Source organism: Thalassolituus maritimus (genome assembly GCF_900156675.1).
GTDB lineage: Bacteria > Pseudomonadota > Gammaproteobacteria > Pseudomonadales > Oceanobacteraceae > Thalassolituus > Thalassolituus maritimus.
Map to the genome: position 1 here is coordinate 115,343 of NZ_FTOH01000002.1, position 57,671 is coordinate 173,013.

At 53.3% G+C, this 57,671-nt stretch carries 41 protein-coding genes (2 of these 41 running past the window's edge); 21 read left to right on the forward strand and 20 right to left on the reverse strand.

Translation table 11 applies throughout. From position 1 onward, the window contains the following. Both BW941_RS03400 and BW941_RS03405 read left to right on the forward strand, forming a co-directional pair. Positions 1 to 61, forward strand: partial view of a hypothetical protein gene (locus tag BW941_RS03400; protein WP_068439824.1) — the end only. 218 nt of this gene lie to the left of the window's left edge; 61 of the gene's 279 nt are visible here — the last part of the coding sequence; the start codon falls outside the window, past its left edge; it ends in the stop codon at positions 59 to 61. Between the two features lie 2 nt (positions 62 to 63). Continuing rightward, positions 64 to 780 carry a pseudouridine synthase gene (locus BW941_RS03405; RefSeq protein ID WP_139325729.1) on the forward strand — a complete coding sequence of 239 codons (717 nt, stop codon included), beginning with the start codon at positions 64 to 66 and terminating at the stop codon, positions 778 to 780. A 46-nt stretch (positions 781 to 826) separates the two neighbouring features. On the opposite strand, the gene BW941_RS03410 is transcribed toward BW941_RS03405, so the two are convergent. The 6 genes from BW941_RS03410 to nudE form a co-directional block, all read right to left on the reverse strand. Beyond that, positions 827 to 1,384, reverse strand: coding sequence for a hypothetical protein (locus BW941_RS03410; protein WP_076514276.1), 558 nt, complete (start codon positions 1,382 to 1,384; stop codon positions 827 to 829). A 139-nt stretch (positions 1,385 to 1,523) separates the two neighbouring features. After that, positions 1,524 to 2,873, reverse strand: coding sequence for an MATE family efflux transporter (locus BW941_RS03415; protein ID WP_076514277.1), 1,350 nt, complete (start codon positions 2,871 to 2,873; stop codon positions 1,524 to 1,526). 63 nt (positions 2,874 to 2,936) lie between these two features. Continuing rightward, complete coding sequence (locus BW941_RS03420; RefSeq protein ID WP_076514278.1) at positions 2,937 to 6,758, reverse strand: hypothetical protein; 3,822 nt, start codon at positions 6,756 to 6,758, stop codon at positions 2,937 to 2,939. Between the two features lie 44 nt (positions 6,759 to 6,802). Next, a complete protein-coding gene (locus BW941_RS03425; protein WP_076514279.1) occupies positions 6,803 to 7,933 on the reverse strand; it encodes a hypothetical protein in 1,131 nt (376 codons plus the stop codon). A gap of 208 nt (positions 7,934 to 8,141) precedes the next feature. Beyond that, on the reverse strand, positions 8,142 to 8,645 hold the full coding sequence (locus BW941_RS03430) for a hypothetical protein (RefSeq protein WP_076514280.1): 504 nt from the start codon (positions 8,643 to 8,645) through the stop codon (positions 8,142 to 8,144). A 22-nt stretch (positions 8,646 to 8,667) separates the two neighbouring features. Continuing rightward, positions 8,668 to 9,231, reverse strand: a complete 564-nt coding sequence (nudE, locus tag BW941_RS03435; RefSeq protein ID WP_076514281.1) for an ADP compounds hydrolase NudE — start codon at positions 9,229 to 9,231, stop codon at positions 8,668 to 8,670. A 50-nt stretch (positions 9,232 to 9,281) separates the two neighbouring features. Between nudE and yrfG the strand changes: the two genes are divergently transcribed. The 4 genes from yrfG to BW941_RS03455 all read left to right on the forward strand — a co-directional run bounded on the left by yrfG (position 9,282) and on the right by BW941_RS03455 (position 13,061). Beyond that, positions 9,282 to 9,938, forward strand: coding sequence for a GMP/IMP nucleotidase (yrfG, locus tag BW941_RS03440; RefSeq protein WP_076514282.1), 657 nt, complete (start codon positions 9,282 to 9,284; stop codon positions 9,936 to 9,938). 123 nt (positions 9,939 to 10,061) lie between these two features. Beyond that, a complete protein-coding gene (gene hslR / locus BW941_RS03445) occupies positions 10,062 to 10,460 on the forward strand; it encodes a ribosome-associated heat shock protein Hsp15 (protein WP_076514283.1) in 399 nt (132 codons plus the stop codon). 3 nt (positions 10,461 to 10,463) lie between these two features. Next, positions 10,464 to 11,321: an Hsp33 family molecular chaperone HslO gene (hslO, locus tag BW941_RS03450; RefSeq protein WP_076514284.1), complete on the forward strand. Its 858-nt coding sequence runs from the start codon at positions 10,464 to 10,466 to the stop codon at positions 11,319 to 11,321. Positions 11,322 to 11,528: 207 nt separating this feature from the next. Beyond that, on the forward strand, positions 11,529 to 13,061 hold the full coding sequence (locus tag BW941_RS03455; protein WP_076514545.1) for a phosphoenolpyruvate carboxykinase: 1,533 nt from the start codon (positions 11,529 to 11,531) through the stop codon (positions 13,059 to 13,061). 65 nt (positions 13,062 to 13,126) lie between these two features. Here the strand turns inward: BW941_RS03455 and BW941_RS03460 are convergent, their stop codons facing one another. Next, entirely contained in the window at positions 13,127 to 14,053 is a 927-nt protein-coding gene (locus tag BW941_RS03460) for a M48 family metalloprotease (RefSeq protein WP_076514285.1), read from the reverse strand. Continuing rightward, the gene (locus BW941_RS03465) at positions 14,047 to 14,502 is read right to left on the reverse strand and encodes a BlaI/MecI/CopY family transcriptional regulator (RefSeq protein ID WP_076514286.1); all 456 of its coding nucleotides are present in this window, start codon (positions 14,500 to 14,502) and stop codon (positions 14,047 to 14,049) included. Before BW941_RS03465 ends, BW941_RS03460 begins: the two co-directional genes overlap by 7 nt. A 114-nt stretch (positions 14,503 to 14,616) precedes the next feature. On the opposite strand from BW941_RS03465, the gene BW941_RS03470 reads away from it, so the two are divergent. The 4 genes from BW941_RS03470 to gshA all read left to right on the forward strand — a co-directional run bounded on the left by BW941_RS03470 (position 14,617) and on the right by gshA (position 23,056). Continuing rightward, entirely contained in the window at positions 14,617 to 16,695 is a 2,079-nt protein-coding gene (locus BW941_RS03470; protein WP_076514287.1) for a TonB-dependent receptor, read from the forward strand. 103 nt (positions 16,696 to 16,798) lie between these two features. After that, positions 16,799 to 19,123, forward strand: coding sequence for a Tex family protein (locus tag BW941_RS03475; RefSeq protein WP_175607858.1), 2,325 nt, complete (start codon positions 16,799 to 16,801; stop codon positions 19,121 to 19,123). A 21-nt stretch (positions 19,124 to 19,144) separates the two neighbouring features. Further along, positions 19,145 to 21,346, forward strand: a complete 2,202-nt coding sequence (locus BW941_RS03480; protein WP_076514288.1) for a TonB-dependent receptor plug domain-containing protein — start codon at positions 19,145 to 19,147, stop codon at positions 21,344 to 21,346. Positions 21,347 to 21,490: 144 nt separating this feature from the next. Beyond that, the gene (gene gshA, locus BW941_RS03485) at positions 21,491 to 23,056 is read left to right on the forward strand and encodes a glutamate--cysteine ligase (protein ID WP_436286946.1); all 1,566 of its coding nucleotides are present in this window, start codon (positions 21,491 to 21,493) and stop codon (positions 23,054 to 23,056) included. A 54-nt stretch (positions 23,057 to 23,110) separates the two neighbouring features. Here gshA and BW941_RS03490 read toward each other — a convergent pair whose 3' ends face one another. Beyond that, a complete protein-coding gene (locus BW941_RS03490) occupies positions 23,111 to 23,515 on the reverse strand; it encodes a flagellar basal body-associated FliL family protein (RefSeq protein WP_076514290.1) in 405 nt (134 codons plus the stop codon). A 113-nt stretch (positions 23,516 to 23,628) separates the two neighbouring features. On the opposite strand from BW941_RS03490, the gene BW941_RS03495 reads away from it, so the two are divergent. The 3 genes from BW941_RS03495 to BW941_RS03505 all read left to right on the forward strand — a co-directional run bounded on the left by BW941_RS03495 (position 23,629) and on the right by BW941_RS03505 (position 25,787). Continuing rightward, complete coding sequence (locus BW941_RS03495; RefSeq protein WP_084188585.1) at positions 23,629 to 24,156, forward strand: disulfide bond formation protein B; 528 nt, start codon at positions 23,629 to 23,631, stop codon at positions 24,154 to 24,156. Positions 24,157 to 24,280: 124 nt separating this feature from the next. After that, positions 24,281 to 24,754 carry a sigma D regulator gene (rsd, locus tag BW941_RS03500; protein ID WP_076514291.1) on the forward strand — a complete coding sequence of 158 codons (474 nt, stop codon included), beginning with the start codon at positions 24,281 to 24,283 and terminating at the stop codon, positions 24,752 to 24,754. 76 nt (positions 24,755 to 24,830) lie between these two features. Continuing rightward, positions 24,831 to 25,787 carry a WD40 repeat domain-containing protein gene (locus tag BW941_RS03505; RefSeq protein WP_076514292.1) on the forward strand — a complete coding sequence of 319 codons (957 nt, stop codon included), beginning with the start codon at positions 24,831 to 24,833 and terminating at the stop codon, positions 25,785 to 25,787. Between the two features lie 3 nt (positions 25,788 to 25,790). Here the strand turns inward: BW941_RS03505 and BW941_RS03510 are convergent, their stop codons facing one another. Further along, positions 25,791 to 26,216: a DUF4124 domain-containing protein gene (locus BW941_RS03510; RefSeq protein ID WP_076514293.1), complete on the reverse strand. Its 426-nt coding sequence runs from the start codon at positions 26,214 to 26,216 to the stop codon at positions 25,791 to 25,793. A 117-nt stretch (positions 26,217 to 26,333) separates the two neighbouring features. Between BW941_RS03510 and BW941_RS03515 the strand changes: the two genes are divergently transcribed. Next, on the forward strand, positions 26,334 to 27,062 hold the full coding sequence (locus BW941_RS03515; protein ID WP_084188587.1) for a ParA family protein: 729 nt from the start codon (positions 26,334 to 26,336) through the stop codon (positions 27,060 to 27,062). Between the two features lie 2 nt (positions 27,063 to 27,064). Here the strand turns inward: BW941_RS03515 and BW941_RS03520 are convergent, their stop codons facing one another. Together BW941_RS03520 and BW941_RS03525 are read right to left on the reverse strand one after the other, a co-directional pair. Then, the gene (locus BW941_RS03520) at positions 27,065 to 27,784 is read right to left on the reverse strand and encodes an MBL fold metallo-hydrolase (protein WP_076514294.1); all 720 of its coding nucleotides are present in this window, start codon (positions 27,782 to 27,784) and stop codon (positions 27,065 to 27,067) included. Positions 27,785 to 27,820: 36 nt separating this feature from the next. Next, positions 27,821 to 28,288 (reverse strand): TIGR02444 family protein, encoded by a 468-nt coding sequence (locus BW941_RS03525; protein ID WP_076514295.1) that lies wholly within the window; start codon positions 28,286 to 28,288, stop codon positions 27,821 to 27,823. Between the two features lie 27 nt (positions 28,289 to 28,315). On the opposite strand from BW941_RS03525, the gene BW941_RS03530 reads away from it, so the two are divergent. Continuing rightward, positions 28,316 to 30,211, forward strand: a complete 1,896-nt coding sequence (locus BW941_RS03530; RefSeq protein WP_076514296.1) for an ATP-binding cassette domain-containing protein — start codon at positions 28,316 to 28,318, stop codon at positions 30,209 to 30,211. A 16-nt stretch (positions 30,212 to 30,227) separates the two neighbouring features. Here BW941_RS03530 and BW941_RS03535 read toward each other — a convergent pair whose 3' ends face one another. Further along, positions 30,228 to 32,045, reverse strand: coding sequence for an ATP-binding response regulator (locus BW941_RS03535; protein ID WP_076514297.1), 1,818 nt, complete (start codon positions 32,043 to 32,045; stop codon positions 30,228 to 30,230). Next, positions 32,042 to 32,668, reverse strand: coding sequence for a response regulator (locus BW941_RS03540; RefSeq protein ID WP_076514298.1), 627 nt, complete (start codon positions 32,666 to 32,668; stop codon positions 32,042 to 32,044). The genes BW941_RS03535 and BW941_RS03540 overlap by 4 nt, the downstream gene beginning before the upstream one ends. Positions 32,669 to 32,833: 165 nt before the next feature. Here BW941_RS03540 and BW941_RS03545 point away from each other — a divergent pair, with 165 nt between their 5' ends. Genes BW941_RS03545 through BW941_RS03560 form a run of 4 tightly spaced genes read left to right on the forward strand, consistent with a single transcriptional unit; the run spans position 32,834 to position 50,034 of the window. Further along, entirely contained in the window at positions 32,834 to 39,265 is a 6,432-nt protein-coding gene (locus tag BW941_RS03545; protein ID WP_076514299.1) for a Calx-beta domain-containing protein, read from the forward strand. Next, entirely contained in the window at positions 39,252 to 42,455 is a 3,204-nt protein-coding gene (locus tag BW941_RS03550) for a hypothetical protein (RefSeq protein WP_139325730.1), read from the forward strand. The genes BW941_RS03545 and BW941_RS03550 overlap by 14 nt, the downstream gene beginning before the upstream one ends. Then, positions 42,452 to 46,846: a PKD domain-containing protein gene (locus BW941_RS03555; protein WP_076514301.1), complete on the forward strand. Its 4,395-nt coding sequence runs from the start codon at positions 42,452 to 42,454 to the stop codon at positions 46,844 to 46,846. Before BW941_RS03550 ends, BW941_RS03555 begins: the two co-directional genes overlap by 4 nt. After that, positions 46,843 to 50,034 carry a hypothetical protein gene (locus BW941_RS03560; RefSeq protein WP_076514302.1) on the forward strand — a complete coding sequence of 1,064 codons (3,192 nt, stop codon included), beginning with the start codon at positions 46,843 to 46,845 and terminating at the stop codon, positions 50,032 to 50,034. Before BW941_RS03555 ends, BW941_RS03560 begins: the two co-directional genes overlap by 4 nt. A 98-nt stretch (positions 50,035 to 50,132) precedes the next feature. Here the strand turns inward: BW941_RS03560 and BW941_RS03565 are convergent, their stop codons facing one another. Next, on the reverse strand, positions 50,133 to 50,558 hold the full coding sequence (locus BW941_RS03565) for a hotdog fold thioesterase (protein ID WP_076514303.1): 426 nt from the start codon (positions 50,556 to 50,558) through the stop codon (positions 50,133 to 50,135). Positions 50,559 to 50,585: 27 nt separating this feature from the next. Beyond that, a complete protein-coding gene (locus tag BW941_RS03570) occupies positions 50,586 to 50,804 on the reverse strand; it encodes a hypothetical protein (protein WP_076514304.1) in 219 nt (72 codons plus the stop codon). 75 nt (positions 50,805 to 50,879) lie between these two features. On the opposite strand from BW941_RS03570, the gene BW941_RS17875 reads away from it, so the two are divergent. Further along, positions 50,880 to 54,098 carry a YncE family protein gene (locus BW941_RS17875; RefSeq protein ID WP_076514305.1) on the forward strand — a complete coding sequence of 1,073 codons (3,219 nt, stop codon included), beginning with the start codon at positions 50,880 to 50,882 and terminating at the stop codon, positions 54,096 to 54,098. A gap of 66 nt (positions 54,099 to 54,164) precedes the next feature. Here the strand turns inward: BW941_RS17875 and BW941_RS03580 are convergent, their stop codons facing one another. From BW941_RS03580 to BW941_RS03595, 4 genes are read right to left on the reverse strand one after another with little or no spacing between them, the layout of a single operon-like run. After that, entirely contained in the window at positions 54,165 to 55,040 is an 876-nt protein-coding gene (locus BW941_RS03580; protein ID WP_076514306.1) for a hypothetical protein, read from the reverse strand. Between the two features lie 38 nt (positions 55,041 to 55,078). After that, positions 55,079 to 55,366, reverse strand: a complete 288-nt coding sequence (locus BW941_RS03585; protein WP_076514307.1) for a PA4642 family protein — start codon at positions 55,364 to 55,366, stop codon at positions 55,079 to 55,081. Between the two features lie 57 nt (positions 55,367 to 55,423). Further along, complete coding sequence (trmB, locus tag BW941_RS03590) at positions 55,424 to 56,134, reverse strand: tRNA (guanosine(46)-N7)-methyltransferase TrmB (RefSeq protein WP_076514308.1); 711 nt, start codon at positions 56,132 to 56,134, stop codon at positions 55,424 to 55,426. Positions 56,135 to 56,139: 5 nt separating this feature from the next. After that, entirely contained in the window at positions 56,140 to 56,517 is a 378-nt protein-coding gene (locus tag BW941_RS03595) for a DUF423 domain-containing protein (RefSeq protein ID WP_245820033.1), read from the reverse strand. A 263-nt stretch (positions 56,518 to 56,780) separates the two neighbouring features. Here BW941_RS03595 and BW941_RS03600 point away from each other — a divergent pair, with 263 nt between their 5' ends. Continuing rightward, positions 56,781 to 57,671 carry the 5' portion of a beta-propeller fold lactonase family protein gene (locus BW941_RS03600; RefSeq protein ID WP_139325731.1) on the forward strand. Its footprint extends 2,340 nt past the window's final position, so the window shows 891 of its 3,231 coding nt (coding positions 1–891); it begins with the start codon at positions 56,781 to 56,783; its stop codon lies off the right edge, out of view.

A 57,671-nucleotide genomic window follows, 5' to 3' on the forward strand; every position in this document is an offset into this window, starting at 1 on the left:
TTTAATTGTTGGCTTTCTAGGCAATGATAAGGCGGTCGCCAACATCTGGAAAAATCGCTGAACGTGGCGACCGCGAAGCGTTATCGCCTGGATCGGTTTTTAAGTGTTACCACAGGCACACCGAAGCGCTCGGTTCGCTCGCTTTTAGCGCAGAACCGCGTCACGGTAGACGGACGGGTAGCGACCGACATCAATCAACCGGTTGATCACTTCTCGCGTATTACTCTGGATGGCAAAGAGCTACAGAATCGCACTCGCCGTTATGTCCTGCTGCATAAACCGGTTGGTGTCGTCAGTGCCACAATAGACGATATTCATCCAACCGTCATTGATGTGCTCCGTGATGCAGGGTTCCCTGAAGCTGAACTTTGCGATATGCATATTGCCGGGCGACTGGATCTGAACTCCTCCGGCTTACTGCTTCTGACTAACGACAGCGACTGGTCTGAGGCGCTCATGGCACCCGATAGAAAAGTCGCAAAGGTGTACGAAGTGACACTGGAGAACCCAATAAGCGACGAGTGTGTGATGGCCTTTAAAGAAGGCATCTATTTTTCGTTCGAAGGTATTACTACTAAGCCAGCAACCCTTGAGCGACTGACTCCCTATACCGGAACAGTGACGTTAACTGAAGGCAAGTACCACCAGATAAAACGTATGTTCGGGCACTTTAGAAATCCGGTATTGAGGTTACATCGTGTAGCGATTGGAGACATCCGGCTGGACGCCTCCCTGAAGTGCGGGGAATATCGAGCTATATCTAATATCAGTCAAAGATAGTTAGCCCTGGATTCAGCATTGTTAAAGCCGGCGCGCCTACCAATGTCTAAATAAATTGGACTGCTGCAATACCCGCAGCCAGCTTTTCTGGCGAATCTGCTCGCAAGCCGATACAAGGATTATCGTAGTTTTTGCTCTTCTCTACTACGCCAATCTCACCCCATGCAGAGATGGTTTCTTCCGAAACTCCGTGATCCTCGCGACAGGAAATCCAGCAGTCATTAGCTGTACTTTTAAGTCCAGCAAAAAAGTGTTTCCCATATAAATAAATTCTGATCTGAGTCTTGAGTATCGTCATGTCCGATATACCAGGAACCTTCGACAAGCTCATCGCAATAGCCTCTAACCTGGCTAAGTTTCCTCCATCACGCCCCCCACGGCTGATCTTATAATCGCCTTTGTCGATGATAACTTCTCGATCAGTCTTTCTATTTTTATCAACTGGCATATGCTCAAGCGCATACTCAATGGCGGCGAGAAGTTTGTTTTTTCCTTCCTCTCCCCAAGTTCTGGCGCGAATAGCATTTAATTTCAGTTTCAACAGTTCCTCTCGCGTATATTCATACGACTCAATTTTTCCGAGGATATCGTCTATCTTAGACATCTTAACTCCTTGTATATTGGCAATATCACCTGACTATACGTTTACATTCTGAAAACGGAACTATCGAGCAATATACTTCGACTGAATTCATTTAAAAGCTTAAATTTGTACCAGCCATCGTCCCGGAAACAGTATGAAATTATGACCGCAACCAACGATCATCCAGTAACGCACGACCAAGGATGATAGCCACTAAGCCACCGACCAGGTTAGCAATAAGCTCTGCGGCATAAATCGAACGCGACTCAAGCACCAGACTCAAGCCAACCGCTACAGGTACCATAATCAAAGCAACACGAACGACCGATTGCCCCAGCGCCCAGTAAGCACGATCAATTGCGTTAAACGCACCATTCACAACGATCAGGGCACCAAAGCCGGCATACCCCCAGACAGAGATCATCAGATACGTTGAAATAGCATCAATTACTGCTGGGCTATCAGTAAACACTGTCGCCAGAGACTCACGCCAGGTTACCAGCAAAGCGCCCGCCGTCAGGCTGTACACCACACAAAAGCCAATGGCCATCCACAACGCCCGACGAGCCCGGTCGCCATAGCCTGCCCCCCAGTTCTGACCAACGATTCCGCCAATCGAACTCGAGAGCGCCAACAAAGGTACGACGGCAAGCGCCTGCAAGCGACCACCGGCACCAAACCCCGCGACTGCGGCATCGCCGTACTTCGCCAGTAATGCCGTCATGATAGACAGGCCGACGGGGTTTACGGAATTAGATACTGCCGCCGGGGCACCCACCCTCAACAGAGCACGAATATCCTCACCCGGATGCGCCTCTTTCAAACGTGAGAAGTTCAGGCCGACAGGACTTCGCGCAATCAGCACCAGTGCCAGAATGGACGCCAGCGTCCAACCCGCCACCGTGGCGTAAGCCGCGCCTTTAATACCGAAACCTTCGAAGCTACCAATACCGGCGATCAGGATAGGATCGAGTATCAGGTTGACCAAAGCCATCATCATAAGAATCAGAGACGCCTTACCCGCCATGCCCTGAGCACGCAGAGCACCATTACCGCCCATATTAATCAACAACATTGGGAAGCCGAACGCAAAGGGGGTCATATAGGAGTCGATTAATGGCAACAGGTCTGGAGAAGCATTCATCACTTCAAACAATGGGCGTTTGAAGAGCAACAGGAGCACCGTGATAACAATGCCAAAAATACCCGCTGCCACAATTCCCAGAGCCACCAGACTCTGAGCCTTGTGCTTCTGCCCCGAACCTAGCGCCCGCGAAACAACAGAAGCAATGGCAGCGATCACTCCAACACCAAGCGAGGACAGAGCAAACACCACCGGGAAGATAAAGCTAACGGCCGTGAGGGGATCTTTACCAAGGTTGCCAATAAAGTAGGCATCCAGAAGACCAACTGACATCAATGCCAGAATACCGACCACCATAGGGAGGGTCTGATTATAAAGATGTCGACCAACCGACCCTCTGGTGAGTACTGCGCCTTCGACGGCCATGTTATACCTCAACCCCTTATGAAAAGTGGCAGAAGGGTAGCATAGTCTTACCCATCTTGCGGGTCAGGCGAGCATCTTCATCTCCCGGCCCGAGCTGATCAGAGTCCCCCCCTCAGACAACAGCGTTCCTGCCGTCTGACAGGCCACCGCAACACCGGTCATAACGGCCCCACTAACAGGCTCTGTACGCATTAACCGCGTCGCCACTATCACACAGATCGCTGACCCACACTTAATGAGGGATGCAATCGCCGAGGCTGTTTCCAGGCCAACACCCCACAACTGATCTTCACTATCCCCAGTGCCGTTGTCAGACAACTGACCAACAATACTGACAATGGAAATAATCATCAGAACCAGACTCGCCAGCGCGGAAAATATGTTAATGAAAAAATTAGCAATATCATCGGGAATCACCAGCTTTATGGCGTTCTTTATCACGACAGCAACGATAGCGACAATAACCAACAAGACCATTGCGATCAGCGAAAATGTCAGCATAACGATTGACGACGTATGCTCATCGTCTGTCATGGCTTTTCCTCCGGGTACATGCACCCCTTCGATGGCTTCATAAAACATAACCACCATTTTCGAGACAACCAGAATAATCATGCTGACGGCCAGCATAACGGTCAGAACTGTTCCCGCTGGCCCTGAATTATCCGTCGCAATTTCTCCCACCGTGGCAATTGGCTGTAACGTCAAGCCAAACAGAATGCCTGCCACAGCAGTAATTAGCGTCAGCGCCAGCATAATTATAAGGAAGGTTTTTATACCATCTACACTCGAGTTTTTATTCTCGCCATCCGTCACAGCAGCTGCACCTACCGACTTGTGCTTTGACTTACTTTTCCGCGGGGTGCTTTTATTGATGGCGGCCTCAAGATCCATGGTAGCCCCCAGATTTTCAGCCCAGGGAACATAACCTGTCGTTTGTTCCTGAGTTACCAATGCCTTTCCTGAAATGATCTTCCAGATGGCTGTTCCAACAAACGCAAATGGCAGAGTAATGATATCGAAAAAGGATAGTTGCCTGTTCTTATCACCTGACCATAACTGCACCAACGTATTAAGAATAGGAATATCAATTTTGCTTTCGAGCGCATCGAATAAGCGGCCAACAAGAATTCTCACCAGCTCGAGTGCGGCTTCGAGTACATCGCCCATCAGTTTTGCGATGGTTTTAATAACGCCCTTGAGCAGCCGCAGAATTTCAAATGGCATAGCGGTGATTTTATTGAGGAAGCTGTCGTTCGATTGTATCAGCTCGCTCATATCCTTGATCACACTAACGACTTCTCTCTCGAAGTTGGAGTGAAGTCGGTCAATCAGATTATTCAGGACTTCGGCTTCCGTTGCCGGAATATCAGAGGCCAGATACCTGTCATCCAGTTTTTCCTGGTTCCCACCCATGACATCACTACCGGCGCGGTTAGTTTTTACTAAGGTAGCCGGTGCAGGAATACTCATTCCGCCCGCGGATACTGACTGCTCGGTACTTTTAGTGCGCACCCCAGCGGCTTGCTGTGCCTGACCGATAAGGTTATCGAGATCGGCATCCATTCTGTCGATCTGCTTCTGATATTCAGCATTCATGGTCCGGCCCAATTTTGCAGCCGAGTTTGCGGTAGCCATAAAGCCACCTTTCACGGTCGCCTGAATCGCATCATTGGTAGCGAAGACGTCATCTCCGCTGAAAATAAAGCTGACCGCTTTGAGAATTTTTTCGCCGATGTCTTCAATAACCTTACCCAGCTTCTCAAAAACCCGCCCGAGAAATTCACCCAGTGCTTCGAAGCCATCCACAATGGAGTCGAATACATCACTGGTAAATTTAACGATTTCATCTCCGATTTTAATAAAAAACTCAACACTGGCATCCAGTACACGAACCACCAACTCCGCGACATCTTCTATTCCCTGACGGATAGAGTTAAGTATGTCACCGGCAAATCCGGGGAGCGTGATCGCACCCGAAAGTCCTGTAATACCAACCGATGGAGGCTCTTCAACAAACAAGCCTTCCGCGGCCGCACTCATGCGGTACTGCTTACGCACGCTGCCGTCGCAATCGACGCCACGTTTGGCTTTACTCGCGGCATCACCATAGCTTTTTACCAGTTGTGTAACACCGCTACGATGCTCTGGAGGAGCCAGTTCAGCAATCTCTTTACTGACGTTAAAGCCTTTGGCATTGCCCGCAAGACGTTCAGATACCCGGCCATTAGGCTGAATGCTGATACTTGTTGTCTCTTTTAATTCTGCCGTAAATTCCGGAGCTTTTAATCCATTGGCTGGTATCACTGCACGAATACGCCCGTAGCTGTTGGTCGTCAGCGCCAGTGGCATAAGGGGGCCACTACGATAAGCCATACCATCAACATACAATAGGCAAGGCGCATCAGAACGCAGAAAAATGGTCTGCCCCGGACAGGGAATCAGACGGGCATCCTGCACTTCGATGTCTAACACGTGGGCATTGACTGGCTCAACGTTACTCAGGTCCGTCGTGGCAACTGCAATCTCATCCGTCGACCAGGTCTGCGTTAATGGGTGTTGACGCTTGAACCGAATGCTTCCGGCATCTGGCGATACGAGAAAGATTTCAGAGCCATAAGGGATTATGCGCGGACATACCATGTCACTGACCTGATCACCGAGGCATACCCAATCGGAATGTTCGCTGTTCAGGCGTAATAACCACAGACGCGAGTTACCGGATTCAGTTGCATAAATTGCAATTCCGGCATCCGCGCTACCTGTCATTCCAGTGACCCCCATCGACAGCCGGTCGATACGGGCCGGTCCATGCGGATCAATTAACGACCGGTATTTTGGAGAAGACGAATGCAACCCTTCAAGAACCCCCAAGTCTCCATCGGGCTGATGGATCAAAACAGAATCGGTCAGCCCGGCCGGAATGGTCAACACACGCGCCTGCGATAAATCGACGCCGTCACTGTCTACACTCACCGAACCACTTTCAAATTCCAGTTGCGGATACGCGTAAAAACGACTCGGAGGCGTCACGGTCGTGGTATGAATATCGATATTACCGTTACGCAGTCTAAGCAATGTGTATCGGTTCGCATCGGCGCTGACTTCGCCCTCAAGTGGCGTTGCTAACTGATAAATCCCTGCGTTTTCGATGCCCGCCCAACCAGGGATTTCGTTATCCGTATCGTGCAGAGTGTCGAAAGCAATATCGTGAACCGTGATGTTGTTTTTATCATTGGGCGCTTTGGGCACCACCATAAAAAATTCTTCATTGCCCAAATCGCGCTCGGGGTCACCAAAACCACGGGTAATTCCGTACAACACATGCTGACCATCGGTCCTGCGATGAACCGACAACTGACGCACTGAAGCAAGAACCGAACGGGCATCATCGCCCTGATGACTCCATTTTTTTTCGTGCCAGACTGGGTGGCCCCCTTCCATAACCGACCACATTATTTTTACGCTGCGGCTGTGCTCGGCGACGGGCGACTGATACTGCACAAACAGATAAGTAATTCCGTTCTGATAAAAACCCGTTAACGCACCGACACCGCTCAGTACGGTTTCCGGGCTGGTAGGATCAACCATATCTGGCAAAGGTGTTTCGATATGACTCCAGCCTGAGGCACTGGTGTCATCTTCGTAGTAATGCATCAGTAGTGTCTGCGTTGCACCCGTAATGTCTGGGTGGGGTTGCTGTCGCACGCCCAACAGATCAGTTTTATGATGAATGCTTGAATCATCAGAACGATGGATCGCCACCAGCTTATTACGTGAATCGGCTGCAACAGGCGACGTTTTAATCGCCAATCGCTCCTGCATGGTATCGACACTGGCATTCAAAGACAGTGGTAGTTTGATTACCGGATCTGATTTGGTCATACGTAGCTACTCCTTGCTGATATTTTGGAGACTATCCCGAACGATCATCCGGGAACACGACAGAACTTCAGTTGCACGTAAGGGAAGGTCATCGTGTTGAATTCTGTATCACCGACGGCTTTCGACGACCCCGGACTGAGACCGACATACCGCCACGGTCCAATGATCGGTTTCTGATCTGCCCCCCAGTTATTCAGTGTTACCGGGATATCGGCACTGTGAAGGTGTTGCGGATTGGATTCCGATGTTAACGGGTCAGCACCAAAGGTTGTGCCACTCAGAGGTTTCGGTTTTCCTGCCAGCTGAGGTGGCAGACCAAGCGGAAAGCGTCCGGCAGCAGACGTCACGCTGTTCAACCCGGTAGGACAGGCATATCCTTTCGTAAAACTGCCCATACCGGGCGGAAGCTCGGCAATATTGACGGTTTTACTGGTTTTAACGCACGGGCGAAGATAGGTATACGGCACCAGTACGTTGCCGTTTTTTGCCTCAATATCACTACGAACTCCCTGAGCACTGGTATCGCTAAACGCCGGGACGAAACCACTGGCGAGATTGGTCGTTTTGAACGGGTTCGCGAAATAGGTTTTGTCTTCTTTAACGGTCGTCAGGTTGATCTTCTGAGCATTCTCTTTATCGTTAAAACTCAGGCCGTGAGTGTGCTGATCGTTGCCATTTACAACAGCTCCCGCAGCAGAGGCCTGAGCATCACGAGGCAGTGGCAGAATAGTCCGGCCTCCACCATTAACGAGCGGTTTATAGGTTTCCCAGCCGGTTGGGCAGGTCCTTCCTGAAAACCATTGCACGCTGTTACGCGGTAAAAAAATACTGAGTGATGGCTCACCTGCCTGAGGAATGCTTTCTTCGCACATTAAATACTGCACGTAGGACAACCCACCGTTTGAGTCTGAACTCAAACCGCTGACTTCCACGCTGGTATTGGTAACCCGCTGCTCAGGTCCACCAAACAGGTTCACTGAAATTCGCCTTAAAGGTAGAACCGTTTTAATGCCATGACGGTGCGTGGGTGCAGTTGTGTCCTGCACCGGGTCACCGACGCTCACACCTATCAGGCCCGCGTCTTCGGTGCCTTTTATTAAATAACCTTTAGCAGGTTTATATTCACTCCATCCTGACGGACAGACCTGTGTTTCGACAGGAAAAAACGCCACCATGCGAGGCGGTGCAGCCGTAGCACCTGATGACAAGCTATAAAATACGATACATGTAAACAAAAAAAATGGGGTGCAGATCCTCAATGAAAACCTCCATGTTTCGCGAATACTGACAGCCCAACCTAAGCGTGCGGAGCATCGGGGTCAACCCGCCATAAGGATGATTCTTTTACCTTACGGTGACAGCAGATGATCTGTTGCCAATAGTTCAGGCCAGTTGCAGGATGCCAGGTTTGCCATGCGTATCGCCCAGTATCCAGATCTGCTCAAACGGGTGAGATGTAGGCACCTGAATCTTATTGATGAATTGAATGATCTTGCGCGCGTTCCATTGCGGGTGTGCGTTGCGGATAAGTAGCCAGACACGCTGGCTCTGGTAGGTTTTCTGGGCTTTCTGGCGCAGTATCCGGTTCAGCGCACTGACCAGACGTTGATCGGTATTGTGCTCCAGCTCCTGTTCCGCCAAAGCCGACTGTGTCTCAGCACTCAGCGACCGACCCAGAATTCTCATGGCCTCGGCCTCGCTGCCGTATAGATGGGCTACTTCAATATCGAGCTTATCCCCTTCAAGCAGACAGGATACATCGGGCTTCGTAGGAAGGTTGTGCCACAAATGCCGTATTTTATGGCCGGTTTCTTTCTCGTACGCCCGCATAAACAGCTTGGCCGCTTCATGCTCAAGACGGAGCTTCTCGTCTTCGCTGCTCGACATCAGAAGTTACACCCAGATTTCGCTAGAGCGGCGTGCCCTCAAAGCGGCCATTCAGATATTCAACCGCAACCGCTAAGGCACCAATTGCGCGCCCTTCGTTAAAGTCATCGCGGCCGTAAAGCTCGGTCAGATCCTTGAGCTTCCATTCAACCAGCTCCAGTGGTTCTGGCTCATCGCCTTCCAGCTTTGATGGGTACAGATCACGGGCAAGTACCACATCGATGCCGCCACGCATGTAGCTTGGCGACAGACTCATTTTCTTCAGATAAATGAACTCGCGTGCGGCAAAGCCAATTTCTTCCTGCAGTTCGCGGTTGCAGGCATCACGCATCGATTCGCCCAGGTCCACCGCACCTTTTGGCAGGGTAAGGGTGTAATCTTCAACACCGCCCCCATATTCACGTATCAGGGCAATCGTTTCATCATCCAGCAGAGCGACCATCATGACGGCGCCGCTGCCACCGGGCACCAGTCGTTCGTAAGTTCGTTCAACGCCGTTACTGAACCTGAGGTCAATGGATTCCACCCGGAACAGGCGACTTTCTGCGACCATGTGGCGATTCAGGATTTCGGGTTTTTTATGCATGACAGCCCTGTTTAAATAGTCGGTGAACACTTTTCGTAAGGTATTAGCGCATGACGATGCCAGACTGGCAAGAGATAGACACGGTTCTGTTAGATATGGACGGCACCCTGCTCGATCTGCATTTCGACAATTACTTCTGGCTGGAGCACGTGCCGAGTAAATACGCCGAGCATCACGGCCTCTCAGAAGAAGAAGCGCTCGCAGAGCTGAACAAAAGTTTTGTCGGCCTGCGTGGCACGCTTAACTGGTATTGTCTGGATCACTGGAGTGACCTTACGGGCCTGCCCATCGCTGAGCTTAAGCGCGATGTGCAGGACAAAATTGGTTTTCGCCCGCATGTGGAAGACTTCCTCGATACCATGAAGAAGCTTGGCAAGCGCACGGTGATCGTCACTAATGCACACCGCGACAGTGTGGACCTGAAAATGGAGCGTACCGGGCTCGATAAACTCGTCGATCACGTCATCAGCTCGCATGACTATAAAGAGCCGAAAGAAAGTCAGGCGTTCTGGGACCATCTGCAACGCGAAGAACCCTTTGATAAAGAGCGTTCCCTACTGATTGACGACAGCCAGGCTGTGTTAGAATCGGCAGAGAAATGGGGTATCCGCTGTTTGCTGACGATCTTTCATCCAGACAGCCAGAAAGCGCCTAATACCGACAGTCGCTTTCCGGGCATTCACCACTTCGACGAATTCAAATTTTAAACCGAATTCTGCATTGCCAGGGCCGTCTCTGACTCGCCGTGAATCCATCCATGGAGGCTCTCGTGTGCCATCCATGGCACACAAGGTCATCGACAGCCCTACCAACGCGAACTTCGAGGACGCATGAGCGAACAGACACACAAAATCCGACTCGATAAATGGCTCTGGGCCGCGCGCTTTTTCAAGACACGCGCGCTGGCAAAAGGCGCAATTGAAGGCGGCAAGGTGCATTACGAAGGCCAGCGCTGCAAAGTCAGTAAAACCGTCGACGTGGGCGCCAAACTGACGATCCGGCAGGGCTTCGACGAGAAAATTGTCATGATTAAAGCGTTGTCGGAACAACGCCGCGGCGCCCCGGAAGCACGTCTGCTCTACGAGGAAACTCCCGAGAGCATCAAAGCGCGGATGGACAAAGCGGAGTACCGCAAGGTCGTCAAAGCCTCACAAGCGGCACCCGACCATAAACCAAACAAGAAAGAGCGTCGTGACATGCGCCGCTTTGAGCACAATCAGGACTACTGAAGAATGTCTGACACTCCAAACAGCGCTGATAGCCTGCAACGCTTCAGCTTCGACAATACCAATATCCGCGGCGAGCTGGCTCACGTAAATGCGAGCTACCGCGAAGTACTGAAGCGTCATCAGTATCCCACGCGGATCGCTAAAGCCGTCGGTGAACTGATGGCCGCTACCGCCTTGCTGAGTGCCAACCTCAAATTTACAGGGCGCCTGACCTTACAGATTCGTCTGCCGGGCAACATCAGCCTGCTACAAGCCGAAACCAGCGACCAAGGTCAGCTGCGAGCCATCGCCCGTTATGAAGAAGGTACCGAAGAAAGCGAACTGAGTTTCGACGACGGCCAGATGATCATCACTGTCGAGCCTGAAGTGGGCCAGCGTTATCAGGGCATCACTCTGATCAAAGGCGGTAATGTCGCTGGCGCGCTGGAAGACTACTTTGAGCAGTCAGAGCAGCTGGGTTCACGCTTCTGGCTGGCCTGCGATGGCCAGAATGCTGCCGGTTTCATGCTACAGCAGATGCCATCAGAGCAGAGCGATGATCCGGATGCGTGGGATCGTCTCACTCATCTGGCCAGCACCATCAAAGAAGAGGAGCTGATCAACCTCAACAATGATGTCCTGCTTCACCGCCTTTACCACGAAGAGCAGGTACGTACTTACCCGGCGAGCGAACTGAGCTTTTTCTGCACCTGCTCGAAAGACAGAATCGGCAATGCACTGCACCAGCTCGGCAAAGACGAGCTGATGCAAATCATTGAAGAACAAGGAAAAATCAGCATCAACTGCGATTTCTGTAAGCAGGCATACAGTTTCGATAAAGAGCAGGTTAACGAACTCTTCCCGGAGCAGAATCTCCAGTAAAACCAGATAAAACAACAACTTAGCTCTGCTGCGAATAATTATCGGTCAAAAAGCGACCAACGGGGCTTAGCGCGCAATGAATTTTCTGGCATAATTGCGCGCCTTAAACTTTTGGGCTCGCCCGGGCACCCTTCAGGGCGGATTATTGAGATACAAAGTATGGCCACAAGCCGTACTGAATTTACGAGGACCCTGCGGGGCATCGATATGACTGTTTACACCGATTTATCTACTCCTCTCCTGGTAGAACAAGCCATCGCCCGCGGCGAAGGTGAACTGCAGGATAACGGCGCTCTGGTTATCAAAACCGGTAAGCGTACAGGTCGCTCTCCGATGGACAAATTCATCGTTGAAGAGCCAAGCAGCAAAGACGCGATTGAGTGGGGCAACATCAACCGCCCATTCGACGCGGACAAATTTGATGCCCTGTGGGAGCGTGTAGAAGAATATCTGGCCCAGCACGATAGCTTCGTATCTCAGGTACACGTGGGTTCTGATCCACAGCACTACCTGCCAGTAAAAATGACCACTCAGACTGCATGGCAGAACCTGTTTGGCCGCAACCTCTTCATCCTGCCAGAAAGCTACAACCCTTCTGATAAGGAAGAGTGGCAGATCCTGAACGTTGCTGGTTTCGAATGTGTTCCAGAGCGCGACGGCACTAACTCTGACGGCGCAGTGATCGTTAACTTCGCACAGCGCAAAGTACTGCTGGCTGGCATGCGTTACGCAGGTGAAATGAAAAAAGCGATGTTCGGTGTACAGAACTTCCTGCTGCCAGAAAAAGACGTACTGCCAATGCACTGCTCTGCAAACGTTGGCGAAGATGGCGACACCTGCCTGTTCTTCGGTCTGTCTGGTACCGGTAAAACCACCCTGTCTGCTGACCCAGAGCGTTACCTGATCGGTGATGACGAGCACGGTTGGGGCAAAGGTACGGTCTTCAACATCGAAGGCGGCTGCTACGCAAAAACAATCGATCTGTCTCAGAAGAACGAACCTATCATCTGGGACGCGATTAAGTTCGGTGCGATCGTTGAGAACGTAACCATCGACGAAAACACTCGCGTTGCTGACTACAGCAACACTGAGCTGACTGAAAACGGTCGTTGTGCCTACCCGCTGACTCACGTTGAGAAGCGCGTTGAAGAGAACATGGCTGGCGAACCGAAAGCTGTGATCTTCCTGACCTGTGACATGACTGGCGTTCTGCCTCCGGTATCTGTCCTGAGCAAAGAGCAGGCGGCTTACCACTTCCTGTCTGGTTACACCGCTCTGGTAGGTTCTACTGAAATGGGTGGTTCTAAAGGTCTTAAGTCGACCTTCTCTACCTGCTTCGGTGCTCCGTTCTTCCCACGTCCAGCAGGCGTTTACGCTGAACTGCTGATGAAGCGTGTGACTGAATTCGGTTCTCAGGTATACCTGGTTAACACTGGCTGGACCGGCGGTCCTAACGGTGGCGGCGGTGAGCGTTTCAGCATCCCGACGACCCGTGCTGTCATCGCTGCAATTCAGTCTGGTGCTCTGCGTGATGCAGACACTGAAGAACTGCCAATCTTCGGCCTGCAGGTTCCAACCTCTCTGGAAGGTGTTGATGCAACTCTGCTTAACCCAACCAAAGCTTGGTCAAACGTTTCCGATTGGGAAGGTGCGGCTAAGAACCTGGCTGCTCAGTTCGTTGAAAACTTCAAGAAGTACGACGTATCTGACGCCATCGTAAACGCAGGCCCTCAGCTGTAAGCTGAACCTGCTTTACGAAAATAGAAAAGGGCGCTACGGCGCCCTTTTTTGTTGTGCTGATAAAGTTACGACTCAAGCATCAATATAAAGTCCATTACTGGATGAACAAGGTAAGTCAGCAGTACGACCTCTGTAACAAACAGGCCTGCCAGTAACGGAACTGCTGTTCTTCCTCGATTATCAGAAGGCACCTTATTTCTTAACGCCAACCGGCGCTGCTCAACATACTCACACTGTTTCACACCCCTTAATTCTGAAAGTCGCTCCAGCATGGCAAGAAGCTCGCCTTCTCTCCCGGTGTAGTTTACGGCTTCATAATCTGCGCGCTGCTCACAACACAGAGCGTGGTCCGCAAGAAATCGCCGGCGCAAATGACGAGGCCACAACCGGGTCGACCAGTTCAGAATAAACCGCGCTAAAGGGTCGCGGTGGCGCATGTGCGATTGTTCATGCAAGAGTAGAAGTTGCAGTTCATCGTCAGACAAAACATCAATCATGCCGTCTGATACATAGATATGAGGCCGTAATAAACCGCCGGTAAACGCCACAGGAGCCGCTCCCGGAACTCGCGACCACTGGTCTGGTGAAACTTCGTTTGCCAGTGTTCTTAAGGTGCTCTGGCGGCGCCGGCTACGCCACGCCTGACGCCCGATAAAATACACAGTGACTCCCACCATCAACGCAGCCACAGCGGCAAACGATATACCTGCGATGGTATTACTGACGTCCGGCACATGAGGGCCACAGACGTTTCCGTGGCAATGTTCATGGAAGAACAGTTCCGCCCAGTGAGGCTTCAGGAGCATGATGGCCACAGAGACTGACGCAAGAACAGGGATGATGCCGTAGCAAAAAGATAAGGTACTCGCGGAATACACCAGCGACGTAGAAAATAAGCGAGATACCATTGAGTAGCCAAACGCGCTGATCGCTGAGCAACCTATGAGGCTCAGTATCAGAGAGAGAAAAACTTCGCCCATACCGCTCAGCATGGCGGCTCAGGAGAGTCTAAATCGTCGGGGTTTTCCAGTGCACCCCGCATCCGCTGATGCAGGTCTGGATCAGTAGAAGCAAGAAAATCAATAAACCCGACAATCAGTGCCGTGCCGTCCTCAGCACCGAAATCATCGCTGATGTCGTGAATCAGGCTGCTGATCAGCTCTGAACGGGTAACCTTTGCCTGATAAAGAAACGCACGCCCTGACTTAGTTCGCTGGAGAAGGGTTTTGCGATGCAAACGCTCCAGGGTGCTTTGTACGGTACTCAGGCTGACATCGTCGTCGAGTTCGTCGAGCACGTCCTGAGCAGAACACTGGCCTTTCGCCCAAACGACATCCAGCGCATTTAACTCACGCTGCCCCAACGACGGAGTACGTGAACGTCTTAGCTGATGAAGCCACCCTTTAATCACTGAGTTATTACCTTCCGAAACTGTATTCACAACCCTGCTCCGCTTCTAACACCGACCTATCATCGGCCTGAATGGCAAGCGATAGACTGATTCCATTATCAGAACTACTGCCCGAACGCAGTAAAGCAAGCTGGGAGACCCTTCATGACTTTTTACAAAGCAGCCGGACTGACGTTGCTCACTTTACCCACTCTTCTATACGCCGTAGAGAGCGGTTCGGATTCACAGACGCAGAGCGCGGATGATATCAGACTCGACGACCAGGTCGTCGTTGGTCGTGCCCCACTACTTGGAGAAGCGAGCTCCGCGTCCGAGGGATATGTCACTCAGGAAGCGATCGAAATCCGTCCGATGCTGCGCACCGGCGAGGTCCTTGAACTCGTACCGGGCATGGTCGTCACCCAACACAGCGGTACCGGTAAGGCCAATCAGTATTTCCTGCGCGGGTTTAACCTCGACCACGGCACCGACTTCTCGACCTCTGTCGATGGTATGCCGGTCAACATGAGAACACATGGCCACGGTCAGGGGTACACGGATCTCAACTTTATTATCCCAGAAACCATCGAATCACTGCGCTACCAGAAAGGCAGCTACTACGCAGAAACAGGCGACTTCAGCGGTGCAGGCAGTGCCTCGCTGCACACCGCGCGTCAGCTTGATCGCAACGAAGCAGAGCTGACGCTCGGACAGAACGCGTATCGGCGTGCTTTATTAATGGGCAGTGTAGAGAAGGGCAGCGGCGACTGGCTATACGCGATTGAACGTAATACCTACAACGGCCCCTGGACAGATATTGAAGAAGACCTTGATAAGACAAACCTGCTGCTGAGTTACTCGCAGCCGCTGGCAGGCGGCAAATGGCGCCTCAGCCTGATGGGCTATGACAACAGCTGGAACAGCGCAGATCAGATTCCCGAACGCGCCGTGACTTCTGGGCAGATTGATGAACTCGGCTCCATTGATGACACAGTCGGAGGCGAGTCTTCCCGCTACAGCATCAATACCGAATGGAGCAACGGATCATGGGAGGCGTCGGCCTACGCTATCCGCTACAACATGAACCTGTGGTCGAACTTTACCTATTTTCTCGATGACCCGGTGAATGGTGACCAGTTCGAACAGGTCGATCACCGCAATATCTACGGCGGTAAGCTGGCCTATCAATGGCAAGGCAAGCTTGCAGGCCGCACCATGGTCAACCGGGTCGGTACGGAGTTCCGCTACGACGACATCAGTGAAGTCGGCCTCTACCAATCTCAGGCACGTGAGCGTATAGGCGTTGTTCGCAGCGATGAGGTCGGCGAGTTCAGCACCGGCGTCTTTGCGGAGAACACCCTGTACTGGAATAGCCGCCTGCGCTCAGTACTCGGGCTTCGCTACGACTACTACCACTTCGATGTCGATAACCGCACCGACATCAACAAAAACGGCGTCGACCTGAGTGCTAACAGTGGCAAAGCGTCAGCGGGCAACACCTCTCTGAAAGCAAGCCTGATTTATCAGCTCAGCCCGGAATGGGAAACCTACATCGCTGCCGGACAGGGGTTCCATTCAAACGATGCCCGAGGCACCACCATCGAAATTGACCCGGCTGACGGCAATGACGCCACACAGGTTGACCCATTAGTCGACTCTCTGGGCTATGAAGTCGGTGTTCGCGGCTTCGTTAACCAGCGCCTGAATACGTCAGTCTCGCTCTGGCAGCTCGTCCTCGACAGCGAACTGCTGTTCGTTGGTGACGCAGGTAACACCGAAGCCAGCGACGCAAGCCGTCGTCGCGGTATCGAATTAACCGCGTATTACCGCATAACGGATGTCTGGAACTTCGACGCCGAGTACGCACATACTCAGGCAGAGTTTACTGATTCAGGTGATGACATTCCGGGCGCTATTGAAGATGTGCTGCAGACAGGCGTCAGCGCCGACTTTGGCAATGGCTGGTCGGGTGCTGCTCGCGTCCGCTATTTCGGTGAGCGACCACTGATCGAAGACGGCTCCGTTAAATCTGACGCATCGACTGTGGTTAACCTGCAAGCAGGATACCGCCAGGCCGGCTGGTCGGTACGCGGGGAAATACTGAATCTGCTCGACAGCGATGACCACGACATCGACTATCTCTACGAGTCGCAATTACGCGGTGAAAGCGAGCCAGTTGAAGACATTCACTACCATGTCCTGGAACCTCGCACCGTCCGGGTGTCACTCGCTTACCAGTTCTGATTCCTGCCTGCTGCAGAAGTGAGCTAAATCCAACACTGCCCCTGTTTATGGGGCGGTGCTCACAGGTATACTCACGCCCTCGTGAATAATGTGCCTGTGAGTTATGACCCTGCCTTCGATCACCCAACGCCTCGCTACTGAACTGAATATCCGCCCACAACAGGTTGACGCTACCGTCGCCCTTCTTGATGAAGGCGCCACCGTGCCCTTTATCGCCCGCTACCGGAAAGAAGTCACCGGTGCGCTGGACGACAGCCAGTTGCGTACTCTTGAAGAGCGCCTGGGCTATTTACGCGATATGGAAGATCGTCGTGCGTCTGTGATCAAAAGTATTGAAGAGCAGGGCAAGCTCACCGATGAGCTGAAGCAGGCACTGCTGACAGCGGATACCAAAACCCGCATCGAAGATCTGTACCTGCCCTACAAGAAAAAGCGCCGTACCAAAGGTCAGATGGCCATTGAAGCAGGCCTTGAGCCGCTCGCGGATGCTCTGTTCGGCAATCCAGATCTCAATCCCGAAACCGAGGCTGAAAAATTCCTCAACACCGAGCACAGCATTGGCGACACCAAAGCCGCTTTAGATGGCGCTAAATACATCCTGATGGAGCGCTTTGCCGAAAACGCCGACCTACTCGCCGCGCTGCGCCGCTTCCTGAAGCAGGAAGCCACGCTCTCTGTCCGCGTGGTGCCGGGCAAAGAGAAAGAAGGCGAGAAGTTCGCTGATTATTTCGAGCACGACGAGCCTCTTAAGTCCGTTCCGGGCCACCGGGCACTCGCCATTCTGCGCGGTCGCAACGAGGGTATTCTGACCTTCTCGCTGGTGACGGGTGATCCGGACGATAAGCTCGCCGCCAGCCCATGCGAAGCCATCATTGCCGAGCATTCTGGCATTAAAAACGAAGGCCGCGCAGCCGACCGCTGGCTGGCCGAAGTCGTAAAGTGGACCTGGCGTATCAAGCTGCTGACCAGCCTCGAAACCGAGCTGATCGGCCAGCTCCGTGAGCAGGCAGAAGAAGGCGCAATTAAAGTGTTCGCCGATAACCTCAAAGATCTTCTGCTCGCCGCTCCCGCGGGCCCGAAAGTGACTATCGGCCTCGACCCTGGCCTGCGTACCGGGGTGAAAGTCGCGGTCGTGGATAAGACCGGCAAGGTTGTTGATCACTGTGCGATCTTCCCGACACCTCCGCAAAATCGCATCGCCGAATCCGAAGCCGTACTGCTGGCATTGATTCAGAAGCACAATGCCGAGCTAATCGCGATTGGTAACGGTACTGCTTCGCGCGAAACCGATAAGTTTGTTGGCGATCTGCTGAAAAAGCACAAAGATCTGAACGTACAGAAAATCATGGTGAACGAGGCCGGTGCCTCGGTGTACTCAGCTTCAGAGCTGGCGGCCAAAGAATTTCCGGATCTGGACGTGACCATTCGCGGCGCCGTATCCATTGCTCGTCGCCTGCAGGACCCATTGGCAGAACTGGTAAAAATCGAGCCCAAGTCCATCGGTGTGGGCCAGTATCAACATGATGTTAATCAGAGCCAATTAGCGCGCACACTGGATGCCGTCGTAGAGGACTGTGTGAACTCGGTGGGCGTCGATCTGAATACCGCCTCCGCTCCACTGCTGACACGAGTTTCCGGGCTGAACGCCACACTGGCCAATAACATCGTCGCTTTCCGCGATGTGAACGGTGCCTTCACCTCACGCAAAGACCTGGCAAAAGTGCCGCGCCTGGGTGACAAAACCTTCGAGCAGGCAGCCGGCTTCCTACGCATTATGGACGGTAAAAACCCTCTGGATGCCTCCGGCGTTCACCCTGAGTCCTATCCTGTGGTGGAGCGTATCGCCCACGAGTTCTCGCGCGATGTAAGCAGCTTGATCGGCGACAGTGCCTTTCTGAAATCTGTCAACGCGGGCCAGTTTACCGACGAGAGTACGGGTGAGCTAACCTTAAAAGATATCCTCTCAGAGCTGGAGAAACCCGGTCGGGACCCTCGCCCTGAGTTCCGCTTTGCGGAATACAAAGAGGGCGTCGAAGACATCAAAGACCTGAAGCCCGGCATGATTCTCGAAGGCGCGATCACTAATGTTGCCGCCTTTGGTGCCTTTGTGGATATCGGTGTACATCAGGATGGTCTGGTACACATTTCAGCGCTGGCGGATCATTTCGTGAAAGATCCTCGCGATGTCGTAAAAGCAGGCGACATCGTTAAAGTGAAGGTGATGGAAGTCGATGTGTCGCGCAAGCGCATTGGTTTATCCATGCGACTGGGGGATGATATCAACGCCTCGGGCGACACCGGAAACAGAGCGGCTAAAGACAGACCTCAGCGCCAGCCGCGTGGTTCAAAACCGACGCAGCAACCTGCCGGAAACGGTGCTATGGCGGGGGCCTTCGCAGCCGCGTTTGCAAACGCCAGAAAGAAATAAAGCGAATATTGAGAAGTTATCGTGCAGAAAAAAGGTTCATTATTCATCGTACTTTCGTGCACCGCGAGTCTTTGCCAGTCTGTGCATGTTTCAGCGGATGACAACCCGGATAACTTCTCTTCCCTCTCGTGGTATGCCTCTAGCTGGGATGCTTCAGCAGCGGATATCCCGCACGTACTGACGCCAGCGCGACTGCATCAGGCAACCGCCGAGGTACCGGGTAGTGTGACGGTTCTTGATGCTGATTTTATAAAACGCACCGGCATCAAACACATCTCTCAGCTTCTGCGTTATGTTCCCGGAATGCTGGTCGCTCACGACATCCGGGACAATAGCGACGCGGTGGTCTATCACGGTGGGCCTTCCATCCTGCCAAAGAGCTTTCAGGTCCTCATAGACGGGCGGGCACAATACCTAGCCGGGTTATCCGCTGTATCATGGGAAGACCTACCTGTTGCGGTCGAGGATATTCAGCGGATCGAAGTCGTTCGCGGCCCTGCGGCCACCAGCTTTGGCACCAACGCTTATCAGGCTGTGATCAATATCATCACGAATTATCCACAGGACGCCTTCGACGACAAAGTCGGTGTCCAGCAAGGTAATAATCGGGATACTTATCTCTACGCACGAACGACCGGCGATCAGGGGATTCATCACTGGCGCTTGTCGGCCAAGGCCTATTCCACCGAACACCTGCGCGACAGTGATGACACCAACATAGGCTGTACAACCCCTTGCGACGACAACCGTGATTTCGCGGCAGTTATGCTGAATACCAGCCATCAACTGAGTAATATTCAGAGTCTGAACACCGCCTTCACGATAACTAACTCCTACCGGGACGTGCCTGATTACGAGTTTACGAGTAATCACGTTGAGTCCAACCAGTTTGAAGCCAGCGTAGTCTACGATCACGACCTGTCGGAGCTGCATGAGTTGAAAGTGTCGGTTCACGCAACTCGTTTTGAGCGGCGCCAGCATGGTGTGCTGGAAAGTGGACCTTCCGGTTTCTTTGATCCGCTTCTGAGACAACTGGATGAGCTAAACCCGGAAGCCGCCGATCAGTTTGTTCAGGGCGAATCCCTTACCGCACTGGATAGCACCAACCCGGAAGAGTTGGCGCTGGTTCAACAGCTCCTCGACCGCTACGGAGCCGACCCGGCTGCTTTCTTCATACCGATCAGCGGCGATGTTCATGCCGATACGAATGAGCGACGCATCGACCTGGAAATACAGGATACGGTCGCCTTCGCGGACAACCTGATCATGATCAGCGGTCTCGGTTATCGCAAAGAACAGATTTACTCGAAACCCTTCTACGACGGCTACATAGACTCGGACCAGCTCCGCGGCTTCGGCAATATCAACTGGAGAGCCAACAACCGCTGGGCCCTGCATGCAGGTGTTATGTATGAATATGAAGAAGATGGTACTGATATCTGGTCTGGAAAACTGGCAGCCAACTATCTGATCAGCCCAGTCGAGTCAGTGAGGCTGGTATTCAGTCGCGCAGGGCGCACGCCGGACATATTTGAACAAAAAGCAGACTGGGTATACGTCGTTGATAATGCCGAAACAGAATCGCCCTACGCTGGTGTCGAGTATTACGATGGATTCAAAGGACCGGGTAACCTCAAACCCCAGATCATCCACTCAGTCGAGCTAGGGTATTTCGCCAGCAAACCGTTCTGGAAAGGCAATATAGAGTGGGATGTTAAGCTGTTCCGGGAAGAGCTGAATAATGTCATCTACCACTACCCGTCCATTCGTCTCGATACGGTCAATGATGGGAATGAAATTGTCTACACCGGCGCGGAGGGGCAGTTAACGTTTACGACGCGCAGCGCCGCAGAGTTCCGCGTGACCAGCGCATGGCTGCGCGCAGAGGTAGATCCAACAGAAGGTCTCAGCGACAGCGATCTGGTCGCCCTGTATTCGCCGCGCTCGCACTCTGCCTCCTGGTTTCAGCCATGGCCAGCGCAGATTTTCACTCATCTCAGTGCGTTTGTTATTGAAGACGGACGCCGGGTGAACCGTGGTGATGACGGCGATGATCTACACACACTGGAGCTGAATATATACCGTGACTTTGCTTCGGCAGAGACTACAACCCGGTTAGGTTTCAGAGCACAGAGAGATTTCACGTCAGATACTTTCAAGCCGGACTCAGAACCCTACGAGCAGGCTGTACGAGTTCAGTTAAGTGCCAGCGTTGCATTCTGATAACCGATCTGACGAACAATAAGTAGGCGCTTACACAACACTGTTCATTATGAGCGATCAATCTGAGACCAATTTCTGATACAAGTATGTATAAGATCCTGTCGATTCCTCCTATAATCCGCTGACTTCCAACCTGATGCAGAGGTGCTCTTGGCTTCCTACGATTCACTGCTGGCGCTACTGGCCGACTCCCGGCACCTACCCATGCTTTCCCGACTGCAACGGGGAATTGAGAAGGAAGGCCTGCGCTGCAGCAATGACGGACTGATCGCTCAGACACCTCACCCCAAGGGAATGGGCTCTGCGCTGACGCACCCGGCCATTACGACTGACTACTCCGAAGCCCTACTTGAGTTCATTACGCCGGTCTTTACCAGCGCCCATGAGGCGTCGGCCTACCTCGAAACCGCCCATCGCTTTGCCTACCAGCAAATGGAAGGAGAGCTGATCTGGCCAGCATCGATGCCTTGCATCCTGAAAGGCGAGATGAGCATCCCCATTGCCGAGTATGGCAGCTCCAATATCGGACGACTGAAACATGCCTACCGTCATGGCCTCTGGCATCGCTACGGTCGTGTAATGCAGGCAATTTCAGGTATCCACTACAACTTCTCGTTGCCCGATGAACTGCTGCGACTACTGGCAGAGCAGGAAGGTCAGAAAGCAGACAAAGACTTCGTATCCCGCCGCTATCTCGGCATGATCCGTAACTTCCGCCGCTATGGCTGGCTGCTGATGTATTTGTTTGGCGCTTCACCGGCGGTATGCAGCACATTTCTTGATGGCCGTAAGCACTCTTTGCAGCAGCTTCACAAGCACACCTTATACGCCCCGTACGCGACCTCGCTGCGGATGAGTGATCTGGGTTACCAGAATAATGCTCAATCGGGCTTAGTGATCTGTCACAACTCACTTGAGTCGTACATCGACACGCTGAGTAAAGCGCTGACCATTCCTGTCGCTGAGTACGAAGCCATTGGTATGCAGGAAGAGAACGGCCAGTATAAGCAGCTCAATACCAATCTGCTTCAGATCGAAAATGAGTACTACAGCAATATCCGTCCTAAGCGGGTAGGCGAGTCCGGCGAGAAGCCGCTGGAGTCATTGGCTCGAGCCGGTATCCAATATATTGAAGTCCGCAGCACGGACGTGAATCCATTCCTGCCGCTGGGCATCGACGTTCCGCAGATGCACTTTATGGATATCTTCCTTCTCTGGTGTGCTCTGCAGGACAGCAGTGAGATTGACGATACTGAATACGAGCGTATTCAACAGAACTTCAGCAAAGTGGTGTACGAAGGTCGTCGGCCAGGCCTGACTCTCGAAAATGCCAGTGGAGAAACCACTCTGACCGAATGGGCAAGCAAACTTCTGGACAGCATGCAGCCCGTGGCAGCCTTGCTCGACGAAGCCAATCATCACAGTTTCCACATCGACACGCTAGGCCAGCAGCGTATCAAAGTTGCTGACAGCAGCCAGACCCCGTCGGCGAAAGTCCTGCGAATTCTGGAAGACGAGAAGATTGAGTTTGCCGAACTGACGTTACGTCAGGCTCAGGCGCACCGTAAGTTCCTGAGCGAGCCCTTGTCAGCAGACGTCCGCGCCGAGTGGAAGGCAACAGCCGAAGAAAGCCTCAAAGCACAGGCCGAACTCGAAGCAAACGATGTTCAGCCCTTTAACGAGTTTCTGCGTGACTATATGGCACGCTGAATCCCCCCTGAATGACCTGCCGACAGGCGATTACGCTCTGCCGGCTCTCGGCCATTAGTTCTGTACGACGAAGTTATTGAAGTACAGGTCATCCACTGACGGAGCTCCTTCCAACTGAGTCATCACTGCACGGACTTCTTCCAGTGCAATCTGACGAAGTTCCTCACGCCCCTGCGTAGAGTTCATGATCTCGGCCTCCTGCGCACTGAACAACATCACCAGGCTATTGCGCAGGTAAGGCTTATGGTGAGCGACCGCCGCTCCAGCCTCAGTGGTACTGACCTTAAGCGCAACATCCGTACGCAGATACTTAATCCGGCCGGTGCTGCCATAATTAACAACAAATGCAGGTTCAAAGTAGATGTACTGAACCTGAGGCCCAGCAGGGGCCGCTTCGTCTTCTGCAAAAGCCATCACTGACAACGTCACCAGCAGAGTAAAAAAAAGGCGCTTCAGCATTCCGCGTCTCCGTCATAATGTAGATTATGGTCAAGCTTAGCAGCTGACACGGATTCCGCTGGATACGCGTGATAGACTCCAGACAACTAATTCACGAGTTCACATAACAACTTATGATGCTGCAACGTTTCTTTCCCGCAACTCTTGTTGCCGGTGGTTATCTGGCCGGTTTTCTTATCTGCGTCCTGCTGCTGGCTTCGGCGTACTATTTTGAATACCAGATGTTCCTCGACCCCTGCCCACTCTGCATTGTTCAGCGCATCGCTACACTGGGCATAGGTATTGGCTGTCTGCTGGCATTTATCGCCCGCAACACCCGCTGGCCGCATCGCATTGCTCTGATATTCACACTGGCATCATCCATATTTGGTGTCTGGGTCGCTAACCGTCATGTCTGGCTACAAGGGTTACCTGCCGACGAAGTGCCTGAATGCGGTCCAAGTGTTGAATACATGGCGGAAGTTCTGCCATTCACCGAACTGATGACATTCATGCTGCAGGCCAGTGGCAGCTGTGCGGATATTTCATGGGAGTTAATGAGTATGAGCATGCCGGAATGGACCCGTGTCATATTCGTTGCATTTACCCTTGTCAGCCTTCTGGGTCTGGCTCGCGCATGGAGTGCCGACAAGCAGAGCTGATGCACATAACCGCGGTATTGCAAGAAAAAAAACTGAAAAAAGTTGCTTGAAATGCGGCTTTCCGCGCGCCTATATTGGTGACACTAAGGCATAAGCAGCACCGTTTTCACAGAGGAATTTAGACATGCTGGAAAAATGTAAAAACGCACAGGAACGCTGGGGCGGTGTTCATCAACTGATCGACAAATGGCTGAATGAACGCCAGAGCCTGATCGTCCTGTTCTGCAACCTCAGCGCCAGCAAGCCACTTTCTGAAGAGGAACCATTGGCAGAGAACCTGCAGCGTTTCTGCGAAGTTATGATGGACTATTGCTCGGCCGGGCACTTCGAAATCTACGAACAGCTGATGAACGAAGCCCGTGAATTCGATGATGGCACCATTGACCTGGCGAATGAACACATGCCGCGCCTGGAAGCCCTGACCGGCGAATGCGTTGACTTCAACGATACCTACGACAAGCACTGTACTCTCGACCAACTGGCGAAGCTTCCTGCAGACTTGTCGGCCATCGGCGAAGTGCTCGAAGAGCGTTTTCAGATTGAAGACAACCTCATCGAAAAAATGCACAACGTGCATCGCGAAGCGGTTGCCAGCTAAGACAGGATTTCTGTTCTACACTGACAACAGGGCGCGCACTTCGCGCGTCCACTGACCGCTCACGGAACAGGTTGTCATGATCCCGCGTTTTATCCTATTTCTGCTTTCCCTGACGCTTCTCACTGCCTGCGACAACGCAGCTGAGCCTGAGAACTTCTCTGAGGTCGCGACACAGGGCGTCTACAGCATTCGTATCAATCACTCTGGCACCGCCGCCTTTATCGGCAGTCTGCACCACGGTGGCAGCTACTGGACACTCGATCCTGCTGAACGTCATTTCGACTGGAACCACACCAGCGACGGTTACAGCAACCTGACCAGTGGTGCCTTTTCGCCCGATGACGCTTACGTTGCCAGCGCCGACAACCGCACGATAGTGCTCTGGGAAGTGGCTACCGGGAAAGCCATCTGGTTCTGGAACGCACCCGGCGACATCGAAGACATTGCTCTGACAGAGAACGGCAACCTCGCCCTTCTCGGAATGCAGGACTACACCGCAACCCTGTTCGATATCCGTAATGGTGGCATCCGCCAGCGCCTGGCACACGACGGCATTGTGTATGACGTCAGCCTGAGTGCCGATGGTCTGCTTGGCGCGTCTGCCAGTGACGACCTGACGGCCATTGTATGGAATCTCAATGACGGCTCAGCCATCACCACACTGAAACACAACAACCAGGTCAAAACCGCCGAGCTATCGCCCAGTGGCCGCCTGATTTTCACCTCAGCCCTACGCGAGGCCGGTCGCATCTGGGATGCGGCCAGTGGGCAGCAATTGATTGAGCTTCCCGGTGGACGCGGACATTTCAGTACGGCACGGTTCGACGCATCGGAACAACAACTCCTGACAGGCAATACATCCGGGCAGATACAGCTCTGGGACGTTCAGACAGGGGCCGAACTTAAACGTTGGCGTGCGACCCCGGGAGATCACTGGGTTGGAAACAACGTTGCTCTGGAAGACGTTGCCTTCACGGACACCGGCGTTGTGGCAGCCGCCGCTAATGGGCGCGTTTATCACATGCAGCGGTGATGACTACCGCTGCTCTTCGGTTGAGTATCGCGACTCCAGCATAGATTTTACCTGCTTCGCCTGATCAATCAGCTCCAGCGCCTGCCCGGGCATAACGATTGGCGAGTCAGGCACCTGAGTCTTGGGAGTGATCAGTTCGTTGTCGGATGTGTCTTCCTTTTTCGTTGCGACCGGCGCCAGAATATTTGCCGCGGTATCGATATTAACTTCTTTGGCAGTAACACCTTCCGGCGCTTCGTTGCCGAAATGCCACTGGCCATTCGCGTCCTGCCATTTATAAAACGTCTGTCGTGTCTGCTCTGTAGAAGCGGGTGGTGTGTAGGCCGAAACCCCGGACGACGAATCGCTGTTCACTTTTTTCATAATGTATGGCGTGCCAATCGCCACAGCGAGGATGCTGAGAAGAAACAGGATCACGGTGAATTTCATAGCAACTCCTTTTGTCGACTGTATTCCGGCAGAACCCGGATTTTTGCAGTATGCTAAAGATTATCCAATAGAGAATTCTATTTTATCACCCATCGCTGAAAGGAAACGATGCCATCTATGACCGCAGGGGTTATCAGTCAACAGCCCAGGGTTGTTACCTACGCCAAAGCGATGCGGGTTCTGGTCGCTAACGCCAAGGGAGGCTGTGGTAAAACCACTCTGGCCACTAACCTGGCCTGTCAGTTTGCCCGTGAAGGTAAGACGACAACGCTTATTGATCACGACCCTCAGGCGTCCGCAACCGACTGGTTGAAGCTGCGTAGTGCCAGGCTTCCAATTATCAATGGTATTGAGGCCGTCAGAGAGCGTCACCGCACGGGCTCAACACTCAGTTGGCGCATGCGTATCCCCCTGGCGACAGAACGCGTGGTTATTGATACACCGGCGGGTCTTCATGGGAATGCACTGTCCGACCTGATTGCTCAGTCGGATATTGTCATTATCCCGGTCATTCCATCGGCCATTGATATGCGTGCAGCGACGGAGTTTATTGAAGAGCTGCGTAAGACGCAGGCCTACCGTCAAAAAGCCTGTGCCATAGCTGTGGTTGCCAACCGGGTGAAACGCAACACGCTGAGTTTCAGCTCGCTGAAGTCATTCCTGGACGATCTGCATATCCCTTTCGTGACCGCACTGCGTGATACACAGTTCTACGTAAAGGCTGGCGAACATGGGTTTGGTGTTGTCGATTTTGACCGACAACACCCCAAGGAACAGGAAGAGTGGCAACCGCTTATGAGCTGGTTAAATAAAACGATGATGGAAATTCAACATAACCGGGTCTGATGTCAGGCCTCTTCTTCATAGCCGTACAGATGACGAACCTCGGCTCTGACAGCCGCTTTTGCCCCCATCCTTAACACCTGCCCATGGGCTCCCACTAACGCGTCGAAATCGAGCTGTATCAGGCGCTCAAAATCATGCTGTAAAGAACCACCCTTGGGCGTCACACGTTTCAGCCATGGCCCACCTATGTTCATCCCACGATGAAAACCCAGAAGCTTGAATACGACTCGCGTGAAGCCAGAAAAATACCGCCAGTCGCGGTGATACTGGAGACTGTCAGTGGTGATCAACAGCCTGTGTTTTTTCATGAGTAAAGCGGCCTCAGGGTAGATTGCATTGCGATAAACGAAAAACAGACTATCTCTGACAGGGCCCGGCGAAGCCTCATCAACAAGCACATCAATCTCAGGCGAGCTGTATGTGCTCTGACCTGCCTGAGCCCAGAAAAGACATTGATATCGATCTACGTAATATTGATCGTCCAACCCGTGAAAGTCACCAAGCCGGACAACGCGCGCTACCTGACCCAATGCATCAAGTTCGCGAAGCGCTTCTTCCTGAAGTCGTACGGGGTTGATCAGCGTAAGCTCTTTACCTTCACGCAGAATAATCATATTACGGTTAAGGCGCATTCCAGGACCGACACGGATGCTGCCGTGTACCCAGAACACATCAGGGAACAACTGCTCGATGGGATCGTGCGGATATGCGGATGAGTACATGTTTCCTCCTGAAACGGTGTGTACAGATGTCCGGTGTCAGCCCCGTGCAAAATCAGCGAGGGCTTTGCATTCCTTTTCACTACTGCAGACTAGCATAAGGTCTGAAGCTACGCAGCGCCCCTTATCCGCCGGATTATCTTTATTTTTGCTCCATAAGATACCAAGGCCGTAGCGCTCAGCTTCGAGTTCCGCTTTCTTAAGTAACTCGTAGAGATCTCCATGCTCAAGGCGATCAGCCTGCCGCCGCCGCTGCCGCAAGGGCTCAATCATCTCTTCCTTCCAGCGCGCGTATTCGCTGTCGGTAAGAGATTCTTTGCACACTTCAAACCCCTGCTCCGATAACCAGAGCACCGTCAGCAACTGCAGAATATCGGCACCGTGTTCATCCTGCATCCGCAACAAGGTCGCTTCGACACCGGACCGTGAATAGACACGTAAAGCATAACGCCACAGGGCGTTATCCATTGGTCCGTCACCCGCTTCTGTGGCAAACTGCGCCGCCATTACCAGCCCCTTTTCTGTGTGTTTTCTATGATCGAGTTTAATCAGGTTTCGTTACAGCGTGGTACTAACTTTCTGTTAGAGAAAGCCAGCCTGCGCATTCACGACGGCCAGAAACTGGCTCTTATCGGCCCGAATGGTGCCGGCAAGTCGAGCCTGTTTGCTCTTCTCAACGGAGAACTGACCGTCGACGGCGGCGACCTGAACATGCCAGCGAAGTGGCGTATCGCTCATATGAAGCAGGAAGTCGAAGCCAGTGATCGCTGTGCTCTCGATTATGCCATTGATGGTGACGCACGCTACCGTGAAATTGAAGCCGGTATGGCCAATGCCAGTGACGATAATGAGCTGACCCGCTGGATGGATGCCATGGACGAACATCAGGGCTATCAGATTCCGGTGAAAGCAGAACAGCTGCTTCATGGTCTCGGCTTTTCACAAGCCGACCTCAAACGCTCCGTCAAAGACTTCTCAGGTGGCTGGCGTATCCGTCTGAACCTGGCTCAGGCACTGATGATGCCGTCGGATCTCCTGCTCCTCGATGAACCGACCAACCACCTGGATCTTGAAGCCACTCTGTGGCTCGAAGGCTGGCTGAAAAAGTATCCCGGAACCCTGCTGTTTATCTCGCACGACCGGGATTTTATTGATTCGGTTGCAGACCATATTGTTCACCTGCACAACCGTGAACTGGTGGTGTACCCAGGGAACTACAGTGCCTACGAACGCATCCGTGCAGAAAAGCTGGCTCAGCAGCAAACTGTGTATGAAAAACAGCAGGAACGTGTCGCTGAAATCGAAAAATTTGTCGCGCGCTTCCGTGCCAAAGCCAGTAAAGCTAAACAGGCACAAAGCCGCTTAAAAGAACTGCAGCGCATGGAGCTGATTGCTCCGGCGCATGTGGATTCACCGTTCCGCTTTGAATTTCCCTGCTACGAAAAAATGTCGACGCCTTTGTTGGCTATCGACAACGCCGACCTGGGCTATGCCGATAGAACTATCCTGCCGCAGGTGAAAATATCCATCGTACCTGGGCACCGTATTGGTTTACTCGGCCCCAATGGTGCGGGTAAATCGACGCTGTTAAAAACGCTATGCGAAGAAGTCCCTTTGCTCGCAGGTGAGCGCAGCACGGGCGAACACTGTCATATTGGTTATTTTGCACAGCACCAGCTTGAGTCTTTAGATGTGAAGGCAACAGGCGCTCTTATTCTGCAACGCCTGCGCCCGACAGCCAGCGAACAGGAAATCCGTAATTTTCTCGGCGGGTTTGGTTTCCACGGTGATAAAGCTTTAGAAGTCATTGAGCCCTTTTCTGGCGGCGAAAAAGCGCGCATGGCGTTGGCCTGCGTTGCCTGGATGAAGCCCAACCTGTTGATTCTGGATGAGCCGACCAACCATCTGGATATTGAAATGCGTGAGGCCCTAGCACTCGCCTTACAGAATTTCGAAGGCGCAATTTTAATCGTCAGCCACGACCGTCACCTGCTGAAATCTACCGTTGATGAATACTGGCTGGTAGATCATGGAAAAGTGCAGAGTTTCGATGGCGACCTCGATGACTATCACGACTACCTTAATAAACGCGAGGCGAACACGCCTACCGCGGAATGTGCTGCTCCTGCAACAAACGAAGTGAAGCAACCCGCTGTAGACCGGAAAGAACAGAAACGCATCGAAGCCGAAAAACGCCAACGTCTGGCGCCGATACGCAAGCAGCAACAAGCGGCCGAGAAAAAGATGGAAAAGCTTCAGTCTGAGTTGGCGAACATTGAGGAGACAATGGGCGACAGCGGTCTGTATGACGCCAGCCGCAAAGATGAATTAAACACATTAATTCAGCAGCAGGGTAAGTTAAAAACCGAGCTTGAAGAGATCGAGATGGAATGGATGGATTTAACCGAGCAATTGGAAGCAGCGGAATAAAACACTCCACGGACACTCAGACAGCGATTAACGCCTGACGCATGGCATTGCGCAGAAAGCCGGGCTTCACTGGTTTATGCAATACCACAATACCGTCATCCGCCAGAGTTTTAATACGCTCAGGCGCGGTATCACCGGTAATCATAAGAGCGGGCAAATTGGAGGAGAACTGTGTTTGTATGTGCCGGATCAAATCCTGGCCATCCATGGCTCCTGGCAGACGATAATCACTGATCAGAATGTCTGCCCAATGCGGCTCGGCTTCAAACATAGCCAGACCCGCCTGCGCATCCACATACGCTCTCACTTCACAGCCCCAACCCGCCAGAAGCTGCTCGGTACTGTCACGCACCATGGCGTCATCTTCGACGAGTAATACGTTTATGCCGGAAAATATTGCGTCTGCGGATGCTAGCGGTTTTAAGCCAGAAGGCGCGCCTGAATGAGCATCAGGTGTTTCACTTACCATGTCAGCAGGTGTGTCAGCGGATACCTCATGCGCGATTGCCAGAGTAAGTATGAATTCCGATCCCTTGCCGGGTTCTGATCTCACCTGCAACTCATGCCCGAGCAGGTTGGCAAGTCGCCGGCATACGGACAAGCCAAGGCCGAGCCCTTTCTGCCGGTCACGCTCAGGATTGTTCAGCTGTACAAATTCCTGAAATATTTTTTCCTGCTGATCCTTCGGGATTCCCATTCCGGTATCAGATACCCGGACAAGTAAACGAGCCGGCGGAGCGACTTCGGTCGAGATGACGACCGCACCCGACTCAGTGTACTTAATGGCATTGGTGATCAGATTTCTCAGGATATTCCCCAGCAGAACAGGGTCGCTGCGAACAGCATATTGGCAAGGTTTGATACTCAGCTTCAGTCCCTTCGCCTCTGCCACGGGTCTCGCTTCAATAATCAGGCTATTGATCAGTGCGTCGAGAGGGAAATCAGTCACTTCGGCATGTACGTCGCCCGCATCCAGACGCGATATATCAAGCAATTTCCCCAAGAGGTCATCTATCGAGGTGACCGCAGAGCGGATATGAGTCACAAGCTGCTGACCGCGATCGCTGGTGACTTCCTGCCGCAGCCCCTCAGAAAGCAATGACAGAGAATGCACCGGCTGGCGGAGGTCATGACTTGCGGATGCCAGAAACTGAGTTTTCGCCCGGCTGGCAGCGTCGGTGATCTCATACTGCTCGCGCAAAGTCTCGGCCAGGCGCATATTTTTTAACGTCAGTGCCATCATATCTTTATAGGTAATGCTGCCCGAACGAGCGACCGAGTAGGCGACGCCTATATAGGCGAGGAATGCCATCCCCATCCCCTTGTACTGAGGGTCAGGCTGAATCAGACACATAATAATCATCGGCATGGTACTGATAATAAGATAAGCCGTATGACTCAGTAGCCAGATGGCATTAGTACTGACCGAAGAAACGGTAACCCCGATAATCAGAACGAATAACAGCGTCTGCTCAGAAAATTCCGCGGGATTAAAAAACAAAACACCGGCACTTCCCCACAGAGACGCCAGCACAAGGACGCCTGACATATACATGCCGCGCCAGAACGAAAGAGAACGGCGCTCATAATAATTCCGGTAGCACCAGAGCAGCCCCGTTCCGAACACTTCAAGTCCGACACAGGCGGCATACCAGAGGTATCCATAAACGGCGCCGACCGGTGGACTCTGATTAACAATCAACACCGTTGTTAATATCAGAGTGCCAATCGTGATGGTGCTGATGCGGTCGTAAAGATCATCCGTTGCCCGGCGACGGCGAAACGTATTTATTTCATCATCGCTGAGATGAATATCGTCTATCGGGCTGGTCATTCAGGCAGCAGTCCCAGCCTGCGCACGGCATTCAGACACGCCGTCCGGTTTGTGACACGGAACAGCCGAAAAACATCACGCAGGTGACCTTTGATTGTATTTTCTGAGATATCCAGTTCACTGGCGATCACTTTATTCGACATTCCCTGAGCCAGAAGGTGAAGAATTTCCTGCTGTCGTGGCGTCAGGCGTATATCCGGCAACTCCTGCTTCTGACTCTCAATCAGTTCCAGCCAGCCTTCTGGTAAGTATGTGCCGCCATTCAGAACGTCCTGAATGGCTTTGACCAACACCTCGGGTGGTGACGACTTGGGTAAATACCCCAGAGCTCCATGGTCCAATGCTTTGCCAGCGTCGGCTAATGAGTCAGACGCAGAAATCATCATCACAGGTGACAAAATGCACATTTGTTGCAGGCGCCGGATAAGCGTCAGGCCGCTGATACCCGGCAGATTCAGGTCCATCAGTATGAGATCGGGTTGATCATCCATCTCATTCAGTACTTGCTCTGCCTCTTCGGCAGTACGGACCTGTGTTGTTTCGCACGGAGCTAAAGACTGCTCCAGTAGCCCCGCCAGCCCTCCGGCGAAGAGTAAATGATCATCAACGATGAGGTAGTGCATCCATTCTCCTGCGACATCCGGGGGAACGCCTTCCTGCATTGACAGGACTGTCAGTCAGCGACACCCCACACTAAAGTATTGGCCCTAATGTACCCTATAAACTCACCTGAATTCAGCGGAAAATTCCGCGTTCTGGTAATAACCATGATTTCAGGGACGTAGCTGATGGACAGGACACCCACCAATTTCTATATCGCCATGCTCACCTGCGCCGCAGTCCTGTCGGGTTGCGATTCCGGTGGCGGTAAAGGCAGCGACACCGATGTGCCTGATATACCTGATCCAGCCCCCACGGTGCCAATGGTCACAGTTTCTGGCGTCGTTGAAAAAGGTCCGTTCCAGCAGATGCAGGTCAATGCCTGGGGCATGGACGGTAGCGGTCAGCGCACTCCCTTACCCGCTGAGGTCAACGGCAACGGCTACAGCGTATCTGCCCCAGAAGGCAATATCGTTTATCTCGAAGCCACCGGTACCTTCACCAACGAACTGAACGGCGAGCCGCAGCAACTCAACCAGCCGCTACGTGCTATTACTCCCACCGATGGCCAGCCACAGAATATTAACCTGTTTACCGATCTGGCAGCGCAGTGGAGCCTTGGTCAGTCGGAGAACCCTGATGCCGGGATGCTCAAACAGGGCGAGCAGGAAACCATGCGTTTGCTTGGCCTGTCACCGGATACCGATCCGGGTCAGCTGGGTTTTGGCAATATCAAAGAAGGCGCTGGGCTGAATGATCCTTCTGTTCAGCTGCTGCTATTCTCCGCCTTTGTGCTGTCAAAACAGGGCGAGTTTCCCAACGGCGGTCTGGGTCAGGCTTTTGATAATTTCAAAGAGACATTCGGCCCAGTCAAAGGCAACCCAGAAGGCACGCCTCCACTGGATTTTTTTGGTGGCATGGACCCGCAATGGCTTCTCGATGCGATTATCACTGCCGGTGTACTCGGTGATCTGCCTCCGCTGAAGCTGGGCGAAGTACCGGTACTGGTCTGCAATCCACTGTGTCACTGGTTTGATCCCGAGACACCAAGCATCAGTTTGAGCGGCACGACTGTGTATGAATCCGATGGTTCGGCAACGCTTGAGCTGAGCCGCACTGGTACTGATCTGGGGGATATCGACGTCACCCTCGAAGTGACTTCCAGCGACGCCGTACCGGGCGAGGATTACCTAACACCAACCACGACTCTGACGTTCGCCGGAACCGATCGTAGGCTTGAGATCCCACTGGAGCTGATCATTGATACTCAGGCCGAAAGCGACGAAGTCATCACTGTCAGTATTACAGAAGCGACCGATGCCAGTGGAAATGACGTCACGCTGGGCCAAAGCAGCGCTACGATCACCATTAAAGACGGCGCACCTGCTCTTACAGGGAGCGCAGTTGCGCCGACCTCATTATGTCTGCTGGGCAGCGGCCAGGGTGACGAGCTACCAGCGGACAGTGCCTTCGCAGCGCCTCTGGCGGATCACTGCCAGTCAACGGCAGACGTACAGATATTACTTGCTGAGGAATTACCCCTGCTGCGTTTGGGCGTCGGTTTGAAAGACGCCTGTAGCTCTGGCTGCAGCGATCAGTTACTGGACCTTGCACTAACAGCAACGGCCGATGATGGCAGCGTTGAATCTGTTGCACTCGGCCAGTTCCGATTCCCGGCTACCAGCATCACCTCATTCGGCGAAATAGCTGAACTGCCCGTCGTTGCACTTAACGACAACAATGCCATTGAATTACTCGTTAACGCTGCCGCTAATGCCGACGATATTGAAATCAAGGCAACGACCGCCAGCGATGCCGCTCTTGAAGTCAGCGCCGCGAGCCCAGTAATTCTGCCTTTGCCGGCAGATATTAATTTTGGTGACCGTACCTTGAGCTTTGATGCACCAGAAACCGATTCTGCACTGAGCTGTCCAGCGGGCAGCATCGCCATCCGCGACAGCTACGGTTATGCCCTGAGCAGCGCAGCACCTGATGCAACCATTGATGTCATCGGCAGCGCCTGTATTGATATTGCGACGCTTTCGGGAAACGCATCTGCCACAGTCACCGAGGCGGATATTGATTTAGGCACCTGGGTCTCCGAGCTACCCGAATGGCACTTTATGCAGCTGGATGTTCTCAATGGTTCGCCTGCGGGTGACCAGCTGGCCAGCAGTGCCTCGCCGCTCTTTATCTGGGACTTCAACGCACTCCAGCCGAGCGTAACAGTCACTACTTATTTAGGTGCTGAGCATCTGCCTTTCCTATATGCGATCAGCGACGCCCGCCTCACCGAGCAAGGGCTTGAGCTGCTGTACAGTGATACCCGATTGCGTTCACAGGCCGGCTTCGCCAGTAATGATCCTCGAGCCAACGCCGGTTTCTCCAACCTCAGCCCCTATATCGACGGACAATCAGGCAAATTACTGCTGACGGTCGATGGCATCACCACCAGCACCACGTTCAATGCCCGCGGAGCGGTATCAGCCTATCCGTTAGGCGTGATTGAATGGGGCGGATTTACGGCCGATGTGACGAACGGTCAGCTGGCACCCACAGAAGCGTACGTTGAGTATGCACTGGCCGGTCAGACCAAAGGCTGTGCAGATCTGAGCTGTACAACAAACGGAAGTAACAGTTATGCCATGAGCGCGGCTACCGCAACGATTTCTGCTCAGGGCATCGTGGCGACCGGTGGCACGCTGACTAATGATGCGACCTTGAGCTGGGGTGGCAACTCCGCAGGCAGCGCCTGGTCGTCGGCGGATGCGACACTTTCTGGCTACAACGTCACCCTCAACCTGCCGGGTAACGCGCCAGCGGGTATGGATGTCGCCGCTGAAGCCTTGCAGGCACACCGCACCGAAACCACGGTTGCCGCACCGGGCAGCGACGATTTTGTCCGTGGTAACCAGTATCCACCGGGCCTGACATTTGGCCCAGAAGAGTACGCCAACGCGGTGAATGGCCAGCCTGTCGCAGGCAGCGGTGCTCTACTCGCAGGGACCGACCTGACTCTGACCACCGCCTCTGGCAGTGTCTCATTCGACAGCAGCGTGGCGACCAAATGGGTGGTGCGCAATGATGGCGTTACCGGGGTCTATAACGCAGAACCAAGCACCTTACCGGTAGACGCAACACTACAGGGCTACGACTTCACCTTCGACCGCTTCGCAGTCCGTACCCGTATGAACGAAGTGGATGAATACAACTGGGTCGACGGTGGTCTGGTACTCAGAGGGGATGCCGGCGGCAATGGCTCAGATGAAGGTTGGGAGATCAATTTCACCAATCAGATCATTGCCTGTAATGGCGAACTCGGCCGTTCAGTGTTGGCGCAGGAACAATGTGGAGGCGATGTCTGCCGACTCGCCAGCTGGCGCGCTGACAGCACTTTAATCGACATGAGCTTCAGCTCACCGGCCAGTTGCGCCAGTGAAACTCAGCTTATTCAGCTAGGGTTGGAAAGCCAGTTCCTCGCCCTCGATAGCCCACTGATGCTGAGCACGACCTGGAATCCTGACGGCACTCTGGCCGCCTCCGAAGCCCGTGCCCAGGGCCAATACCTGCTGGATAAGCGCGATGACACCGAAGGTTTCCCGGTTCAGATCACCGAAGCCAACTTGATTGCTCCTATGGATCTGACCGAACCAGAGACCATGCGTTATGGCACCGTAGGCATCAAAGGCCGGGTAGCACTGCCCTTCTGGAATGCACTGGAAGCAGAAGGGCGACTAGCGAATACGCTGAGTCTGGCCCAGCCGTCTGCGGAGCCTACGGTGTTGGTACCTGAAGGCATTATGAGCACCCTGCCAGTAGCGAAAACCGAGGCGCTGAACATCAACCTGCTCAGCTACCTGAGCGAGACAGACAGCCATGACTTCACCGGCCGCTATGAATGGGGCAACACCGGCTTCGGCTTTGGACTACCGGTATATTACGCCGATACCAACAACATAGAGCAGGCGACCTTTCTGGGTCGTACCTGGGAAAAAGACCTCTACGTTATGGACGTGAACGCTGGGATTAACTTTATTGAGCCCGTGCGCACCAGTCTGAGCTTTGGTGCCAGCGCCGACTTTGAAAAACTGCGCGAAGTCCGCTTTCAGATCGAACTGGGTAAAGGCGAAGGACTCTCCAAAGTCGATGACCTGCTGATCACTGCACGTATTATCGATGAGCCAATGATTGAGCCCACTTTCGGCATAGTGAATACGCAGGTCGAGCGGGTGAATCAGTTTGCCGGTCGCGGCGTCGATGAATTGCTCGAAAAAGCCCTGCTGGAAGCTCTCGAACAGACAGGCGCAGCAGTGGGCGCTGCCCTGCCAACTCAGGAAGACCCATTCGATACCTTAGCCGGAGGGCTTGCCCGCCTGCGCAGCGTTCCCGGTGAAATAACTAACCTCCTCGATGAACGTCTGTTTGACCCGGCCAAAGACGCCGTTGAACAAGTTGAAACTCAACTGCGTGCACCGCTGCGAAGCACGATTGAAGACATTCATGACCTCACGCCAACAGATCCGGTACCGCAAAGCGTCTATGACCAACTGGATAACGCACAAGCGCAGCTGGGTACCGCGATCAGTAAAATCGAACAGCCCTTTACCCAGTTCGATCAACTGCGTTCCGAAGTCGACGGCAAGGTTACCGAAGCACAGGACATCATTACCAAAGTTGAGAACGCGCGCAGTGAAATTGCTCTGCTACTGACCGATGTCACCGACGTGGTGACTGCTCAGTGTGAAAACACCGGTACTCTTGGTGCCGAGGTGAACGGCTATCTTGAATCCAGCCTCTCCAGTGTCGGCGATCTGCGCACGCTGGCCGGCCTGCTGCAGGGCTCCGACCTTCTTATAGTGGTGGCGGACCTCGCCGCCGATGATCCACAGGTACGCGAAAACCTGCTAAGTGCTCAACAAAAAATTCAGAGCGCGGCGGAAGAAATCACCTCCCGCTTAGACAGCGCCGAAGAAGCCCTGCGCAACAACCTATGCAGCAGTGACATCAATATTCTATTGGCCGAGGCGAATAACGTACTGACTCAGATCGGCACGGCAACCGCCACGATAAACGCCAGCATTGCGCAGGTCACAAACGCCCTGAACCGGGCTGAAGTTGCGGTCGATACTCTGGAAACCACTCTGCTGAAACCACTGAAAGAGTTTAAACAAACACTTGATGAAGCAGAGCAGCAACTGCGTACTGCCAGCTCCGGTTCCGATGGTGCTGCTCTGGTCGCGCTGATGGACAGCATAATGAACAACGCCACCAACGGTGAGTTGACCTGTATCGTACAGCACGATGACAACCTCAGTTGTGACGATATATTCGTCAAAGTTACCGCGCCAGTCACCGTAGAAATCGACGCCTTCCGCGACGCAGCGATCAGCGAAATCGACACCGCCGCCGCGCAATACATGCCCGATGTCGCTTATCTCAACGCCGACCAACTGCGTGGCTTACTGGTCTCTCACATCATGAACAGCCAGCCTGTTCGCGATGTGCGTGAAGCGGTCAACACGCAACTGGTTGAAGTGATGCGCCAGTTACAGAATGCACTGCTGACCCTGACCGATAAAGCCAATGAAGCGGTTCAACTGGCGTTGCAGAAGGTCGAAAATGAAGCCAACGACGCACTGGACACCGCTCTGGCGCCGGTGAAAAACATTCCACTGACCAGCGCCTCGCTCGATGGTTTCGCCACGGTGGCCGGCAATGATCTGGAACGCCTGCATATCGGTGCTGAATGGACCATGTTGCCATCCACCGAAGGCGACCCCGGTAATACGTTTGGCGCGGCACTCGACGTCGTCAGTTGGGCCGCCAATAACAAGTCCGCCAGTTGCGGCGGCGGCGACAACGACAGCAATCTTGACGTGACGATTTCGGTTCTCAATGTTCCCGCCAACATCGGTGAATCTGAGCTGAATCTCGCTAAGGTGTATCTCGGCTTTACGCTCGATGGCCCTTCCCCTATTGGTGTCGCCGGTGGCCTGCGTGCCGAGGGTGAGATCAAATTTACCGAATTCCAGATCTATGATCCGGCCTTTGCAGCTGGGCTGGGCAAAGAGGAAATTTACCTCGGCGCCGCGGCCGGTGCAGTCTTCAGTGCCATTCAGGCGGAAGTCGCCTTCCTCGCGGGTAAAACCTGTAATCAGGAGATCCTTATGGATCTCGACCCTAAGGTCGCCCAGTTTATTCCGCTGCCAGACACCGGCTTTACCGGTGCCTATGTGCGCGGTGCGGCGTCTATTCCGATTTACTCGAATGGCTGCCCGCTGACGATTGGTGCTGCAGCCGACATCGGCGCCTGGGTATTGGCTGGCCCGCCAGTCACCTTAGGCGGTCTGGTTGGCGGTGGTGCCTACGGTAAGGTCGGTTGTGTCGGTGCTCTGCGAGGCCAGATACGTGCCTTGGGGCAGGTAAATACCGATGGCGATATGGTCTTTGTGGGTGAAGGGTTCGGCGTCGCCGGACTCGGGCTATGTGAGCCGGCGACCTGGACGTCCGTCGAGCGCTCGCGCAAAGACAAACTGTGTGGCACCGGAGACGCCATCCTGCGTGCGGGTTACATGAATGGCTGGTCAATTATGGAGATGAAGGTCAGTGCGATACATTAATATGCTCAAGCTTCGGAAAGCATGCAGCGCGCTCACTATTACCGCGCTGACGATCTTCACCAGCCCGGCCGTCATGGCTGAAGCTCAATTCTACCTGCTGGCAAAACCGGGGCCGGTTGCTTCCATCACAGGGACCACCCGCTCGCCCCAGACCGTGTATCTGCGCTGGGATCTGGTCGAGGGCGAACTGCCAGCGGATATCAGCCTGTTCCGTCTCTACCGCGATGGCGCTCAGATCGGTGAGTTCCCGGCCTCAGGTACCATGACAGAGGCCGAAATCGCCCAGCTCTATCAGGGGCCGCATCAGCAGCGCCGTCTGTTGGAACGCGTCGCGGCACTGAAAGAAGAAGCCGCGCGCGATGACGATGTCAGCGATTTTCCCGTCAGCCAGTTTGCCGGCCGTATTTATGATCGCCTGAACTCAGACAGTGACACCTTCTGGACCTCCTTCACTGCGACTCAGGACTTCAACGTCGCCGCCGCCCGCTACCGTGCTACCTATGATTATCCGGGCACAGGCACTTTTGCTTATGAGCTGAAAGCCGTCAGCAATACAGGCACCGAGCGCCGTGTTGGCTACGCCGAAGTAGATACGTCGCAACCGGCCACTGTGCTGCAGAACCAGGGGTTTGCTCAGGTAATGCAGAGCGCCTGTGATGAGCCGGATTTCCGCGATCACTACACGGTGGCGCTGAACTGGGATGGCCCCCAGACCGGCAGTCAGGCGGACGAACTGGCACATCGTCTGTTTGTTGCTGGCTACGACCTGTACCGCAGCACGAGCAACCTTGATGCTTCAGTAGCTACGGCACCTGTTCGCAATCTGGCCAACGAAGCCGCAGCGGCCAGTGCCGACGCTCAGGGCAACGCCCAGTTTACGGGCCTTGAGCGCGTGAACGACGTACTGGTGCTATCGCAACCCGACAATACGGATACGGCTGAATGGTTAGAAACCCGTGAAGACCTGATCAAGGCGGGCCTGCGGCCGGGTGATAAACGCGCTTATTATTTGGTTGCGCGTGATTTTAGCGGTCAGCTAGGCCCGACCATGGCGACCATAGTGACGGTTCCTGATATGGCGCGCCCACCTGCGCCCTGGGATATCCGTACGTACCTTGATGAAGCCACGCAGGAAGCCGAACTCAGCTTTCCGGCGATCAACGTGACTTCATACCTTGAACGCGCGGGCGACAGTCGTGAAATATGCCTGACAGATGCCGTCGAAGACGGTGTGATCGAGTTTGTCCCAGAAGGTGAGAATTGCACGACTTTCCCGACAACACGTGTGCATACCGAGATCGACGAATACCTGCTGTATCGCTTTGAAAGCTTCGATGCCGCGAGTAAGTTCAAAGACAGCGACGGCGATGGCTACCCGGATATGACCGAGCGCCTGTCTGGCACTCAGTGCTCTCCAGCCACCAGCGACGGTCCGTTTTTGGCCGCGCGCATTGCTCCTGAAGCTGATGAACTCGGCCGCGTCCGCATTACCGACGCAGAACCCGCCGACAACAAAGGCGATATTTACTGGTATCGCATCGCCGCCAAAAGCAAAGGTGGCAACTACAGCCTGCTGACGGAGCCTGTGCGAGTAAACTTCCCAGACCGTGATTTACCGGCCGCGCCGGAAGTGGGTATGACCCGACCTGAACGTCAGATCTGCGACTGTGCCATCAACTACAGCGGTACAGACACGCCATGGCAGATGTCGGTCTCGTCAGCACTCGATTCATCGAGCATCCGCGCCAGTTGTCAGGGCGTTGATCTGGGCTTAACAGAGAAGCAGATACTCAGTCCAACGGACAGCGGCGATGCCTGTGCCATTTACAACTACGCCTGCAACGACAGCTTCCCAACCTTTACGTTGAATACCGGCAGTGGCCAGCGTCAATGTGAAGTGACCCCAACCGGTGGTAATAACTTCTGCTATTCCGGCACCATGAGCATTGAGCCTGTGTACTGCGATGAGCCCGTTCCATTCAACGGCGGCATCAGTCGCACCCCGGTGACGATTGCAATCCAACCACCTGCTGGCAGCTGCGCGACTCTGTATCAACGCATTGGCGGACTCTCGACACGAGTAGGCACAAGCTGTAGCGAAACTGATCCGGTACTGGAATATACACACGATCAGGGCGAGTTCTGTGGCTATGCCGTCGCTCAGGACGGCAACAACAATATCTCGCCGGTCACCACGATCCCGTGTCTGGTCGTTGCCGATGACATGGCGCCCGCCCCAGTCACGCCGCGTCTGACCGATCTGTTACTGGGCAGCAGCGAAGCAACCCTGCACTGGTACTCGCCCAATCAACCACAAACGGTGAATGAAGTAGAGCTGGAGCGCACCGCACCCGCAGGTCTGGCTCCGATGCGCACTTCTGTCGGCGCTCAGAATGGTGGCGATTTGCAGGCAACATTCACTCTGCCCCCGCAAGCTTCGAGCACCGAAGAATGGTGTGCCCGCGTGCGCTCGTACGGCCTATCCACCGATATCAGCAAGCCAAGCATGTCGGACTGGAGTGCACCTGTGTGTGTTACCCGCTCCACCACTGTGCCTCCCGCCTGGCTTCCCTGGCCAGTCGCGGAAGAAATCCCCCAGGGCGACGACCTGTATCCACAGTACAATCAGATCGCAGCCAGCCCAATACGCGGTCCGTTAAGCAACGGCCTGCATATTCCACTGACGTACATAGAACTGCCAGACGGTAAAGAATGCGCGCGCTCGCTCAGCCAGAGTGGCTATGCCGACAGCTACTATGAGGTTGATGGGGATACCTGGCTCCATCTGGAATGCTCCAAAGCTGCGGCAGCACAGGTTAAAGCGGACATAGACACGTCAATGAACTTTATGGTGTTCCGCCAGACGCGTAACAGTACAGGGCAGGTTTCGGAGCTGATACAGGTGTCGCCTCTATTGCAGTTTGCATACTGGAATCCGGTATTGCCGGATGGCACCGAAAATACCGGAAAACTGTGGTTAAACGATCCTTATATCTGGTTGATGGCCGACCTTGATCAGGCCGGTGGCAGCGAAATATTCGCCACCGTTGCTTTTGTGGACCGGGCGGGCCTGATCAGCGGCATGGAGTACCGCTATCAGATCGTCTGGTTTGATGATCGTCATGCGCTGCGTGAGTGGCGCATGTCTGATTGGACCGCCTACAGCGCGAGCACAGGAGGTGCCGAATGAAGCTTTTATCTGTTTCAGCCATTGCCACCGTGGTACTTACTGGTACCAGCCTGCCCGTCGCGGCATCACTGTTTGATGATGCCTATAACAGCTACTGGGTAATTAACGAAGATACGGGCGAGATTACTGGCTACAGCTCCGGTGACTGGGAAGAGCGCTACCGTAACGCGCTGTATGTACCGGCTGCTAACGAACAGGTGTTAGTTAACTCGCTTGCCGCCAGTTCAACACCCATGTCCGCCCCGCTGGCCAGCCCTCAACCACTGATTTCAGTCATTGGGTTGCAGGAAATAAATGTCGATAGCAGCACCGCTGAGTTAAATATCTCGCCGACCAGCGGCTCTTACGACCAGACCGTCCGAGTGGTGATGGCAGCCGGCAGCACCAGTAGCGCCGATCAACTCCAGTGGCGCGTAAACGGAGGCGCCTGGCAATCGGTAGATATCGACACAGAAAACCGCAGCGCAACGGCTACCTTTATCGAAAATGGCGCCTATACCCTCAATGTTGAGCTTCTTCAGGGCGGGACGCTGCTCAGCAGCGCACAAATGCTCTACACCGTCGCCAGTGATCATCCATTGGGCAAACAGCGCGATAGCGACAACGATGGCATTCCGGATATCGTCGAGGCCGAGCTGGGCCTGAACGCGCTGAGTGAAGATGCCGATGTTGACCGCGATGGTGACGGCTGGAGCGACATCGATACGTATATCCGCTGCGGTGTTGTAACGCAGGCAGAGATTGACACGCAGCCAGAGGCAGATCGCTGTACTGCCTTAAACGACGACGACAAGGATGGCTGGAGCAACTTCGACGAAGAGCTGCGCGGCACCCGCATTGATGACCCAGAGGCTGCGTTGTCTTCAGCCTACGGCGCAGTAGGTTCACCCGCTTATTATCAGGAACAACAGCGCTATCGACAGTACCCGGCAGCGCGTCGCCTGTATGAGCGCGAGTATTTTATTCAACAAGCCGATGTTCCGGCTCTGTTACTGGACCTTCAGGCAACCACCTTCAGCGGCGACCCAATCTGGAATGTTAGCGATCTTATCAGCACCGAAGATCTGACTAATGCCGGCCTGAGCATCAGCGATATCGAACCAGAGCTGATTGCAGACACGGTTGCTTTCGTTATGGGAGGTACTCAGATTCCAGAATTCCGTGCCCCCGCAGCTTCCGGTGTATTCCTGCGTGGTGAGTCCGTGTCATCACTGCGTACGTCCATGACCTACCTGCCACCGGTTGGTGACGCCTCATTCGTAGAATTTTCCGAAGATCCGGACGCCGCCGGCGACTGGACCTCAGCCAGTGAGTGGCGCGACAACCTGGTGAAATGGCTCGGCAAAGAGCTGGTCATCGCGGGCTCACCGGGCCTGCACGAGTCGACCACACTGTCGCTTCTGATGCTGGAACAGGCCCTGCGTGACGAAGCCGACGAGCGTGCAGAAAGTCGCCTGCTGGAGCTGGGTAACCGCGAGCGTCCTGCGCCCTGGTTAGATGACTGGCTCAGCGAACACCGTGCGCGCTTCCCCGTTACTGCGCCTGAATCCTTTTCCGGTACCTGCCTCTTCCGTGGCGATACCTTTTATACCGGCGGCTCTACAGAGGGCTGCGAAATCTCGGTGACACCATTCGCGAAACTTATTCTCTCAGTGCAGAGCAGCCTTGAAGGCGCTCTCGCCTCAGACAGCACAACAGTTCAGCAGTGGATTACCGACATTCCAGTAACCGATGAGCCATACGCCATCCCCGGCAATGCACCAGCGACACTGGCTGTCAGTGACTGGGTTTCTGAGCAATTAAAAAGCGGGTACACAACCCGACTGACTGGATGCTATATCAGTGATTACGAACTGGGCTTACTGCAAGAGGACGCAGAAGGTCTGGCGGCTTTTGAGGAGCGCTGTCCGGAGTACTACACAGACAGTGATCTATACAACGAGCAGCTGGTAGAGCTGAACATGCGCCAACGCTTACGGCTGGCCTTACTTCCCAATGGTCTGAGAGAGCTGTCCATTGATACTTCGTTAGGCGAGTTTGGCGCAGACTCGGATGCAGATGGGTTAAGCAACTGGGACGAACTGACGTTATTTTCCACAACCAACATGCCACTGCCCTGGGATGCTGACAGTGATACTGACGGCCTCGATGATGTTAACGATCAATGTCCAGCCGACACATCTAACACCTGTTATGGCGACCAACGCAGCAATACCATTGCCCTTGAAACGTCGGAAACACAGGTATTCCAACGCCTGATCGGCGACAGCTCTGCCATAGTCGCTGTACAACTGCAGCGCCCCGCTCTGGCCGATGTCTGCGTGGTATACGAGTTAACCACGGCGGAGGGAACACCCGAGCTGAACGAAACAGGCGAGGTATGCTTCCGTGCAGGTCAGAGCATTGCTCTGATCAGTGTCATGCTGCCCGACGACGGCTCCAATGAAGCCGCGACATTACAGATCGCTCTGACCGATATTAACGACACCGGCGACTCAGGCCTCTATGAGTTAGGCAATGAACTCCATCAGGAGCTGGCCTTCGAGCCGGCGGAAGCCGCTGAACGCCCGACGGCCATTGCTGCGATCAGCGAGCCCAATGCAGACGAGCGCAGTACGGTTCAACTACAGGGCGGCGACAGCACGGCCGCAGATGGCAACGCTCTGACCTACCAATGGCAGCAGATTGCAGGGCCGGATGCAGCAATTACCAGCGCCTCAGATGCGAACAGCGAACTGGTCCTGCCTGAAGTGCTTGAAAATACTGACCTCGGCTTCCGTCTTACCGTCACCGACTCTCAGGGCGCAACTGCCAGCGCAGATGTCAGCGTGACGGTATTGCCGGTCGAGGACGCTCCGGAACAGACGGCTGTACCGACCTATATTCTGACAGCGGATGCCGAACTGATACTGACGCCAGAGCAACTGAAAGCCTACCTGCGCGAGCCGGATGGCGACCCCATTACGCTGGGAGAACTGACTGGTTTGCCGGGCGGTATGAACGTACGACGTGAATCCGGCAACTACGTATTGAGTCTGACTGCGGGCGGCGGCATCGAAGCACTTCCGCCACGCTCCTCCCGCGATCTGTCTCTGTGGAACAATGGCATCGCATGGATCAGCATGCCAGGCAATGAGGAACTTCCTTTTGCGGTCTGGGGCTGGACACCCGAAAATGGCACAGAACTCCTTCACGAAGATGCTGACAATGGTTTCGGTAGCCTGCTCACGAAACAGGGCAGTGATGCCGTCTACTTTGACAGCAATGACCCAGACACCGGCAACACGCTGATCAACCGTATCGAAGATGGCGCTGTTAAAACTGCCACCGCCCCGGGCTTTAACGGTGTCTGGGGCAACGCGATTGATCCGGAAGGTGGTCTCTATTACTGCGGCTATGGCGGTAACTGGCAGATTCTCGACCGAACAACCGACACTTTCTCGGATTCCGGCATAGAGTGCAGTAATTACGACACCTCGGCTCTGATTCTGGGTAACCGTACCTGTCTTTCTGCTGTAAATACTGTCGCCTGCTCAGCCGGCGATGGCAGTAAAGATCTGATACCTGTATTCACGGGTGATCCAAACTACACAACAAGCCTTGGCCGATTGTTCAGTGTGGGCGATACCATTTTACTGACCCGCAACGTGCAGGTGATCGAAGACGGAGTCTACAAATACTACATCGACCTGAGTGTTCTTGACCTTGATGGAAGTACAACTGGCACCGCGACCACCATCGGCCTGATGCCGCTCAGTAATTTCGGTTCGCGGGTACTCAACATCGAAAACGGCCTGGTATTTATCGGGCAGGGCATGGACGGCGACAGTAATAAAGTAATGGCGTGGGCATGGCAGGATGGCGACACCGGGCTGACCGAAATCTCCACCGACCTGCTTGCCGGCCGACTTGATGACCTCAACTACATGCAGTTCTCCGAGGCTGCTGTGATGAACGAGAAAATCTACTTCAGCATTACTGAAAATTATCAGGACTTTTACCTGTTCAGCACCGATGCAGGGGGTGATCTGACCGAAATCAGCATCAACAACTTCGCTGGCAACCTACGCTACTGGAACAACCGCCTGATGGTAAATGGCGATAGCGGTGCCGGTGAAGGTGTCTGCCATTGGTATGAGTACACCGCCGATTTTGGTCTGAATATTAATCCGCTGCTAGAAGACGCCAGTTGTTACACAACGAAAAGCCTGGACGATGCCTTTGTATTTGGTATTTACGACGAAACAATAGGCGGCACCTACTACAACCTCTACCGCATGGGTGTTTCACCGGGCCTATATTCGCTTAGCCTTTCTGCCGACGACGGCAAAGGCAACAGCACTGTGATGACCTTAGAGATTGATGTGCAGGGCGCAGGAGGTCAGCCATGAAGTTCGTCTATTCCATTCCTTTCATCCTCACTACCCTGCTGACGGTGGGCTGCAACCACCAGTCAGAAAGTCAGCAAAGTAATGTACTGACGACGGAGCGCGCCCCCGCTACAGCGGATCTCACGACTCCAGACGAAGAGCAGATTTCCGTGGTCGAAAATGATTACACCATCCCAGATAGCGATGGAGATGGTATTGAAGATCCGGATGATCCTTTTCCGACTGATGCACCTGCACTGATCAGCACTCCTGAAGTCCATTTTGAGCTGCACAGTAACAGAACCACCAGCAGCACAGAGGTCGACTTAAAAAATACAGTGATTGCCGGTGAAACCGTTACTCTTTTTGTTTATGCGCCCGACGATGGGAGTCGTTTTTGGGTGCAATGGAGAGGCGAAGGAAAGATTTGGTCTGAGCCTGTTCAACCCGGGCAAAACCTGCTCGACGTACCAGAACTACAAGTACATCAAGTAGCCATCATTCGTGAAAACGAAATTACCGCAGGACAGGCCGTTCAATGGTTCGGTGCGGATGACCCAATTGTTTTTCCAATGACAGAGAGCCTCTACGCGGGTGAAGAGGTCACACTGTACGGAGAAAACCTCTCGGCAATTACCTCGATAAAAATAGGAAATACCCCAGTTAATATTGCCCCATTGGGAGACTATGTCGCGATACTGTCACTCCCTGAGTTTCCAGAGAGCCAGGTACTTAACTGGGAGGGAACATCAGGTCACACGTACAGAATGTACCTGGATCTTTATCGACACATCACTCTGAGCGCGGATAACCAACTGACGTCCTCTGGCTGGTTAACCATTTTTACCGATGGCGTAGCGCACCTCGATGAAAGCCCCACACTCCGGGTTCCAGCCGGACAACCACTCCGGGTTTATTTTACTCATCCAGATATCCCCACATCATTGTCCGCGCAGGTTTGGCCAGATGAGGACACGATTATTGTTGGTCCTGAATCCACGCTCGAGACCTGGCTGGTGCAGTTACTGGATAGTCATGGAATGTCGAGCACCAACTGGCGAAAGAATCGTGCCTACTTACCCGACCTATCAGGCTTCAACGATCTGATCGCCATGATCCGGGATGAGCAGAACGGTGTAGTGACTCCGGGAGCATCAGCAGATAGCTACGCTTCGTATCTGAATGCAGGAATAACGTGGATCACTCCGCCAGGCAGTATTTCTGCTCAAGGCATATTTGCGGGTACGGACCCTCTTTTCGAACAACTGGTTACCGTGAGCAATCAAAGAGGCATCCCGGGTAGAAAAACCTTTGCGGATATCAGCATTGCCCGGAAAGGGCATGTTTTTTGTACTCAGCTCCCCTGGGAAGCCGAACAGGTTCCGGCTAACTCATGGCCATCCGACCTTTGCGTCGACAATGACACCCCGGTGTATACCAGTGTGGGGGCTATCGATAGAAATGGAAAACGGCTGCGAACTCATCAGATAAATGAATATTTCGATAAAGATATGGTCGGCCCGAAAGGGTTCGGTATGTTTGGTATTTCATCAATTGTCTACCTGACCACGGACAGCGGCGCACCACTCTGTCGTATGCAACCTTGTACTGTCGATATTATTACGGGCGGATTCGGTTTGCTGTCTACTGATGACCTGCCGCCCCAATTCGAAGACGAATATGCCTATATCGCGTCACGGACTCTCATTGAAAAAGTCATTATAGAAATGATTGCGACAGCGACAGGAACTGCCAGTGACAAGTCTTCTCCAGCATTCTGTATGGTCAAGGAAATGCTCGAAAAGCCCATTGGCAAAGCCACCATGATGAGTACGTTTCTGGATACTATGCAGAAAATGCGTGGCGCTAACACAGATAAACAGAAGTTCGATATCCTGAGTGAAACTGTCATTAAATACGCGCTTGAATACATTACTGCCGCAGCGGTAGCCGGTGCTCAGGGTGCCACAGAGTGCTTTACCAGTACCGCTGCTAAACAAGCAGCTATGAATTCAGCCAGATCTGCTGTCTCTGGAACAACCAAGGTGGTAGGGAAAATAGCGCTACCTTTGAAAATTGCAGATGCAGTAACCAAAGCCGTAGATCAATGGAATATCTATACTAAGCCTAAATATATTACCTTCAGCATTAAACCAAAGGCCGAAGTCACGGCGGTCCGAACGCCTTATGTCAGTGTGTTATCGGCCGACGATGAAACGGGTACGCTGGAGATAGAAGGCTGTCACATCACAAACCAGAAATTTGATAGTTCAGGTAATCCTGACTCAGATTATGAATACTTCCCGGAAGTTGTTTTTACAGATTCACGAGGACGGAAAGCCACCCTTCAGACAAACAGTACGCACAGAACAGAGCTTAGTGACCTCTGCAAAAGTAAACTTGTTATTGGTGTTGCAGAATTAAAGACAACCCTTGGTTCAATGAAGAGCGGTACTGTCCGTACCGCGTTAAATATCAAGCTCCCCTACGACACCGACGCATTTACCGGCTTCCCGGATTCAGAATTACCGGTACCCGGTAAAACCTTTAAATGGGAAGGTCCACTCACACTTTCCGGTACCAAAGACAACTACCTGCGACCGGGCCTGGTGAATACCCTTACCGGATCAAACCTGAAAGGGCTGAAAAATAAAACTCTGCTGGTCTATCTGCAGAAGGGCAGTGATGTCACTAAAATTTCAAACGTGCAGTACCGAGATGAAGAAATTGATTTCTTTATACCTCTCACTCTATCCGATGGTGACTACGATCTTACTCTGGTAACCAACTCGTCAACTGGGGAGGGAGTTAGCCTTGGATATAAATTATCCGTAGCGCCACCGTCGTTATCGTTTATCACTCTTACAGACAGAGGCGTGAAACACGACGACGGCTTCTACGTCCAACTGACCGATAATGTAGCCCATGAATTTGAAGTGGTAGAGACACCCGTCAAGCTCTCTCTGAGTGAGAACAGCACCAAAAGATCGAATACTGGATACTTTAACGGGAAAGGACTGATGACTAAGTCAGGTGAGGCCATTGCACTCCCGCTTAAAATGTATCTTTTCTGCGATAAAGGCGGTTCAGATGGTTATTGCACATGGGGACTGAATTCGAAGATCGTTCTACCAGACAGCAGTGAGCACATCATGAAATCCAGTGGCAAGCTGAAAGCGGGTGAGTCCACCCATGTTTTGGCTCAATAAGGTATCGGCTCAATCAGATTTCCATTCAATGACAAATCAGGGCGACGGCAGCTCGCCCTGTCTCTTTTCAATTCCGGTGATAGGCCTGACGGCAGGGACTACTGCGCCGGAATCACCGCCATCGTCAGACGCGAAATGCAGCTGAGCTTTTCTTCGTCGTTGTAAATCCGTATTTCCCAGACTTGTGACGTACGGCCACGATGAACGATCTTTGCCACTCCTGTGGGGGTGCCAGATCGTACTCCGCGAAGGTGGTTAGCGTTAATTTCCTGCCCGACTGCGTACTCTTTGCTGTTATCCAGGCACATATTCGCTGCCATACTTCCCAGCGTTTCAGCGAACAGAACATTGGCACCGCCATGCACTAACCCAATCGGTTGAAACGTTCGTGAGTCAGCCGGCATTGTGCCTTTCACCCAATCATCGCCAACCTCGGTAATCTCAATGCCCAGATTGGAGCAGGCGGTATTTTCCATCGCTTTATTCGCTGCCGGGATATCTGGGGTGGAGAACCATATAGTCATTTCTTGCACTCTGAAGGAATAAAGCAGTTAGCCTATGACAATCTGAGCCACGGAACCAGAGGCTCCACTGCGACGAAGTGTTTCAGCTACGCCTCCAAACAAGACGCACCCTTTTGCGCCAAACCAGACTAAATCAGCCATCGGTATCATCAGTGCCTGATCTTTACGGCATGGATGTGCGAGCGTACGCCAAGTTTCCTGCGTGCCATTGCCAGCACTGGCACTGACGTTCAGTGTGTCAGCCACACTTGGGGGACTGCCTGCTGACTACCTCAGAGTCTCCGGTGAATACAACAATAAAAATACTCTTCTGGGGTTACTATGAATAAACCAAACCGTATCAAGCGCACGCTAATGGCGTCTGCGCTCAGTGCGGGCCTGCTTGGCGCTCACTCATCAAGCGCAGACGTAACAGGCCCGGGGACTCTTAACGGTGATCTGTGGCAATCAACGGCTGAGTTCTTTCTGAGCTTCTCGTTCGCCGCCGAAGCCATTAACGAATCCAATAATATCCGCCCGTTTCTGATCCCTCAGGCCAAGTCTCATGGCCTGACAACTTTCCGTGATCAGGCCATCAGCTTCGACTTTCAGGCAAAGCACCTGAATAGCGACGGTAATGTGGATAACAACCTGAACTGGTCTGTCGTATCAATGCCGATGCACGGCACCCTCACCGGTACGCCGCCGAACATGACCTATACCCCGGATAGCGACTACACCGGTTTTGACCGGGTGGTATTCAAAGTCGATGACGGGACTGATGGCAGTACAGAAGGCACGATTGATATCAAGGTTCAGGGCTCTTATACCGCCTTTGAGAGTGGCCAGGTTCGTCCTCTTGCGATGAACTCTGACAAGTCCCGTCTCTATGCTCTCAATACGCCTGACGGCAAGCTGGAAGTTTTTGACGTATCCGGCGAATTACCAGAGCTGCTGCACAGCGTGCCAGTTGGCCTTGAACCCGTTGCGATCTCGCTTCGCAACGACAATGAAGCGTGGATTGTTAATACCCTATCTGACAACCTGAGTGTGGTGGATCTGAGCGCCGACATCCCACACGTTGTACGTACACTGCAAACCGGCGATGAACCACAGGACATTGTCTTCGGTGGTCCGGACCGCAACCGCGCTTTTGTCACCACAGCGCACCGTGGCCAGCACTCACCCTCTGATCTGGATGCCATGACGCCGGGCACTGACCGCGCTGACGTCTGGGTATTTGATGCAGCTTCCGGCGATGCTGAACCAGAGAAAGTTATCTCACTGTTCGGTATGGCGCCACGCGCACTGGCAGTAACGCCTGACGGCAGCAAGGTTTATGCAGCGATTTACAAGTCTGGTAACCAAACCACCATCGCAGCACATAACTATCGCCTGTTCGGTCGCACCAGCACAATCAATGGCAAACCCGGACCAACCACGGATGCCGGCGGTGTCGAAGCGCCGAACTCTGGCGTGATGGTGAAATACGATGGTGAAGACTGGCGCGACCAGTACGGCACCAACTGGAACCGTCAGATCTATTTCGACCTGCCGGACTACGACGTCTTTGAAATTGATGCGATGGCTTCCTCTCCGACCTGGACCAAGCGTCATTCTGGTGTGGGTAACGCCCTCTTCAATATGACGGTGAACCCAGCCAACGGTAAGGTCTATGTTTCGAACATGGATGCGCGCAACGAATTGAAGTTCGAAGGTCATGGCGACCGCAGCGACATCCAGACACTCCGCGGCCGTTTTATCAAAAACCAGATCACAGTGATTGATGGCAACGACGTGACCCCGCGCGACCTGAACAACCATCTGGCTGACTCCCGCCCGGGCGGCTCTGCGGATGACAATGCCCGCTCGCTGGCGATGCCTTTAGAAATGGTCATGGACAGCTCAGGCGAGACTCTCTATGTCGCGGCGTTCAGCTCATCCAAAGTCGGTATTTTTGACGCAGCGGAACTTGAAAATGGCAGCTTCACTACATCAGAAGCGAACCATATTGAGGTATCCGGCGGTGGCCCTGCGGGAATCGCACTCGATGAAGAGCGCAATCGTATGTACGTACTGACGCGCTTCAATAACTCTGTTGCCGTTGTTGATCTGGCAGCTCGCGAAGAAGTCGCCAGCGTTGAAATGTACAACCCTGAACCCGACTTTATTACCGAAGGTCGTCCGTTCCTGTACGACGCACGTTTCAGCTCAGGTCGTGGCGACGCGTCCTGTGGCTCCTGCCACCTGTTCGGTGATATGGATGGTCTCGCCTGGGAACTGGGCAACCCGGACATGAACTGGACTGAAAACCCACGCGGCTATGCCGACGAGTTCGTGAAGATGAACGCTCTGCGTCTGCACCACCCGCTTAAGGGCCCGATGCTCACTCAGTCTTTCCGTGGTCTGGAATTCCAGGGCCCGCAACACTGGCGCGGCGACCGCACCGGTGCTTATCGGGTGAATGGCGAATCGCTTGAAAAAGCAGCCTTCAAAGAGTTCCGTGGCGCCTTCACCGAACTCCTCGGCCGCGATGCTCAGCCTACCGAAGACGAGATGAATAAATTTGCCGATTTCGTTCTGCAATTACGTTATCCACCGAACCCGAACCGTAATCTCGATGACACCCTGACACCGAAAGCACAGGCAGGTGCCGATGTGTACTTCAACGAAAAGACGACAGGCTTCAAATCGAAGAACGACATCGCCAAACAAACCTGTAACCACTGCCACGAAGTGGATATGGATATTGAGCGCTTCGGTACCAATACCCTGATGAGCTTTGAAGGCACGGAAAACCCGCAGGACTTCAAGATTCCGCACCTGCGTAACGTATACAGCCGCGTAGGTATGTTCGGTCAGGTATTCCGTGAAAAAACCTCCACCAGTAAACACATGGGCGACCAGGTGACTGGTTATGGCCTGTCACACGACGGAGCCGTTGATACCATGGAAACCTTCCTGACGGTCAGCGTCTTCCATGTCGAACCTGATGACGTCGGTCCAGTCTTCGAGTTTGTGACTCAGGTTCCGACCGGCCTGGCACCAGTCGTTGGTCAGCAGGTGACTCTGAACCCGCAACAACAGGATGATCAGGATATGATCGACCTTATGATCAGCCAGGCACTGCTACACACGACCGCTGGTGGTCCGAATAAACAGCAGTGTGACCTGGTTGTTCACGGCATCGTCGACGGCGAACAGCGCGGGTGGATGATGCAGGAATCGGGCGAGTTTCTATCAGATGACGGCGACTACATCAGCGATGCTGACCTGCGAGCCACCAGCACTGAGTACGGCAATAGCCTGAGCTATCTGTGTGCACCTCCGGGCTCTGGTACCCGTATAGCACTAGACCGCGATGAAGACGGTACGTTCAATATGGAAGACGCCGTGCTGATGGGCCGCGCGCCAACCAGCATCCAGCCGATGGACCCATTCGCAGCGCCTGAGCAAGACGTCATGGTACCCGCAGAGGGTAATGGTTTTGATCGCGAAGCCGCCCAGAAGCGTAAAGGCCGCTTCCCTGACTTTAATTACTTCTGGCCGTTTGGCTCGTAAGCAATTAATGACCAAGCATTAAAAAACCGCCCGAGGGCGGTTTTTTAATTTTTAAACATTGAAAGTTTAAAAAGTGACTTCAACAGAGACGTTACCGACCACGGTATCGTTATTCGAATCACTACGCTGGATGTTGAATGCAGCATCGTAGCCGTACACATCCTGCCCCGTAATAGTAATGCCAATATCATCAGAAGAATCGGCAGATTCATGTGAAAGGTTATTTACTGCATCGAAGAAATAAATATCCCGTTCAGTAAAAGAGTAGGTCTCTGTACTCAAATCGAGAATAGAGTCCCCATCGTCCTCATTCGTCGTCGCAACAGATAACTTGGTTTCTGAATCTTCAAGGTTGTGCAAACCGGCACAGAAAACATCTTCGTCGGTGACAATCAGGTCAGGGCCCCAATTCCAGCCCATTGAGCCTACCCGACCGGTGCTCTCTTTTAAGCGGATAAATTCACTACTGGAAAAGAGGCTGACACCCGGCGCGACGGCACCTTCGACTTCCAACGTCAGTACGTTATTCGCCGAGCGATTGTACGTTCCAGCCCCCACCGTAGCTACTGCCGTCGACGTCACGCTGCGAATTTCAACGAAGCCACCAGCATTACAGGAGGCAAATTCAAAGCCACTCTCAGCCTCTGCACTTTCCCGAATAACGAGAAATTCAAGACGGCTTTCATAGCGTTTGAAGTCAGGACCGCTCGTATTGGCATCCGTGTAGGTATTATTACGTACACCAACCCAGGTACCTGTAATTTCATTATCGCCTCTTAACTGCAGCAACTCTGCTGTTGAGCGATAATCATCCAGCGTAAAGTAGGTCAGATCTGTCGGAAAGTTATCCTCATCTGAACTGCTTGAGCCTGAACCACCACCACCGCAGCCGACCATGGCCAGGGTGATAAGTGAAAGTGGTAATATTTTTATTTTTTTCATAAGCCCTCCGGCTTAATCGATATTTTTAAAACCTGAAATCAGGCTGCAGCACGGATAATTTCTGCGTACTCTTTGCCCTGTGCATGAGAGTCGATGGTCTCAAGCAACGACACACCCTCAGCATTTTTTGCATCCAGGTTGTGGCCTTCGGCTGCAAACAGTTTAATAAAATCTGCAAAAGTGCCCGGCACCATGTGGCGGTAAGCACGAATGACGGCGATGTAGTCTGCGTCTGAACCGTCGTAGCTTTCGGCAACCAGAAATTCACGTAGTTGCGCTTCCGACCATTCACCACCAAATACTTTTTCTTTATCTTTCTTCTGCATTTTCTCTCTCCTAAATACATTTCGTGTAGATAGCCATCAGACTATCTGCACATAATCTCAAACTTTCCGGAACATCAGATCCCAGACACCGTGCCCTTTGTTCTCGCCACGTTTTTCAAACTTGGTGTACGGGCGATGTTCCGGGCGCGGTACATATTCATTTTTACCGGCAACGTTTTCGTAGCCTTCCTGCGCTTCCATGACTTCCATCATGTGCTCTGCGTAGTTTTCCCAGTCAGTCGCCATATGGAACACGCCACCCGGCTTCAGGACACGTCGCAAGGTCTGCGCGAATTCTGGCTGTACGATACGGCGCTTATGGTGCTTTTTCTTGTGCCATGGGTCCGGGAAAAACAACTGAACCGTATCAATGCTGTTATCAGGAATCAGCTTCAGCACTTCAATCGCATCGTCTTTGTAAGTTCGCAGATTTGTGACACCGGCTTCTTCCGCCAGGTTCAACAGTGAGCCGACCCCGGGCAAGTGTACTTCAACACCGATAAAGTCCTTCTCGGGCGCCGCTGCGGCCATCTGCACCAGAGACTGCCCCATGCCGTAGCCAATCTCGAGCACAACATGGCCGTCTCGACCAAAGACCGTAGGCGGATCAATTTCGCCCTGCTCAAGCTCCAGCCCCATGATCGGCCACTGGCGATCCAGCCCACCTTGTTGGCCTTTGGTAAGACGGCCAGCACGGATCACAAAACTTTTTATGCCACGGCGGTATTGTGGCTTGTCGGCATCGCCAACCTGATTAGTGTCAGACACTCGCTTTACTCGCTGTCAGAAGGGGATTGAGGAAGACGGAATGCCGCCAGAATCAGAAACGCCCAGGCAATCAGCCAGCTAACGCCTCCGAACGGTGTAATAACACCCAGAAAACGCTGTCCTGTCATGGCCATGGCGTAAAGGCTACCGCTAAACAGAATCAAACCCAGAGTCATCATAATCGCGCTACGACGGATCCAGGACGCCGGACGCACATACAACCACGCCGACATTGCCAGCAGAACAACCGCATGCATCAGGTGATACAGCACCCCGGTTTCATACGCTGCCATCAATTCTGGCTCTATGACTCCCTTGAGCCCATGAGCACCAAACGCACCGAATGCTACCCCGGTAAATCCAGCCACGGCGGCTGTATTCAAGCAGGCTCTGGCTCGCATTGTCTCTCCCCGGAAAAAAGCTCGATTATAAAGCAGACAGAGACTCAGGTCACAGTATTGACCACCATCGGACAAGTTTTTACACCGCGGCGTACTATGTCCACACAAGACCTTGATCATGTACCCCTGTCGGCCAGTGTGTTACGGATCTCTGTTCTCCCCCGGACACAGCCTCTATCGTCCTTCTCACACTGCGTTTCAATCGCAGTCATAACAATAAAAAAACGACTCATCGGGTAGACCAAATGACGATAACAACAAAAGCTCGCAGGCTGGCGATGGCCCTGACCTGTGGCGCGGGGTTAATAACGACCGCTACAGATGTATCTGCCAGCGTAGAAGGTTACGCAACCAAGAACGGCGATGCCTGGCAGGGTAGCCTTGAACAAGTACTTAAGCTTCAGTTCGTTGCCGATTTCATTGGCAACCGTGGCAATGTAGAACCATTTCTGATTCCCCAGGCAAAGTCGTACTCCATGACGACTTTCCGCAATCAGAGTGTCGCCATCGACTTTCGGGCAAAGCATCTGACGCCAGAAGGCGAGCCAGACAATAATCTCAGCTGGAGCATCGCAGAGGCACCACTTCATGGCCGTCTCGAAGGCACGCCACCTAACGTGCGTTACATCCCGGATGCCGAGTACACGGGCTACGACCGCATTGTATTTAACGTCAGTGACAACCTCGATGGTGACACCAACGGTACCATCGATATTAAGGTGCAGGGTTCTTACACCAACTTTGAATCCGGACAGGTTCGTCCACTGGTTCTGAACTCGGACAACACTCGCCTGTATGCGCTGAATACACCCGACGGCAAACTGGAAGTCTTTGATGTCAGCGGCGAAACACCTGAGCTTCTGCACAGTGTACCGGTGGGTCTGGAGCCCGTTGCAATCGCCTTGCGTAACGACAATGAAGCCTGGGTCGTGAATCACCTGTCGGACAACGTCAGTGTGGTCAAACTGAATGCCGATATCCCGTACGTTAAGAAAACCCTGCACGTCGGTGATGAGCCACAGGATATTGTCTTCGCCGGACGCAACAATGCACGGGCCTTCGTCACCACCGCGCACCGCGGCCAACATTCCCCATCGGATCTGGATGCCATGACACCGGGCACCGACCGTGCGGAT

Coding starts and splice junctions, on each gene's coding strand:
- BW941_RS03410 (WP_076514276.1), bottom strand. CDS start 1,384: ATGTCTAAGATAGACGATATCCTCGGAAAAATTGAGTCGTATGAATAT.
- BW941_RS03415 (WP_076514277.1), bottom strand. CDS start 2,873: ATGGCCGTCGAAGGCGCAGTACTCACCAGAGGGTCGGTTGGTCGACAT.
- BW941_RS03420 (WP_076514278.1), bottom strand. CDS start 6,758: ATGACCAAATCAGATCCGGTAATCAAACTACCACTGTCTTTGAATGCC.
- BW941_RS03425 (WP_076514279.1), bottom strand. CDS start 7,933: ATGGTGGCGTTTTTTCCTGTCGAAACACAGGTCTGTCCGTCAGGATGG.
- BW941_RS03430 (WP_076514280.1), bottom strand. CDS start 8,645: ATGTCGAGCAGCGAAGACGAGAAGCTCCGTCTTGAGCATGAAGCGGCC.
- nudE (WP_076514281.1), bottom strand. CDS start 9,231: ATGCATAAAAAACCCGAAATCCTGAATCGCCACATGGTCGCAGAAAGT.
- yrfG (WP_076514282.1), top strand. CDS start 9,282: ATGACGATGCCAGACTGGCAAGAGATAGACACGGTTCTGTTAGATATG.
- hslR (WP_076514283.1), top strand. CDS start 10,062: ATGAGCGAACAGACACACAAAATCCGACTCGATAAATGGCTCTGGGCC.
- hslO (WP_076514284.1), top strand. CDS start 10,464: ATGTCTGACACTCCAAACAGCGCTGATAGCCTGCAACGCTTCAGCTTC.
- BW941_RS03455 (WP_076514545.1), top strand. CDS start 11,529: ATGACTGTTTACACCGATTTATCTACTCCTCTCCTGGTAGAACAAGCC.
- BW941_RS03460 (WP_076514285.1), bottom strand. CDS start 14,053: ATGCTGAGCGGTATGGGCGAAGTTTTTCTCTCTCTGATACTGAGCCTC.
- BW941_RS03470 (WP_076514287.1), top strand. CDS start 14,617: ATGACTTTTTACAAAGCAGCCGGACTGACGTTGCTCACTTTACCCACT.
- BW941_RS03475 (WP_175607858.1), top strand. CDS start 16,799: ATGACCCTGCCTTCGATCACCCAACGCCTCGCTACTGAACTGAATATC.
- BW941_RS03490 (WP_076514290.1), bottom strand. CDS start 23,515: ATGCTGAAGCGCCTTTTTTTTACTCTGCTGGTGACGTTGTCAGTGATG.
- BW941_RS03495 (WP_084188585.1), top strand. CDS start 23,629: ATGATGCTGCAACGTTTCTTTCCCGCAACTCTTGTTGCCGGTGGTTAT.
- rsd (WP_076514291.1), top strand. CDS start 24,281: ATGCTGGAAAAATGTAAAAACGCACAGGAACGCTGGGGCGGTGTTCAT.
- BW941_RS03505 (WP_076514292.1), top strand. CDS start 24,831: ATGATCCCGCGTTTTATCCTATTTCTGCTTTCCCTGACGCTTCTCACT.
- BW941_RS03510 (WP_076514293.1), bottom strand. CDS start 26,216: ATGAAATTCACCGTGATCCTGTTTCTTCTCAGCATCCTCGCTGTGGCG.
- BW941_RS03515 (WP_084188587.1), top strand. CDS start 26,334: ATGACCGCAGGGGTTATCAGTCAACAGCCCAGGGTTGTTACCTACGCC.
- BW941_RS03520 (WP_076514294.1), bottom strand. CDS start 27,784: ATGTACTCATCCGCATATCCGCACGATCCCATCGAGCAGTTGTTCCCT.
- BW941_RS03525 (WP_076514295.1), bottom strand. CDS start 28,288: ATGGCGGCGCAGTTTGCCACAGAAGCGGGTGACGGACCAATGGATAAC.
- BW941_RS03530 (WP_076514296.1), top strand. CDS start 28,316: ATGATCGAGTTTAATCAGGTTTCGTTACAGCGTGGTACTAACTTTCTG.
- BW941_RS03535 (WP_076514297.1), bottom strand. CDS start 32,045: ATGACCAGCCCGATAGACGATATTCATCTCAGCGATGATGAAATAAAT.
- BW941_RS03540 (WP_076514298.1), bottom strand. CDS start 32,668: ATGCACTACCTCATCGTTGATGATCATTTACTCTTCGCCGGAGGGCTG.
- BW941_RS03545 (WP_076514299.1), top strand. CDS start 32,834: ATGGACAGGACACCCACCAATTTCTATATCGCCATGCTCACCTGCGCC.
- BW941_RS03555 (WP_076514301.1), top strand. CDS start 42,452: ATGAAGCTTTTATCTGTTTCAGCCATTGCCACCGTGGTACTTACTGGT.
- BW941_RS03560 (WP_076514302.1), top strand. CDS start 46,843: ATGAAGTTCGTCTATTCCATTCCTTTCATCCTCACTACCCTGCTGACG.
- BW941_RS03565 (WP_076514303.1), bottom strand. CDS start 50,558: ATGACTATATGGTTCTCCACCCCAGATATCCCGGCAGCGAATAAAGCG.
- BW941_RS17875 (WP_076514305.1), top strand. CDS start 50,880: ATGAATAAACCAAACCGTATCAAGCGCACGCTAATGGCGTCTGCGCTC.
- BW941_RS03580 (WP_076514306.1), bottom strand. CDS start 55,040: ATGAAAAAAATAAAAATATTACCACTTTCACTTATCACCCTGGCCATG.
- BW941_RS03585 (WP_076514307.1), bottom strand. CDS start 55,366: ATGCAGAAGAAAGATAAAGAAAAAGTATTTGGTGGTGAATGGTCGGAA.